The sequence below is a fragment of the Pseudomonas sp. NPDC086581 genome (genome assembly GCF_044746165.1).
Lineage (GTDB): Bacteria > Pseudomonadota > Gammaproteobacteria > Pseudomonadales > Pseudomonadaceae > Pseudomonas.
In genome coordinates this window covers 280,832-338,056 of sequence record NZ_JBIVBR010000007.1, presented here as the reverse complement: position 1 = coordinate 338,056, position 57,225 = coordinate 280,832, and the positions used below count along the sequence as shown (strand labels likewise).

Annotated in this window: 47 protein-coding genes and 1 pseudogene (2 of these 48 only partly in view); 28 read left to right on the top strand and 20 right to left on the bottom strand. The window is 65.3% G+C overall.

Annotated features, from left to right (window positions below; translation table 11 throughout):
* On the bottom strand, positions 1-589 hold the beginning of the coding sequence (locus ACIPK7_RS16575) for a thiamine pyrophosphate-requiring protein (protein WP_401088975.1). 1,181 nt of this gene lie to the left of the window's left edge; the window shows 589 of its 1,770 coding nt (coding positions 1-589); the start codon lies at positions 587-589; its stop codon lies off the left edge, out of view.
* Between the two features lie 222 nt (positions 590-811).
* Between ACIPK7_RS16575 and ACIPK7_RS16570 the strand changes: the two genes are divergently transcribed.
* Genes ACIPK7_RS16570 through ACIPK7_RS16555 form a run of 4 tightly spaced genes read left to right on the top strand, consistent with a single transcriptional unit; the run spans position 812 to position 3,802 of the window.
* Entirely contained in the window at positions 812-1,837 is a 1,026-nt protein-coding gene (locus ACIPK7_RS16570; protein WP_401088999.1) for an acyl-CoA dehydrogenase, read from the top strand.
* Positions 1,834-2,577, top strand: coding sequence for a PIG-L deacetylase family protein (locus ACIPK7_RS16565; protein WP_401088973.1), 744 nt, complete (start codon positions 1,834-1,836; stop codon positions 2,575-2,577). The genes ACIPK7_RS16570 and ACIPK7_RS16565 overlap by 4 nt, the downstream gene beginning before the upstream one ends.
* Entirely contained in the window at positions 2,574-3,152 is a 579-nt protein-coding gene (locus ACIPK7_RS16560; RefSeq protein ID WP_401088972.1) for a methyltransferase domain-containing protein, read from the top strand. The genes ACIPK7_RS16565 and ACIPK7_RS16560 overlap by 4 nt, the downstream gene beginning before the upstream one ends.
* Positions 3,149-3,802 carry a glycosyltransferase family 2 protein gene (locus tag ACIPK7_RS16555; protein ID WP_192432520.1) on the top strand — a complete coding sequence of 218 codons (654 nt, stop codon included), beginning with the start codon at positions 3,149-3,151 and terminating at the stop codon, positions 3,800-3,802. Before ACIPK7_RS16560 ends, ACIPK7_RS16555 begins: the two co-directional genes overlap by 4 nt.
* Positions 3,803-3,805: 3 nt before the next feature.
* Here ACIPK7_RS16555 and ACIPK7_RS16550 read toward each other — a convergent pair whose 3' ends face one another.
* Complete coding sequence (locus tag ACIPK7_RS16550; protein ID WP_192432521.1) at positions 3,806-4,591, bottom strand: S9 family peptidase; 786 nt, start codon at positions 4,589-4,591, stop codon at positions 3,806-3,808.
* Positions 4,578-5,687 carry a DUF3182 family protein gene (locus ACIPK7_RS16545; RefSeq protein WP_401088969.1) on the bottom strand — a complete coding sequence of 370 codons (1,110 nt, stop codon included), beginning with the start codon at positions 5,685-5,687 and terminating at the stop codon, positions 4,578-4,580. The genes ACIPK7_RS16550 and ACIPK7_RS16545 overlap by 14 nt, the downstream gene beginning before the upstream one ends.
* Positions 5,688-5,775: 88 nt before the next feature.
* Between ACIPK7_RS16545 and ACIPK7_RS16540 the strand changes: the two genes are divergently transcribed.
* From ACIPK7_RS16540 to ACIPK7_RS16490, 11 genes are all read left to right on the top strand, one after another.
* Positions 5,776-5,979, top strand: a complete 204-nt coding sequence (locus ACIPK7_RS16540) for a DUF2934 domain-containing protein (protein ID WP_401088967.1) — start codon at positions 5,776-5,778, stop codon at positions 5,977-5,979.
* A 372-nt stretch (positions 5,980-6,351) separates the two neighbouring features.
* Positions 6,352-7,881 carry a glycogen synthase GlgA gene (gene glgA / locus ACIPK7_RS16535; RefSeq protein ID WP_401088966.1) on the top strand — a complete coding sequence of 510 codons (1,530 nt, stop codon included), beginning with the start codon at positions 6,352-6,354 and terminating at the stop codon, positions 7,879-7,881.
* Entirely contained in the window at positions 7,878-9,650 is a 1,773-nt protein-coding gene (gene treZ / locus ACIPK7_RS16530; protein ID WP_401088964.1) for a malto-oligosyltrehalose trehalohydrolase, read from the top strand. Before glgA ends, treZ begins: the two co-directional genes overlap by 4 nt.
* Positions 9,650-11,704, top strand: coding sequence for a 4-alpha-glucanotransferase (malQ, locus tag ACIPK7_RS16525; protein ID WP_401088962.1), 2,055 nt, complete (start codon positions 9,650-9,652; stop codon positions 11,702-11,704). The genes treZ and malQ overlap by 1 nt, the downstream gene beginning before the upstream one ends.
* Positions 11,697-14,423 carry a malto-oligosyltrehalose synthase gene (gene treY, locus ACIPK7_RS16520; protein WP_401088960.1) on the top strand — a complete coding sequence of 909 codons (2,727 nt, stop codon included), beginning with the start codon at positions 11,697-11,699 and terminating at the stop codon, positions 14,421-14,423. Before malQ ends, treY begins: the two co-directional genes overlap by 8 nt.
* A complete protein-coding gene (locus tag ACIPK7_RS16515; protein ID WP_401088958.1) occupies positions 14,420-14,872 on the top strand; it encodes a DUF2934 domain-containing protein in 453 nt (150 codons plus the stop codon). Before treY ends, ACIPK7_RS16515 begins: the two co-directional genes overlap by 4 nt.
* A 15-nt stretch (positions 14,873-14,887) precedes the next feature.
* Positions 14,888-17,014, top strand: a complete 2,127-nt coding sequence (gene glgX, locus ACIPK7_RS16510) for a glycogen debranching protein GlgX (protein ID WP_401088956.1) — start codon at positions 14,888-14,890, stop codon at positions 17,012-17,014.
* Between the two features lie 140 nt (positions 17,015-17,154).
* Complete coding sequence (locus ACIPK7_RS16505) at positions 17,155-18,072, top strand: DUF72 domain-containing protein (RefSeq protein WP_401088954.1); 918 nt, start codon at positions 17,155-17,157, stop codon at positions 18,070-18,072.
* Positions 18,069-18,851, top strand: a complete 783-nt coding sequence (locus tag ACIPK7_RS16500; protein ID WP_401088952.1) for an endonuclease/exonuclease/phosphatase family protein — start codon at positions 18,069-18,071, stop codon at positions 18,849-18,851. Before ACIPK7_RS16505 ends, ACIPK7_RS16500 begins: the two co-directional genes overlap by 4 nt.
* Positions 18,848-20,047 (top strand): cardiolipin synthase ClsB, encoded by a 1,200-nt coding sequence (clsB, locus tag ACIPK7_RS16495; RefSeq protein ID WP_401088950.1) that lies wholly within the window; start codon positions 18,848-18,850, stop codon positions 20,045-20,047. Before ACIPK7_RS16500 ends, clsB begins: the two co-directional genes overlap by 4 nt.
* Positions 20,044-21,009: a lysylphosphatidylglycerol synthase domain-containing protein gene (locus tag ACIPK7_RS16490; RefSeq protein ID WP_401088949.1), complete on the top strand. Its 966-nt coding sequence runs from the start codon at positions 20,044-20,046 to the stop codon at positions 21,007-21,009. Before clsB ends, ACIPK7_RS16490 begins: the two co-directional genes overlap by 4 nt.
* Before the next feature lie 31 nt (positions 21,010-21,040).
* Here the strand turns inward: ACIPK7_RS16490 and ACIPK7_RS16485 are convergent, their stop codons facing one another.
* Positions 21,041-21,364: a winged helix-turn-helix transcriptional regulator gene (locus tag ACIPK7_RS16485; protein WP_401088947.1), complete on the bottom strand. Its 324-nt coding sequence runs from the start codon at positions 21,362-21,364 to the stop codon at positions 21,041-21,043.
* Positions 21,365-21,472: 108 nt separating this feature from the next.
* Between ACIPK7_RS16485 and gstA the strand changes: the two genes are divergently transcribed.
* Positions 21,473-22,090 carry a glutathione transferase GstA gene (gene gstA / locus ACIPK7_RS16480; protein ID WP_401088945.1) on the top strand — a complete coding sequence of 206 codons (618 nt, stop codon included), beginning with the start codon at positions 21,473-21,475 and terminating at the stop codon, positions 22,088-22,090.
* Between the two features lie 43 nt (positions 22,091-22,133).
* Here the strand turns inward: gstA and glgB are convergent, their stop codons facing one another.
* From glgB to ACIPK7_RS16445, 7 genes are all read right to left on the bottom strand, one after another.
* On the bottom strand, positions 22,134-24,311 hold the full coding sequence (gene glgB / locus ACIPK7_RS16475) for a 1,4-alpha-glucan branching protein GlgB (protein WP_401088944.1): 2,178 nt from the start codon (positions 24,309-24,311) through the stop codon (positions 22,134-22,136).
* A complete protein-coding gene (gene treS, locus ACIPK7_RS16470) occupies positions 24,308-27,646 on the bottom strand; it encodes a maltose alpha-D-glucosyltransferase (RefSeq protein WP_401088942.1) in 3,339 nt (1,112 codons plus the stop codon). The genes glgB and treS overlap by 4 nt, the downstream gene beginning before the upstream one ends.
* A 19-nt stretch (positions 27,647-27,665) precedes the next feature.
* The gene (locus tag ACIPK7_RS16465; protein ID WP_401088940.1) at positions 27,666-29,648 is read right to left on the bottom strand and encodes an alpha-1,4-glucan--maltose-1-phosphate maltosyltransferase; all 1,983 of its coding nucleotides are present in this window, start codon (positions 29,646-29,648) and stop codon (positions 27,666-27,668) included.
* A 120-nt stretch (positions 29,649-29,768) separates the two neighbouring features.
* Positions 29,769-30,644 (bottom strand): Ku protein, encoded by an 876-nt coding sequence (locus ACIPK7_RS16460; protein ID WP_401088938.1) that lies wholly within the window; start codon positions 30,642-30,644, stop codon positions 29,769-29,771.
* The gene (locus tag ACIPK7_RS16455; protein ID WP_192432540.1) at positions 30,632-30,898 is read right to left on the bottom strand and encodes a hypothetical protein; all 267 of its coding nucleotides are present in this window, start codon (positions 30,896-30,898) and stop codon (positions 30,632-30,634) included. The genes ACIPK7_RS16460 and ACIPK7_RS16455 overlap by 13 nt, the downstream gene beginning before the upstream one ends.
* A complete protein-coding gene (locus ACIPK7_RS16450) occupies positions 30,888-31,424 on the bottom strand; it encodes an MgtC/SapB family protein (RefSeq protein WP_192432541.1) in 537 nt (178 codons plus the stop codon). Before ACIPK7_RS16450 ends, ACIPK7_RS16455 begins: the two co-directional genes overlap by 11 nt.
* A 137-nt stretch (positions 31,425-31,561) precedes the next feature.
* Entirely contained in the window at positions 31,562-34,006 is a 2,445-nt protein-coding gene (locus tag ACIPK7_RS16445; protein ID WP_401088997.1) for a glycogen/starch/alpha-glucan phosphorylase, read from the bottom strand.
* A gap of 245 nt (positions 34,007-34,251) precedes the next feature.
* Between ACIPK7_RS16445 and ACIPK7_RS16440 the strand changes: the two genes are divergently transcribed.
* Complete coding sequence (locus ACIPK7_RS16440) at positions 34,252-34,629, top strand: termination factor Rho (RefSeq protein WP_401088936.1); 378 nt, start codon at positions 34,252-34,254, stop codon at positions 34,627-34,629.
* Positions 34,630-34,640: 11 nt separating this feature from the next.
* Here ACIPK7_RS16440 and ACIPK7_RS16435 read toward each other — a convergent pair whose 3' ends face one another.
* Together ACIPK7_RS16435 and ACIPK7_RS16430 are read right to left on the bottom strand one after the other, a co-directional pair.
* Positions 34,641-35,498: an SDR family oxidoreductase gene (locus ACIPK7_RS16435; RefSeq protein WP_401088934.1), complete on the bottom strand. Its 858-nt coding sequence runs from the start codon at positions 35,496-35,498 to the stop codon at positions 34,641-34,643.
* A 39-nt stretch (positions 35,499-35,537) separates the two neighbouring features.
* Entirely contained in the window at positions 35,538-35,714 is a 177-nt protein-coding gene (locus ACIPK7_RS16430; RefSeq protein ID WP_192432545.1) for a metallothionein, read from the bottom strand.
* A gap of 75 nt (positions 35,715-35,789) precedes the next feature.
* On the opposite strand from ACIPK7_RS16430, the gene ACIPK7_RS16425 reads away from it, so the two are divergent.
* Positions 35,790-35,975 (top strand): hypothetical protein, encoded by a 186-nt coding sequence (locus ACIPK7_RS16425; RefSeq protein WP_401088932.1) that lies wholly within the window; start codon positions 35,790-35,792, stop codon positions 35,973-35,975.
* Positions 35,976-35,985: 10 nt separating this feature from the next.
* Here the strand turns inward: ACIPK7_RS16425 and ligD are convergent, their stop codons facing one another.
* The 3 genes from ligD to ACIPK7_RS16410 form a co-directional block, all read right to left on the bottom strand.
* Positions 35,986-38,523: a DNA ligase D gene (gene ligD / locus ACIPK7_RS16420; RefSeq protein ID WP_401088930.1), complete on the bottom strand. Its 2,538-nt coding sequence runs from the start codon at positions 38,521-38,523 to the stop codon at positions 35,986-35,988.
* 3 nt (positions 38,524-38,526) lie between these two features.
* Positions 38,527-38,973 (bottom strand): phosphotransferase system, HPr-related protein, encoded by a 447-nt coding sequence (locus tag ACIPK7_RS16415; RefSeq protein ID WP_401088928.1) that lies wholly within the window; start codon positions 38,971-38,973, stop codon positions 38,527-38,529.
* Positions 38,974-39,097: 124 nt separating this feature from the next.
* Entirely contained in the window at positions 39,098-40,231 is a 1,134-nt protein-coding gene (locus ACIPK7_RS16410; RefSeq protein WP_401088926.1) for a carboxylate-amine ligase, read from the bottom strand.
* A gap of 162 nt (positions 40,232-40,393) precedes the next feature.
* On the opposite strand from ACIPK7_RS16410, the gene ACIPK7_RS16405 reads away from it, so the two are divergent.
* Together ACIPK7_RS16405 and ACIPK7_RS16400 are read left to right on the top strand one after the other, a co-directional pair.
* Entirely contained in the window at positions 40,394-41,767 is a 1,374-nt protein-coding gene (locus ACIPK7_RS16405; protein ID WP_401088924.1) for an iron-containing redox enzyme family protein, read from the top strand.
* Positions 41,764-42,714, top strand: coding sequence for a methyltransferase (locus ACIPK7_RS16400; RefSeq protein ID WP_401088922.1), 951 nt, complete (start codon positions 41,764-41,766; stop codon positions 42,712-42,714). Before ACIPK7_RS16405 ends, ACIPK7_RS16400 begins: the two co-directional genes overlap by 4 nt.
* 89 nt (positions 42,715-42,803) lie before the next feature.
* Here ACIPK7_RS16400 and katE read toward each other — a convergent pair whose 3' ends face one another.
* A complete protein-coding gene (katE, locus tag ACIPK7_RS16395; protein ID WP_401088921.1) occupies positions 42,804-44,972 on the bottom strand; it encodes a catalase HPII in 2,169 nt (722 codons plus the stop codon).
* Between the two features lie 273 nt (positions 44,973-45,245).
* Between katE and ACIPK7_RS16390 the strand changes: the two are divergent.
* From ACIPK7_RS16390 to ACIPK7_RS16360, 7 genes and pseudogenes are all read left to right on the top strand, one after another.
* A pseudogene (locus ACIPK7_RS16390) lies at positions 45,246-45,761 on the top strand (DUF4142 domain-containing protein).
* A gap of 234 nt (positions 45,762-45,995) precedes the next feature.
* Complete coding sequence (locus tag ACIPK7_RS16385) at positions 45,996-46,724, top strand: hypothetical protein (RefSeq protein ID WP_401088919.1); 729 nt, start codon at positions 45,996-45,998, stop codon at positions 46,722-46,724.
* 333 nt (positions 46,725-47,057) lie between these two features.
* Positions 47,058-48,905 carry a monovalent cation:proton antiporter-2 (CPA2) family protein gene (locus ACIPK7_RS16380; RefSeq protein WP_401088917.1) on the top strand — a complete coding sequence of 616 codons (1,848 nt, stop codon included), beginning with the start codon at positions 47,058-47,060 and terminating at the stop codon, positions 48,903-48,905.
* A gap of 11 nt (positions 48,906-48,916) precedes the next feature.
* Positions 48,917-50,020: an AI-2E family transporter gene (locus ACIPK7_RS16375; RefSeq protein WP_401088915.1), complete on the top strand. Its 1,104-nt coding sequence runs from the start codon at positions 48,917-48,919 to the stop codon at positions 50,018-50,020.
* A 13-nt stretch (positions 50,021-50,033) separates the two neighbouring features.
* Positions 50,034-51,554 carry an efflux transporter outer membrane subunit gene (locus ACIPK7_RS16370; protein ID WP_401088913.1) on the top strand — a complete coding sequence of 507 codons (1,521 nt, stop codon included), beginning with the start codon at positions 50,034-50,036 and terminating at the stop codon, positions 51,552-51,554.
* Entirely contained in the window at positions 51,551-52,675 is a 1,125-nt protein-coding gene (locus ACIPK7_RS16365; RefSeq protein WP_401088911.1) for an HlyD family secretion protein, read from the top strand. The genes ACIPK7_RS16370 and ACIPK7_RS16365 overlap by 4 nt, the downstream gene beginning before the upstream one ends.
* Positions 52,665-53,681 carry a DUF2955 domain-containing protein gene (locus ACIPK7_RS16360; protein WP_401088910.1) on the top strand — a complete coding sequence of 339 codons (1,017 nt, stop codon included), beginning with the start codon at positions 52,665-52,667 and terminating at the stop codon, positions 53,679-53,681. Before ACIPK7_RS16365 ends, ACIPK7_RS16360 begins: the two co-directional genes overlap by 11 nt.
* Here ACIPK7_RS16360 and ACIPK7_RS16355 read toward each other — a convergent pair.
* Complete coding sequence (locus tag ACIPK7_RS16355; RefSeq protein WP_401088909.1) at positions 53,678-55,405, bottom strand: SulP family inorganic anion transporter; 1,728 nt, start codon at positions 55,403-55,405, stop codon at positions 53,678-53,680. The genes ACIPK7_RS16360 and ACIPK7_RS16355 overlap by 4 nt on opposite strands.
* Before the next feature lie 164 nt (positions 55,406-55,569).
* Here ACIPK7_RS16355 and ACIPK7_RS16350 point away from each other — a divergent pair, with 164 nt between their 5' ends.
* The gene (locus ACIPK7_RS16350; protein WP_192432560.1) at positions 55,570-56,244 is read left to right on the top strand and encodes a MarC family NAAT transporter; all 675 of its coding nucleotides are present in this window, start codon (positions 55,570-55,572) and stop codon (positions 56,242-56,244) included.
* A gap of 45 nt (positions 56,245-56,289) precedes the next feature.
* On the opposite strand, the gene ACIPK7_RS16345 is transcribed toward ACIPK7_RS16350, so the two are convergent.
* Together ACIPK7_RS16345 and potE are read right to left on the bottom strand one after the other, a co-directional pair.
* Entirely contained in the window at positions 56,290-57,183 is an 894-nt protein-coding gene (locus tag ACIPK7_RS16345; protein ID WP_401088908.1) for an amino acid ABC transporter substrate-binding protein, read from the bottom strand.
* Positions 57,180-57,225 carry the 3' portion of a putrescine-ornithine antiporter gene (gene potE / locus ACIPK7_RS16340; RefSeq protein WP_401088907.1) on the bottom strand. It continues 1,292 nt past the right edge of the window, so 46 of the gene's 1,338 nt are visible here — the last part of the coding sequence; the start codon falls outside the window, past its right edge; its stop codon occupies positions 57,180-57,182. Before potE ends, ACIPK7_RS16345 begins: the two co-directional genes overlap by 4 nt.

Genomic DNA, 57,225 nt, shown 5'->3' with positions numbered 1-57,225 from the left:
GCTCGTCTTCGCGAGCGTAGGGCCGTGGTGCGAGGAAGCCGACTCCCGAATAGACATGGCCATGCTTGTGCGGTGATTTCTCCGCCGGCATCTGCTGCACGTCGTTGGGGATGATCACGGTGGCGACCTGGCGCTCACTGCAGGCGACCCGCAACGCCCGGTCGATCACGTGGAGCAGCTGGCTCGGGCTGGCCACGGTCTCGACGTAATTGCTCACGTCGCGGAACAGCGTGTGCAGGTCCACTTCCTGCTGGTAGTCGCTGCCCAGGGCAGTCACTGCCTGCTGGCCGACGATGGCCAGCACCGGTTGATGGTCCATGCGCGCATCGTAAAGGCCGTTGAGCAGGTGGATGGCACCCGGCCCGGAGGTCGCCAGACAGACGCCCACCCCGCCGGTGAACTTGGCGTGGGCACCGGCCATGAAGGCGGCCATTTCCTCGTGACGTACGCGGATGTAATCGAAGTCCTCGGCGCGTCGGCCGAAGGCTCCCATGATTCCGTTGATGCCGTCGCCGGGATAGCCGAAGACGCGGTGTATACCCCACTGTTTGAGGCGTTCGAGCAATTGATCGGCGACGGTCTGGGACATGCGTTCCTCCGTTGTCTTGGGTCGCGAACTGCAGGACACAGGCAATGCGCCCCTGTCTGGACCGACCGACCCAATGCCATCGGGTTCACAACAATTCGCCAACGGCGAGGCTTTAACACGCATGTTTTCCACCGTGGTCGGATTCCTACGAACGGCACGCAGAGGGTTTGAACCGATGGGCGGTAAATCCAGTCCGGATGAATAAGCCCCTCACCATCGGACATCGCCATGACCCAGGACGGCCTGAATGCACTGTGCGACCTACTCCAGGATTTCCAATTGCCGCTGGACGCCGACCAGCAGCAAGCCGCGCTCGGCCATGCCCTGCGCACCCTGAGCGACAGCGGACTCGACCAGTTGCCGGGCCCGGGAAGCGGCGCCACGCTACGTCGCTGGCAGGCACTGGCGGCGGTAGCCGGCAGCGATCTGTCGCTGCTCAAGCTGTACGAGGGGCACACAGATGCACTGGCCATCCTTGACGAGCTGGAGGGTGAAACCCGCCCCGGTACCTGGGCGGTCTGGGCGGCCGAGCCGCCGGGCACCAGCGTGAAGATAGTGGCCCGCGAAGCCGGGTTCGTGCGCATCAGCGGCCGCAAACCGTGGTGCTCCGGTGCCGTCCTGGTGGAACACGCCCTGGTGACGGCCAAGGACGAGTGGGATCGCCCTCAGCTGATCGCCGTGACCTTGGAGCAACCGGGCGTGACGATTGGCGATGGCGACTGGAATGCCGTCGGCATGGCGGCTACCCGAAGCGCCACGGTTGATTTCGACGGAGCACTCGCACGCTGCGTTGGCGCACCACAGGCCTATCTGCAGCGGCCCGGATTCTGGCACGGCGGCGCCGGCATAGCCGCGTGCTGGTACGGCGCCGCCAGCCGCCTGGCCAGCTATCTGCGCAATGGCCGGCCTGAAGACCCGCACGCAATGGCTCACCTGGGCGCGGTGGATGCCGCACTGGCCGGTGCCGCCGGCGCATTGCGCGAATGCGCCAGCTGGATCGACGACAACCCGGATGCAAACTCGGAACTGCCCGCGCGCCGCGTACGTGCCCAGGTGGAAGGCGCGGTCGAGGCCGTGCAATGGCATGTGGGCCACGCCCTGGGTGCCACGCCGTTCTGTCGGGACCTTCGTTTTGCCCGGATTGCCGCCGACCTGCCGGTGTTCCTCCGCCTGAGCCACGGCGAACGAGACCTGGCGCACCTCGGCCTGCACCTCGCCAACCAGCGTCAGGAGCGGTGGTCGCTGTGAGCAACACGCTTGACCTGATTGCCGGTACACCCGGCACCCCCGCCTCGGCTTGGCAAGCCAGTTCGCAATTGGATCAGCTGCCGCGCATCAGCCGCCACGAGCTGTTGCCACCGGGACGACGGCTGGTGGTGGTCGCTCCACATCCCGACGATGAGGTGCTGGCCTGCGGCGGCTTGCTGGCAGGCCTTGATGAGGACGTTGAAGTGCTGCTGATCTCCGTGACCGACGGTGAAGGCAGCCACCCCGATTCTCCCCGCTGGACACCGGAGCGTCTGCGCAGAGCCCGCCTGGAAGAAAGTCGCGCAGCAGTGCTTGAACTCGGGCTGGCTGGGCTTCGGTGGCAATGGCAGCGCCTGCATCTGCCGGACAGCGGCGTACAAGCCGCCCTCCTGGCTCACATGCTGATCGAATGGATACGCCCTGGCGATCGGGTACTCAGCACCTGGCGGCGGGACGGGCACTGCGACCATGAGGCAACGGGGCTGGCCTGCGCCCAGGTCGCTGCCCGCTGCGACGCCCGCCACTTCGAGGCGCCGATCTGGGCCTGGCACTGGGCCCTGCCTGGTGACCCGCGCCTGCCCTGGGCCAGGGGGCGCCGGCTGGATCTCGACCAAGCGGCGGTGCAACGCAAACGCCGGGCGATTCAGGCGCATGTCAGCCAGCTCGAAGGCCCTCGGCCGATCCTCGATGCGCGCCTGCTGGAGACCCTATTGCAACCCTTCGAGGTGTACTTCCTGTGAGCTCACTGACTTCCGGATATTTCGACGAGATGTTCCGTGGTGACCCGGATCCCTGGTCGTTCCGTTCCTCCTGGTACGAGCGACGCAAGCGCGGACTGATACTCGCCAGCTTGCCGCGCGGCCGGTTCTCCAGCGGCTACGAGCCGGCCTGCGCAAACGGCGAGACCAGCGCCGAACTTGCTGGCAGGGTCGACTCGCTGCTGTGCAGCGACTTCAGTGTCGAGGCGCTTGCCCTCGCCCGACCGCGCCTGGCCGGGCTGGAGAATGTGCGCCTGGCCAGGCACTGCCTGCCAGCTGATTGGCCGCAGGAGCGTTTCGACCTGATCGTTCTTGGCGAGCTCGGCTATTACCTGGCACCCGGAGACTGGGCCAACCTCTGCCAATGCGCGGCTGCCAGCCTGGAGCCCGGCGGTGTACTGGTTGCCTGCCATTGGCGCCATCCCATCGAGGGCTGCGCGCTAGCGGGCGATGCGGTGCACGAATACCTGGCACGGGCGCTGCGCACTGCAGCCAAGATCAGCCATGTCGAGCGGGACTTCCGCCTGGAGCTGTGGTTCGACGAGGACGCTGCATGATCGGCGTACTCGTGCCTGCGCACAACGAAGCGGAATTGCTCGGCGCCTGTCTCGCGTCTCTGCAGCAGGCGGCGCTGCATCCGGAACTGAATGAGGAATCGGTGTGCATCCTCGTCGTGCTCGACGCCTGCACCGATGACAGCGAGGCCGTGGCCCGCGCCTGTGGTGCCGCCGTACTGCGGGTCGACGAGCGCAACGTCGGCCATGCTCGCCGCGTCGGCGCAGCCTACCTGCTGGAACTGGGCGCTCGCTGGCTGGCGTGCACCGATGCAGACAGCAGCGTCGACCACGATTGGCTGGTGCGCCAACTGGCCTTCGGCGCCGAGGCGGTCTGCGGTACCGTCCGCGTTGCCGACTGGTCACCACGCGCGGAGCAGGTTCGCCTGATCTACGAAGCCCACTACCAAAGCACTGAGAATCATCGGCATATCCATGGTGCCAACCTCGGTGTATGTGCCCGCGCTTACCAGCGCGCCGGAGGTTTCCGCCCGCTCGCGGCGGACGAGGACGTACATCTGGTTCGCGACCTGGAGCGCAGCGGCGCGCGCATCGTCTGGACGCACCAGACCTGCGTCACCACCAGCGCCCGCCGTGACTGCCGTGCTCGGAATGGTTTCGGTGAATTCCTCGATGGGCTCGCGGCGCCCTGACGTTCAGCCCACGATCAGACGATTGGTGCGTTCGCCGACCACCATCTCGGTGATCCAGCGCACCAGGATGTCGGTGTAGGCCGCCTGCGATGTCTCGCTGCTCAGCGCATGGTCGGCCTGGTCGATGATCCGGTGGGTAAGCGAGTGCGTGTGCTGGAAGGCAGCGCGGTAACTCATGATGGTCGGGTGCGGGATATAGCTGTCGTGCTCCGACTCCACCAGCAGCACGTCTCCGTGAAACTTCGAACAGGCCTTCAGCGCACGGTTGCTGGCCGCCGGGATCAGGCTGGAGCGGTAGGCCATCAGGTCATCCCTGGGCAGTTCGCCCTTGGGCACGTCCCAGTCCTCGTCGCGATAGATCGCCGGCACGCGCAGTGCCAACCAACGCACGGCACGCAGCTCGGTGAGGATCGCGGCCAGGTATCCGCCATAGCTGGTACCGACTACCGCGATGGCGCTGGAGTCGATACGCGGATGTGCCGCCAGCCGATCGTAGGCGGCCAGCAAGTCGCGCAGATTGTCCTCACGGGTGATGGAAGCCTGCAACGCTTCGCCGGCGCCGTGACCGGCGAGATCGAAGGTCAGGCAGACACAGCCAAGCCCCGCGATACCACGGGCCCGATTGAGATCGCGCTCCTGGCTGCCGCCCCAACCGTGCACGAAGAGTACGCCGGGCACATGGGTGCGAGGGCTGAGGAAATTACCCTGCAGGCGCAGGCTGCCGACATCGATATCGATGCGTTCGTCGCTGGAAAACTCTCGGGGAAGCAGGTCGTCACGGGAAGACATAAGGCGCCACCATTGCGTACTTCATGAGGAAATCACCGTGCTCGTCCGGCCCGCGATAGAGCACGCGAGCGTTGTCCGGCAGGGGTTTGTCCTCGAAGATTTCAAACGTCGAAGCACGTACCACGCACAGCGTCGGATCGGCGACGAAGGCTTCCAGCGCCGCCAGTTCGGCACCGCTGGCACCGCCGAAGCGCCAGGACTGCTCCAGCACGCCGGAGCAACGCTGGCCGCGGACGTCCAGGCCCTGGGCGACGTCATAGTTACGTCGCGAGGCGAAAAAGGCCGCCAACAGCTGATGCGCGGCGCGGTCGAACTGCACCGCCTGGTGGATCGCGAGTTTCACCGACTCCACCAGGTCCAGTGCAAGCAGGCAATCGAAGTCGCCGCGCACCACCAGCAGGTCACTCCCACCATAGACGAGCTCACCGCGCGGGTTGCGATTGCGCTGCTGGACGCCGTGATAGCTGAGCAGAACACCGTTGATCATCACCTGGCCGACGCTGTGGGTCTGCGGCTCGTCGAGGTCGTCTTCGATCACCAGGCCCTGGTGGTAATCACCGTCCTCGTAGCGGGCCAGGGCCTCGGCCAATTGATCCGTATCCGCCACGACCTGCTGCCCCTGCCCGCCCCGGCTGGCTGCCGGCTTCAGCCGCTGCGGGCTTTGTTGCAGACGAGCGCTGGCGCAGCGCACGGCGTCGTTGTGGCAGAACACGCTGTGGCCATCGAGCACCAGCGGCTTGACCCGTGCAGCGAATGCGTCGCTCCAGCCTCGCGGGGTCATGGTCGGTCGGTCGATCAGCGGGTGGACGATGGCCTTGCCGCCCTGGAACCCGTATTGCACATAGCCACCGAACAGGTCCAGCGGGCCGTGGATACCAAATTCCCCTGCCTGATCGCGTCCTACAACCGTGGCGTCCGGCACCCAGTAGAACTGCTGGCCGGCCTGCCGGTGCGAGGGCGGTTCGGAGCGAAAATCCAGGCCCTGGATTTCCGCCAGCCAGGCACCCAGGGCCTCGTGGGTCAGGCGGTCGGCTGGCTGCGCATCCGGGTCGAGCGAGCAGGCCACGACAAGGCGTGGGCGATCGGCATCGTTCATGAAACGTCCCTCGGTCAGGCTGTATGAACAAGCTGACTGATGCGGCAGTCATCGGTTCTACATAGATGACGAACTGCCGGAGCCGGGCATGAATCAGAACCGCAGTGACCAGGACCGCGAAGCACAGATCCGCCAGAAGGCCTACGACCTGTGGATTGCCGAAGGCAAACCCACAGGCCAGGCCGCCCGTCACTGGCAGATGGCCGAGGAGCATCTGGGCCACACGTTGCCAGTCGAACGCGCGCAAGAGCTCGATTACCAGGGCAAGCACACCCCTCGCCGCGAAGCGTAACGGCAAGGCGTATTGCAACCGACGCAGAGGCCCATCGTGCATTCTGCTGGTCGCACAACGCCATGCCTGCCTCTGCATTACCTTTCCGTTCAATAAGTTACAACCAGCTCAAAGGCTGGTACGGACCCTGCTTGCAGCAATGCGTGTCGGCCCGAGAGTTTTCTGGCCGCATCTTTTGCCCCTGCCAGATGCCCCTCGAACCGAGCGGCTCCCGCGCTAACCGGGATGCCGCCACGTCGGTAGCGCGCGTCGGCGGAAATTCGAAACTTCGTCCGTCGGGGGGCGGTCCCCCGCAGGACAGGGCAAACGCCACGGAGAAACACGGGGCTGACAGGAAACGCCAGCCCCCTTGACGAACAAGAGGAGTCAACGATGCGCAACCAGCTGGCCGATGTGCGCCTGGAAGAAGCCACAGTCAATCTCTCCCCTATCCCTTCGGCCGATGGTACGCCGCCGCAACAGCGCAAACGGATACTCTTCGCCACCTCCGAATTCAGCGACTTCGTCAAGGCCGGCGGACTGGGCGACGTCTCTGCAGCACTGCCCCGCGCACTGCTCGCCGACCACGATATCCGTGTGCTGATCCCCGGCTATCCGCAGGTACTCAAGGGAGCGATCGCCTGCAAGATTGTCGGACGCCTGCCGGGCCTCGCTGCACTGCCGGCCTGTGACATCGGTGAGCTGAAGCTGGCCGATGGGCTGGTGGTCTACGCGGTGATCTGCCCCGAACTCTACGACCGCCCTGGCACGCCCTATGTCGACCAGAACGGCCACGAATGGGCTGACAACCACATTCGCTTCGCCCGCCTGAGCCTGGCCGCCGCCGACATTGCAGCCGGCATGAGCGAGCTGGCCTGGTACCCAGACCTGCTTCATGTGAACGACTGGCCCACCGCGCTGGCCCCTGCCTACATGGCCTGGCGCGGTCAGGCCACACCCAGCGTGCTGACCATTCACAATCTTGGCTACCAGGGTTCCTGCCCGCTTGGTTGCTGCGCCGAGCTGGGCTTGCCGGACTCCGCCGGTTCGCCAGGCAGCATGGAGTTCTACGGCAAGCTGTCATTCCTCAAGGCCGGCATCAGCCATGCCAGTCACATCACCACGGTGAGCGAAACCTACGCCCGCGAGATCACCAGTGAGAAGCTCGGCTGCGGCATGCACGGCGTACTCGCCCAGCGCCGTGACCGCGGCCAGCTCAGCGGCATCACCCACGGCATCGACGCCGGCTGGGACCCGCTGACCGACCCGCATCTGGTCGAAGGTTTCGATTCGTCGCGTCTGGCCGGCAAGCGCCGCAACGCCGAGTACGTGGAGAAGCAGTTCGGCCTCCTGCCCGGGCGTGGTCCGCTGTTCGCCGTGGTCTCGCGGCTGGTGCACCAGAAAGGCATCGACCTGACCCTGGCCATCGCCGACGAGATGGTTGCCGCCGGCGGCCGGCTGGTCTCCATCGGTTGCGGCGAGCCCGAGCTGGAACTGGCCATGCGCGAGCTGGCCGAACGCTATCCCGGCAGGGTCGGCGTGCAGGTCGGCTTCGACGAGACCACAGCACGGCGCATCTACGCCGCCAGCGACTTCCTGCTCATGCCCTCACGCTACGAGCCTTGCGGCCTCAGCCAGATGTACGCCCAGCGCTTCGGATCGCTGCCCATCGCCCGGCACACCGGCGGGCTGGCCGACACCATCGTCGACGGCGTGACCGGCCTGCTGTTCCGCGACGAGACGCCGGCCAGCTACTTCGACGCCGTGCGCCGCGCGCTGAACATCTACCGCTATCCGGAACTGCTGCATGCCATGCGCTGCAAGGCGATGGAGTCGCCACTGACCTGGGACGAAGCCGTTCGCCCCTACACCGCTCTCTATCAGCGCCTGTTGCAGCGGGTGCCAGCGCAGGCCGTACGATGACGTTGCAGCTAGATCGGCGACATGGCGCGCAGGTCATGCCCGACGGCAGGGTGCGCTTCTCGCTGTGGGCGCCCGATGCGCAGCGGGTGGAAGTGGAGCTGGGCGGCGGCAAACGCCACGGCCTGGAAGAGCTCGCCGACGGCTGGTTCAGCGCCGAAGTCCCAGCCATCGTCGGGCAAACCTACCGCTACCGCATCGACCATGAGCTGCTCGTGGCCGACCCGGCCTCGCGGGACCAGGCCGGGGGCGTCGAAGGCGAAAGCCGAGTGGTCGATCCCGACGCCTATCGCTGGCTCTACCCGAACTGGCGCGGGCGGCCCTGGCATGAAGCGGTGATCTACGAAGTCCATGTCGGGTTGTTCGACGGCTTCTCCGCCCTCCAGGGCCGGCTGGAAGAACTGGCCGCGCTGGGTATCACCGCCATCGAACTGATGCCGCTCAACGCCTTCCCTGGCCGGCGCAACTGGGGCTATGACGGCGTACTGCCCTATGCGCCGTCCTGTGCCTATGGCGACCCTGACACCCTGCGCCGGCTCATCGACAGCGCCCACGGCCTGGGCCTGATGGTGTTCATCGACGTGGTCTATAACCACTTCGGCCCGCAGGGCAATTACCTCGGCCAGTACGCCAGCGCCTTCTTTCGCGCCGACCAGCAGACACCCTGGGGCCCGGCGATCGACTTCCGCCACCCGGCGGTGCGCGAGTTCTTCATCGGCAACGCCGAGATGTGGGTGCGCGAGTACCGGGTGGACGGTTTGCGCATCGACGCCGTACACGCCATCTCCGACAGGGACTTCCTCCACCAACTGGCCGGCCGCGCCCGACAGGCGGCCGATGGCCGCGAACTGCACCTGATCCTGGAAAACGAGAACAACGAGGCGAGCCTGCTGCAGGCCGACGTTCCTGGCGACGGTGCCGGTTTCGACGCCCAGTGGAATGACGACCTGCACCACTGCCTGCATGTACTGCTCACCGGGGAGAGCGAGGCGTACTACGTCGACTACTCGCATCGGCCAATCGAGCAGTTGTGCCGCTGCCTGCGCGAGGGCTTCGCCTTCCAGGGCGAGACCGATTATCGCGGTATCGCCCGCGGTGAACCCAGCGGACAGCTGGCTCCGCAGGCATTCGTGGCCTTCCTGCAGAACCACGATCAGGTCGGCAACCGCGCCATGGGCGAGCGCCTGACCACCCTCGCCCACAGCGGCCGCCTGCGCGCGGCCAGCGCACTGGTGTTGCTCAGCCCCATGGTGCCGATGCTGTTCATGGGCGAGGAATGGGGCGAGCGGCAACCCTTCCTGTTCTTCACCGATTATCAGGGCGAATTGGCGCGGGCCGTTACCGAAGGCCGACGCGAAGAGTTCCGACGCTTCAGCAAATTCTCCTCGCCAGGCGCTGCCGCCTGGATTCCCGATCCCAACGACTACCAGACTTTCGTGGCCTCCCGCCCTCGCCCCGAGCAGGGTGACGACGCCTGGCGCGCGCACTGCAGCGAGCTGCTGCAGCTGCGCCGGCGCTGGCTGATACCCCAACTGCCCGGCAGCCGCGCGCTGGACGCGCAACCGCTGGGCGAGCGCGCGCTGAGCGCGAAGTGGCGGCTGGGCGACGGCAGCCTGTGGCGCATAGACCTCAACCTTGGCGCGGATGACATTGCGGTCGAGCCGCCGGCGGAAGCCGCCCAGGTGCTGTACTGCTTTGGCCAGAGCGCGGCGCACTACCGCCACGGCTGGCTGGGCGCAGCAGCGCTGGTCGCCAGCATGGAGATGCCCTGATGAGCGACGCGCAACTTGAGCGCCTGGCCAGCGAAGCGGGCCTGGCCATCGACTGGATGGATGCTGACAACCGCCCACAACGGCTGACCGCCGAGGTGCAGCGCTCTGTGCTGGAAGCGCTGGGCTTCCCGGCGCAGAGCCCGGAGCAGATTCGCCAGAGTCTGGAGGAGCTGGAACGCCGGCGTACCGAGGTACCACCGCTGATCACCGCCGACCTCGGCCAGGCGGTCAGCGTGCCGGTCACGCCAGGCACCCGCTACAAGCTGTTCAACGAGGATGACAGTGACCACAGCGACGGGCATGTCGATGAGAACGGGCAGATTCCGGCACTCGAAGCCAGCGGCTACTACCCGCTACATCTGGGCCCCCACGAGCTGATCCTGGCTGTCGCACCGCCGCGCTGCCCCTCGGTGGCGCAGTATTGCGGCGGCCGCCAGCATGTCTGGGGCTTGTCGGCCCAACTCTACTCGCTGCGCCGCGAGCAGGACGGCGGCGCCGGCGACATCGCCGCCCTGGCCCAACTGGTGAGTGCGGCTGCCGCGCAAGGCGCCGACGCCATTGCCATCAGCCCGCTGCACGCCATGTGCCTCGCGTCTCGGGACATCTACAGCCCCTACTCACCGTCCAGTCGCCTGTTGTTCAACGAACTCTATGCCGCGCCGGGCCTGGTACTGGGCGACGAACCGGTACGCCAGGCGGTGGCCGCCGCCGGGCTGGAGGCCGAACTGGCGCGCCTGCAAGCCCTGGCGCTGGTCGACTGGCTGGGCGTCGCCCACCTGCGTGATCGCCTCCTGGCGCAGCTTTACGAACAGTTCCGGCACGAACCCGGCGAACTGCACGAAGACTTCCTCGCCTTCCGCAACCTCGGCGGCGCCGAGTTGCTGCAGCACTGTTGCTTCCAGGTCCTGCAACTGCGCCGCGCAGAAGCCGGCGAAGGGCTCGACTGGCGCTCCTGGCCCGAGCCATACCGTAACGCCCGCAGCGTCGAGCTGGGCCATTTCATGGTCGACGAGGAGCTGGCGATCAGTCAGCAGGCCTTCGGCCAGTGGCTGATCGCCCGTGGCCTGCAGCAGGTACAGCGCGACGCAAAGGCCGCCGGCATGGGCATCGGGCTGATCGCCGACCTCGCCGTCGGCGCCGAGCCTTCCGGCAGCCAGGCCTGGATGCGCCAGGACGAACTACTCACCGGCGTCAGCGTCGGCTGTCCGCCGGACATCCTTAACCGCGCCGGCCAGAACTGGGGAATCTGCGCCTTCTCCCCCGACGGCCTGCGCCGTCAGGGCTTCCGCGCCTTCATCGAGATGCTGCGGGCCAACCTGCGCTACGTCGGCGGCCTGCGCATCGACCACATCCTCGGCCTGCGCCGGCTCTGGGTGATCCCTGCTGGCGCAGAGGCGCAGGACGGTGCGTATCTCGATTACCCCATCCAGGACCTGCTGCGGCTGATCTGCCTGGAAGCCGAGCGCGCACGCGCTGTGATCATCGGCGAAGACCTCGGCACCGTGCCGCCGGGGCTGCGCGAGACGCTGGCCGAGCGCGGCATTCTCGGCATGCGCGTACTGCTGTTCGAGCAACAGTTCGACCATTTCATCCCGCCTGCACAGTGGCCGGACAATGCCCTCGCCACCAGCACTACCCATGACTTGCCAACGCTGGAAGGCTGGCAGAAGGGCCGCGATATCGACTGGCGCGAACAGCTCGGCCAGCGCACCCGCGAGACCGCTGCCGAAGAGCGCAACACCCGCCAGCATGAGAGTTTTGCGCTGCGCCGGGCGCTGTGCGAAAACGGCATTACCCCCGACCCGGTGTTGGATGGCGCCATCGAATTCCTCGGCGTAACGCCTGCACCGCTGGTCCTGCTGCCGCTGGAAGACGCCCTGGCCTGCATCGAGCAGCCAAACCTGCCGGGGCCTGGAGACAGCCACCCGAACTGGCGGCGGCGTTTCGCGCGCAATGCTGGCCAGATGCTCGACGACCCTCAGGTGCGCGCACGCCTGGAGCGCCTGAAGCGCGCCCGTGGCACTACCGGCGACGGAGGGCGCGAGCATGACTGAAATCCGCGCCACCCTGCGCCTGCAGTTCAACCGCGATTTCACCCTGGATGACGCCCTGCCCTGGCTGGACTACTTCGCCCGACTCGGCATCAGCCACCTATATGCTTCGCCCCTGCTGGCCGCACAGCCGGGCTCTACCCACGGCTACGACTCGGTAGACCCGACCCGCATCAGCGACGAGTTGGGCGGGGAGCCCGCGCTGCGTCGCCTGGTGGCCGGTCTGCGGCGCAATGACATGGGCCTGATTGTCGATACCGTGGCTAACCACATGCGCATCGGCGACGCCAATCCCTGGTGGCAGGACGTTCTTGAATGGGGCCTGGACAGCCCCTACGCGCACTTCTTCGATATCCGCTGGCACAGCGACGATCCATTGCTGGACCAGCAGGTCCTCTTGCCCTGCCTGGGCGAGGATTACATCGACGAGGTGAGCTCAGGGCGCATCCGGCTGGACTACGACCTCGCCAGCGCCCGCTTCCTGCTGCGCTACGGCGACCAGCACTTCCCGGTCTGCCCATCCAGCTACGGGATGATCCTCTGTCACACCGAGTGCCCCGAGCTGCTGGCTCTCGCGCCGCGTTTCGTCGAGCTGCACCACCACCCGCTGGGTCGTCATCTGGCACAGGCGCTTTGCCGGGAGGCCGCGGTGCCACTGAGCGATGCGGGCCTCCTGGAATCCCTGCTGACCTCCTACCGCGATGACTGGCACAGCCTGCACCGGTTGATCGAGCAGCAGCACTACCGCCTGGCCAACTGGCGGGTGGCTGCGGACGACATCAACTGGCGGCGCTTCTTCGACATCAACGAACTGGTGGGCCTGCGCGCGGAGCACCCGGACGTCTTCCAGGCCAGCCACGCCTACCTGCTGCAGCTGATGCACGAAGGGTTGATCGACGGCCTGCGCATCGATCATGTGGACGGCCTCGCTGACCCGCGCGGCTACTGCCGGCGACTGTGGCGCGCCACCGATGGTGCACCGGTCTATGTGGAAAAGATTCTCGGCCCCGGCGAATCATTGCCGGCGGACTGGAAGGTGCAAGGCACCACCGGCTACGACTTCATGAACCAGGTCTCGCAGCTGTTGCACGACGCCAGTGGCGAGCCGCAACTGCGCCATCTGTGGCTGGAAGTCAGCGGCCGCCAGGACGGCTTCGCCGAGGAAGTCCGCCAGGCGCGCAAGCACGTGCTGGGCTCGCTGTTCGCAGGCGACGTCGAGGGGCTGGCGCAACAGCTCTGGCAAATCGCCCGCTTCGCCCTGGCCAGCCGCGACATCCCGCTGGGCTCCATCCGCCGCGCGCTGTTCCAGTTGCTTGCCGCCTTCCCCGTCTATCGCACCTACGCCGGCGCGCTCGGCCGCTCCGAGCAGGACGAACATTTCTTCAGCCAGGCCCTGGAGCAGGCCCAGCAGCACCTGGAGCCCAGCGACCAGCGCACACTCGGCTGGCTTGATCGCATGCTCGGCGGCGAAGCGCTGCGCACCCAGCCGCCGGGGCCGATGCGCCAGCTGCGCAAGCTGGCGCTGGACCGCTTCCAACAGCTCACCCCGCCGATTGCCGCTAAGTCCCTGGAGGACACGGCCTGCTATCGCTCGGCAGCGGCTCTGGGGCGCAACGATGTCGGTTTCGATCCGCAGACCCTGGGCGGCGACGTGGACGCCTTCCACCTCGCCTGCCTGCAACGCCTTCGCGAATTCCCCCACGCGATGCTCGCCACCGCGACCCACGACCACAAGCGCGGCGAGGACTGCCGGGCGCGCCTGGCGGTGCTCAGCGAGCGCGCCGAGTGGTTCGCCGAGCGTGCCTGGAGCTGGTGGAAGCTCGCCGCGCCGCTGCGCCAGCACATCGCCCGTGGCCCGGCGCCCAGCGGCAGCGACGAGTTGATGCTCTACCAGACGCTGCTGGGCAGTTGGCCGCTGGAGCTGGCCGCCGATGACGGCGATGGCCTGCGCGCGTACTGCGAGCGCATCGAGCAGTGGCAGCGCAAGGCGATCCGCGAGGCCAAGCTGGACAGCGACTGGAGCGCGCCCAATGAAGCCTACGAGAGCGCTTGCGCGCGGTTCCTCGGCGGTATCCTGCTGGAGGACGCCGGTGCAGTGCTGCGCCAGTCCATCGCCGAAGCGGCGCGCAGTCTGATGCCTGCAGGCGCACTCAACGGCCTGGCGCAGAGCGTGCTGCGCAACACTACGCCTGGCGTGCCCGACCTCTACCAGGGCTGCGAATTCTGGGACTTCAGCCTGGTGGACCCGGACAACCGGCGCCCCCCTGACTTCGCCGCCCGCGAAGCCGCGCTGGACGCCCCGCCAGACTGGCCGGCGCTGCTGCGTGACTGGCGCAGTGGAGAGATCAAGCAAGCGCTGCTCGCCCACGCCCTCGGGCTGCGCAAGCGCTGGCCGGCGCTGTTCTCAGCCGGTGACTACCTGCCGCTGGAAGTACGCGGCAAGCACGCGGCGCAGGTCGTCGCTTTCGTCCGCAGCCATTCTGGTCAGCATCTGCTGGTGGTGGTGCCACGCTGCGCCGCCGCCCTTCTCGGCGATTCGCCACTGCCGCAGGTCCCGCCCGGACACTGGGCGGACACGCGCCTGCACCTGCCCTCGTCCCTGGCCGCCATCCGCTGGAACGGACTGGCCGGCCCGGTCGAACCGCACAACGGGGAACCGCGCCTGACCGAGCTGCTCGGTGCGGTCCCGGTCAACCTGCTCATATCCGGAGGTGAACTATGAAGGTCAACGAGGCAAGAGTCCGCGAACTGGCCTACCAGATCTGGGAGTCCGAGGGGCGCCCGGACGGCCAGCAGGACCGCCACTGGCGCATGGCCCGTAGCCTGGCCGAAGCCGAATCGGTCAACCATGGCGAGCCGGACGAGTCACTGAAGCAGCGCTTCGAAGGTGACGAGGAGCCGGAAAAGCCCGCCCTGCTGCAAGAGCCGCCGCGGCGCAAGGGGCGCCTGCCCAAGGCGAATCCGGAAGTGCCGAATCAGGACACAGGCGAAACCGTCGCGCCCACGCCCAGCCCCGCCGAACGCAAGTCGCCGGCCAAGACCAGGCCCACCAAGAGCGCGCCGACCGTGACGCCCACGGCGAAACGCAAACCAAAGTCCAGCCCGGCCGAGGCAGCGGTTCCCAGTGAGCCCGCGCCACCCAGGACACGCACGAAGCAAAAAAACATCTGACCCCAGGAGCCCGCCATGAACCGACGACCACAGTCCCGCGTTACCGAAGGTCGACCCTTTCCCCTGGGCGCCACCTGGGACGGCCTGGGCGTCAATTTCGCGCTGTTTTCCGCCCACGCCACCCGCGTCGAACTGTGCCTGTTCGACGCCCAGGGCAAGCGCGAGGTCGAGCGCATCGAGCTGCCCGAGTACAGCGACGAAATCTGGCACGGCTACCTGCCCGACGCCCATCCGGGGCAGATCTACGGCTACCGAGTGTACGGCCCCTACGAGCCCGACGCCGGGCATCGCTTCAACCCCAACAAGCTGCTGATCGACCCCTATGCGCGGCAGCTGGTGGGTGAGTTGACGTGGTCGGAAGCGCTGTTCGGCTACACCATCGGCTCGGCGGATGCTGATCTCAGCTTCGACGAGCGTGACAGCGCGGCCTTCGTGCCCAAGTGCAAGGTCATAGACCCCGCGTTTACCTGGGGCGAGCAGCAGCCGGTGCGAGTGCCCTGGGACGAGACCGTCATTTACGAGGCGCACCTGCGCGGTCTGAGCATGCGCCACCCGGCCGTGCCCGAGCGCCTGCGCGGCACCTGTGCCGGGCTGATGAACAGCGAGCTGCTGCAGCACCTGCGACAGCTGGGCATCACCAGCCTGGAACTGCTGCCGGTGCACGGTTTCCTCGACGACAAGCACCTGCTGGAAAAGGGCATGAGCAACTACTGGGGCTACAACAGCATCGCCTTCTTCGCGCCCCAGGCCCGTTATCTCGCCAGCGGCCATATCAACGAGTTCAAGGAAATGGTCGCGCACCTGCACGCCGCCGGCATCGAGCTGATCCTCGACGTGGTCTACAACCACACCGCTGAAGGCAACGAGCTGGGCCCGACGCTGTGCATGCGCGGCATCGACAATGTCTCCTACTACCGCCTGCAGGCCGACAACCGCCGCTACTACGTCAACGATTCGGGTACCGGCAACACCCTCGACCTGAGCCACCCGTGCGTGCTGCAGATGGTGACCGACTCGCTGCGCTACTGGGCGACGGAGATGCGCGTGGACGGCTTCCGCTTCGACCTGGCCTCCATCCTAGGCCGCTACGCCGACGGCTTCGACGAGCGCCACAGCTTCCTCGTCGCCTGCCGCCAGGACCCGGTGCTCAGCCACCGCAAGCTGATCGCCGAGCCCTGGGACTGTGGCCCGGGCGGCTACCAGGTGGGCGGCTTCCCGCCTGGCTGGGTCGAGTGGAATGACCGCTTCCGCGACACCGTGCGCAGCTTCTGGCGCGGCGACGAAGGCCAGTTGCCGGACCTCGCACGGCGCCTCACTGCCTCGGGCGACCTCTACGACCAGCGCGGCCGGCGGCCCTACGCCTCGGTGAACTTCATCACCGCCCATGACGGCTTCACCCTGCGCGACGTGGTCACCTACAACGACAAGCACAACCAGGCCAATGGTGAAGACAATCGCGACGGCAGCGACGACAACCGCTCCTGGAACCACGGCGTCGAAGGCCCGACCGACGATGAAGACATCCGCCGGCTGCGTCTGCAGCAGATGCGCAACCTCATGGCGACACTGCTGCTATCCCAGGGCACGCCGATGCTGCTGGCCGGCGATGAGTTCAGCCGCACCCAGCAAGGCAACAACAATGTCTACTGCCAGGACAACGAGCTGGGCTGGGTGGACTGGAACCTCGACGACGAAGGCCGCGAACTGCTGGCCTTTACCCGCCGGCTGATCCGCCTGCGCCAGGCTTACCCGATCCTGCGCCGCGGGCGCTTCCTGGTGGGCGAGTACAACGAGGAGCTGGGCGTGCGCGACGTCACCTGGCTCGCCCCCGAGGGCGAGGAAATGACCGAGGACCGCTGGCACGATCCACAACGGCGCAGCCTGGGCATGCTCATGGACGGTCGCGCGCAACCCACCGGCATTCGCCGCAGCGGTGGCGATGCGACGTTGCTCGTGCTGGTGAATGCCGGGCACGAGGGGCTCGACTTCATCCTTCCGGAAACCGCACAGGGCCGCGACTGGCAGTACCTGCTCGACAGCGCCGAGCCGGCGGATCATGAGCACAGCTGGGAATTCGGCGCCGCCTACCCGCTCGGGGCACGCTCGCTGGCGCTGTTCACCCTGCGCCGTAGCGAGGACTGACCGCAGGGCAATCCCTCTGAACGCTACCGGGCCCGGTTGGGTCGGAACCTCCAGGCGCCCGGAAAACAGCCACTGACCAAGGAGAATCCAATGAGCCCTGCCGATACCCGCCCCAGCCTCCCACAATCGGCCAACTGATCATGAAGGCTTTGCACATCGGCATCTCCGGCTGGCGCTATGTTCCCTGGCGCGGCGACTTCTACCCCGAAGGACTCCGCCAGAAGGATGAACTTCGCTATGCCTCCCGCGCGTTCAACAGTATCGAGCTCAATGGTTCGTTCTATTCGCTGCAAAAGCCCGAACGCTATCGTCAGTGGGCCCAGGACACCCCGGACGGTTTCGTCTTCAGCGTCAAGGGTCCGCGCTACATCACCCATATCAAGCGCCTGCGCGACGCAGAAGAAGGCCTGGCCAATTTCTTCGCCTCCGGCCCGTTGGAGCTGGGTGACAAGCTGGGCGTCTTTCTCTGGCAACTGCCGCCGAGCCTGAAGTATGACGAAGAAGTCGTGGAAAACTTTCTCGCTCTTCTACCCCGGACCTCTGAAGCGGCGCTGAAACTGGCAAAGAACTCGGCGACACGACGGCCGGAACACTGGCCCGGGTCGCTGGCCAGGCGCCCCCTGCGCCACGCCATGGAGGTTCGCCACGAAAGCTTCGCCTGCGCGCAATTCGCCCAGCAACTACGCCGCCACGGCGTTGCGCTGGTCTTCGCCGACGCGCCCCGCAAGTGGCCCTACGGCGAAGACCTCACCGCCAGGGACTTCGTCTACCTGCGCCTGCACGGTGACAAGGAACTCTACGCCAGCGGCTATGGCGATCCCGCGCTCAAACGCTGGAAAGAGCGCGTAAGCCGCTGGCGGCTCGGACTGCAACCCGCCGACGCGAAGCTGTTCGACAAATCGACCCGGGGCGACCGCCGCACCCGCGAGGTCTTCTGTTACTTCGACAACGACGTGAAGGTCCGCGCGCCCTACGACGCCAGCAAGCTCATGGCACTGCTAGACCTGACGCTGACGGATCGCCAGGAACCGGGCAAACCCGCAGGGGACTGGACATGAGCCTGGCCGAGCCCGGCCCACGAGGCCTCGCCCAGGCGCAGGCAGAGACCCTTCTGCGGGTACTGACAGTGAACACCCACAAGGGCTTCAATGCCTTCAATCGGCGCTTCATCCTTCACGAGTTACGCGATGCGGTGCGCGCTACCTCGGCGGACCTGGTGTTCCTCCAGGAAGTCCATGGCGAACACCAGCTGCATGCCCAGCGCAATGCCAACTGGCCGCAATCACCGCAGTACGAATTCCTCGCCGACAGCATGTGGCCGGCCTTCGCCTACGGACGCAACGCCGTCTACCCCGAAGGCCATCACGGCAACGCCCTGCTTTCGCGCCTGCCCATTCGTCGTTGGGACAATCGCGACGTTTCAGTGGCCGGCACCGAAGAACGCGGCCTGCTCCACGCGCAGATCGACCTGCCAGGCGAGCGCGTGCTGCACGCGGTCTGCGTGCATCTGGGCCTGCACGAATCGCAGCGGCAGCAGCAGATCCAACTGCTGTGCGCCCTGGTTGGCGAACTGCCGGCCAGCGACCCGGTAGTGGTCGCCGGGGACTTCAACGACTGGCGTTGCAAAGCCACCGGCCTCCTGTCCGGCTGCGGGTTGCGCCCAGCGTTCGCCGAAAGCGGCGGCGAACCGCGCAGCTTCCCCGCGCGCTGGCCGCTGCTGCGGCTTGACCGCATCTACGTGCGCCACCTCAAGGTGACCCTGAGCGAAGTGCTCAATCGCAAGCCCTGGCCACACCTTTCCGATCACCTTCCATTGCTCGCCGAGGTATCGCTATGAACGAGGTATGGCGCGACGGCAATTGCGTGGAGCTGCTGATCAACGGCGAAGACTTCTTTCCCAGCGTGTTCCGCGCTATCGAGGGCGCGCAGCGCGAGGTTCTGCTGGAGACCTTCATCCTGCGCGACGACAAGGTGGGGCGCGGGCTGCGCCAGGTGCTGATCGACGCCGCCAATCGCGGCGTCCGCGTGGAGGTAATCGCCGACGGTTACGGCACGCCGGACCTGGGTGCGAGCTTTATTGGTGGCCTGCTGGATGCCGGCGTGCGCCTGCATCTGTTCGACCCGCAGCCACGGCTTCTGGGCATGCGCACCAACCTGTTCCGCCGGCTGCATCGCAAGCATGTGGTGGTAGACGGCGCGGTCGCCTTCGTCGGCGGCATCAACTACTGCGCTGACCATCTGGCCGACTTCGGCACCATGGCCAAGCAGGATTATGCGGTGAGGATCGAAGGCCCCAGCGTGGAAGACATACGCCACGCCTGCCTGGAACTGCTCAGCCAGTACGGCGACATGCCGGCCGCTGACGCCGTGCACCCCGGCAGGCCGGCAGGCCCTTGTCGGACCTGCCTGGCAATCCGCGACAACCTCTACCGCCGCACCGAGATCGAACAGCACTACCTGCGCGCCATCGGCCAGGCGAGGGAACGACTGCTGATCGCCAATGCTTACTTCTTTCCCGGCTATCGCCTGCTGCGTGCCCTGCGCGATGCGGCCGGGCGCGGGGTAAAGGTGCAACTGATCCTCCAGGGCCTGCCGGACATGCCGCTGGTTCGGTTATGCAGCAAGCTGCTCTACGACACTCTGCTGCGCGACGGCGTGGAAATCTACGAGTACTGCGAGCGCCCGCTGCACGGCAAGGTCGCGGTGGCCGACCGGCGCTGGGCTACGGTGGGTTCGAGCAACCTCGATCCACTGAGCTTGTCGCTGAACCTGGAAGGCAACCTGATGATCGAGGATCAGGCCTTTGCCAGCGGCCTGGACGCGCATCTGCAGCGCCTCGCCGGCGACAGCTGCCGCCGCGTCACCCGCCAGTACGCGCGCCGCGGCTACTGGTGGCGAGCACCGCTGATATTCCTCAGCTTCCACTTCCTGCGTCACTTCCCGGCCATCGCCGGGCAACTTCCGGCCCATCGGCAGACTCTCCATCCCGCCAGCATCGACGATGAGACAGGCCATTCGCAGGTGCAGCCATGAACCGCAAGCGTTTCTGGAAGGCGGCCAATCGTGCCTTCAACATCTTGCTGCTGATCGCTTTGCCGGTGCTGTTGTTCCTGCTGCTGCGCGCAACTGACTGGGACGAGGTGTTCCGGCTGTTGCGTGAGTACAGGCTCAGCACCCTGGCGCTGGGCATGCTGATCGCCGTTTGCAGCTACGGCATCTTCAGCAGCTTCGATGTGCTCAGCCGCTTCTACATCGGCCACCCGTTGCCGGTGCGGCGCGTATTGACCGTGGCTTTCGTGTGCAATGCCTTCAACCTCAACCTCAGCTCCTGGGTGGGTGCCATCGCCCTGCGCTACCGCCTCTATGGACGACTGGGGATGAGTACGGGAGACATCACGCGCATCCTTACCTTCAGCCTGATCACCAACTGGTACGGCTACCTGCTGCTGGCCGGAGCGCTATTCGTCTCCGGTTTTCCCAACCTGCCGGACAACTGGTCGCTGGGGCAGAACGGCCTGCGCGCCATCGGCGTATTGCTGCTGGTGCTCGGCGCCGCCTACCTGCTGGCCTGCCGCTTCGCCCGCCGCCGCGCATGGGGCTGGAAACGCTACCGGCTGAACCTTCCGACGTGGCGCCTGGCGGCGCTGCAAGGTCTTGCCGGGGCGAGCAACTGGTCGATGATGGCCTTGCTGATCTACAGCCTGTTGCCCGCCTCGGCCAGCTACCCGGAAGTGCTGGCGACCCTGATGATCAGCAGCATCGCCGGCGTCGTGCTGCACGTTCCGGCGGGGCTGGGGGTGATCGAGACGGTATTCATCACGGTACTGCGGGACCATTTTTCCCGCGGTGAACTGGTGGCCGCGCTGATAGGCTACCGGGTGCTGTACTTCCTGATCCCGCTGCTGCTCGCCTGCCTGGTCTACCTGTGGCTGGAGCGGCACGCGAAGAAGCTCAAGCGCCGCGCGCAGCGGCGGGAAGCGGCGCGGGTTTCGTGACAGCAATGATGCCGACGGATCTGGTACGGCTCTAGGCTTCAGGGCGGGCCTTGAGCCAGAGGCCGAAGGTCTTCACCACGTCCACCACTGGCCGCAAACGGTCACCGTCAGCGCTCAGGCAGTACTCCACGCGCGGCGGAACCTCGGGGTACACGGTGCGAATTACCAGCCCCGCGTCCTCCAGCGCTCGCAGTTCGGCGGTCAGCACCCGCTGGGAAATCTCCGGCATATCGCGGCGCAACTCGTTGAAGCGCTTGCTGCCTTCGAGCAGGTATGACACCAACAACAGCCGCCAGCGCCCGCCGATCACCCGCATGGCTTCCTCGACCGAGCAACCCGAAACGTTCTTCTTCATCTTTGCTTTCCGGTAACCTTTTTGTGCCCAGCGCACCAAAAAGTGCGTTCTTACGCGCCGCATCGGAGTCGGGAATACTGGCCGCCCATTTCCGACCAGGCCCACCCGATGAAGCTCTACTTCGCTCCCAACGCTTGCTCCCTCGCTCCGCACATCGTCCTGCGCGAGCTTGGCCTGCCATTCTCGCTGGTGCGAGTGAACAACCTGACCAAGCGCACTGCCGATGGCGGCGACTTCTACCGGATCAACCCGAAAGGCTATGTCGCAGCACTGGAGCTGGAAGACGGCACGGTGCTGACCGAAGGCGCGGCGATTCTACAATACCTCGCCGACCTGCAGCCCGAGGCAGGCCTCGCGCCCCTCAACGGCAGCCTGGCGCGCACGCAGCTGCAAGCCCAGCTGAATTTCATCGGCAGTGAGTTGCATGCGGGGATGAGCCCGCTGTTCAGCAGCGAGATTCCGGAAGAGGTGAAGGCTTTGCTGCGTAGCAAGCTGGCGAAGCGGCTGGCCTACATAGAGCGGGTACTGGGCGAGAACGGCCATTGCTTCGGCGAAGGTTTCAGCATCGCTGATGCCTACCTGTTCACCGTGCTGGGCTGGGCGGAGCACCTGAAGGTAGACCTCTCGCCCTTTCCTGCCATCCGCCGCTTCCGCGATGCAACCGGAGCACGCCCAGCAGTCATCGCAGCACTTCGAACCGAAGCCGAATCAGCAGCCGTGGCGTGACTCCTCGAATGGGCCGCGTCGGTGATCGCGGGCGCGGCCCCTCCTACAGGTCGATGGCGTCTCCCGCCGGGCGCAGGATCAGGCAGCCCAGCGGCGGCAGGTCCAGCGCCAGGGACTGCGCCTGCCCATGAGACTCATGCGGGTCGCTCTCCAGCACCCCGCGACTGCCGGCGCCGGAGCCACCGAAGTTGTCGGCATCGCTGTTGAGCAGCACCTGCCACTGCCCCGCCAGCGGCACGCCAATGCGGTAGTGCGGGCGCGGCAACGGGGTGAAGTTGTGTGCCACCAGCAGCGGAGCGCCGTCGCCGGCTAGCCGCAGCCAGGCGTAGACGCTGTTGCGCGTGTCGTCACCGATCAGCCAGTGGAAGCCCTCGGCGCGATCGTCGAAGGCGTGTAGCGCGGGTTCCTCGCGCAATAGCCGGTTCAGCTCGCGTACCAGCGCCTGGGCGCCGAAGTGCTCGGCGTAGCGCAGCAGGTACCAGTCCAGCTGGCCGTCGTGGTCCCACTCGCGCCACTGGCCGAACTCGCAGCCCATGAACAGCAGTTTCTTGCCCGGATGGGTCCACATCATCGAGAGGAACAGCCGCAGGTTGGCGAACTGCTGCCAGCGGTCCCCCGGCATCTTGCCCAGCAGCGAGCCCTTGCCGTGCACTACCTCGTCGTGGGAAATGGGCAGGATGAAGTGCTCGGAAAAGGCGTAGAGCAGCCCGAAGGTCAGTTTGCTGTGGTGATAACGGCGGTTGACCGGGTCCTCGCGAATGTACGAAAGGCTGTCGTGCATCCAGCCCATGTTCCATTTGTAGGCGAAGCCCAGCCCGCCCTCCTCCGTGGGCCGGCTGACGCCTGGCCAGGCGGTGGATTCCTCGGCGATCACCAGCGCGCCCGGCGCCTCGGCGTGCACCACGGCGTTGAGGTGGGTGAGGAATTCGATGGCTTCGAGGTTTTCCCGCCCGCCGTGGCGGTTGGGTATCCACTCGCCGTCCTTGCGCGAATAATCGCGGTAAAGCATCGAGGCCACCGCATCCACCCGTAGCCCGTCGATGTGGTATTCGCGCAGCCAGTGCAGCGCGGAGGCCAGCATAAAGCCATGCACTTCATTGCGGCCGAGGTTGTAGATGTAGGTATCCCAGTCCTGGTGGAAGCCCTCGAACGGATGCGCGTACTCGTAAAGCGCGGTGCCGTCGAAGTGCGCCAGGCCGTGGGCATCGGTGGGGAAATGTGCCGGCACCCAGTCCAGGATCACGCCGATCCCTGCCTGATGGCAGCGATCGACGAAACGGGCGAAATCCTCCGGGCTACCGTAGCGCGCGGTAGGCGCGAACAGCGACAGCGGCTGGTAGCCCCAGGAGCCACCGAAGGGGTGCTCCATGATCGGCATCAGCTCGATATGGGTGAAGCCCAGGTCGCTGACATAGGGAATCAACCGGTCGGCCAGTTCGTCCCAGCTTGGCGCGCGGTTTTCCACCCACTGCCAGGAGCCGGCGTGCAGCTCGTAGATCGACAGCGCCCGGTCGAATCCCTGGTGCTCGCCACGCTGCAGCATCCATTGATCGTCCTGCCAGGCGAAAGGCGTCGGATCCGGCACCCGCGAGCCAGTGGCCGGCGGCATCTCGGTGGCCAGCGCCATGGGGTCGGCCTTGAGCGGCAGCAGCCCTTCCTGACCCAGCAGTTCGTACTTGTAGACTTCGCCCGGCTGCAGGCGAGGGATGAACAACTCCCAGACCCCGGCCGGGTAGCGCAAGCGCATAACGTGCCGGCGGCCGTCCCAACCGTTGAAGTCGCCCACCACCGACACCCGTCGAGCGTTGGGCGCCCACACCGCGAAACGCACACCCGGCACGCCCTCGTGCTCGATCACCTGCGCGCCGAAGCACTTGCCGAGCTGGCGATGATTGCCCTCGGCGAACAGGTAGAGGTCCAGCTCGCTGAGGGACGGGCCGAAGGCGTAGGGGTCTTCGGTGACCTGCTCATGCTCCGGCCAGTGGATACGCAGGCGGTAAGGTGTCTTCTGCGGCAGACGCGCGACGAACAGCCCGCTGGCATCCAGCGCTTCCATGGCGACGAGAAACTGGTCCTGCGGCGACAGCAGCTCCACCGCCAGCGCGCCGGGCAGCCACGCCCGCACCAGCTCGCCGTCTTCATCCTGGTGCGGGCCGAGGAAGGCGAAGGGATCGGCGTGGTCTGCACGCTGCAGATGGTCCAGGTCGTGGTGCGGGGTCATGTACGTCCTCCAATCAGGTGTCGCGCCAATTCAAAGAGTCCCTGCAGCGGTACTTCCAGCCAGTCGGGACGGTGACCGGCTTCGTAGAGCACTTCGTAGGCAGCCTTCTCCAGGCTGAACAGGGCCAGCGCCGCTCCCTCACCTTCGCGGCCGTGCCATTCGTGGGGCAGGTCGACTGCGGCCGCGCGGTAGGCCTCGAGGAAAGCGTCCCGAGCTTCGCGTCGGTAGCGCAGTGCCAGCTCGGCGCGGGCCGCTTGGACTTCGGCCGGCGCCTCGGTGCCCTGGGCGCTGCGCAGGGCCATCACGGCGGCGTAGTCGAAGGAACGCAGGACGCCAGTCACGTCCTTGAGCGGACTGTGGCGTCGGCGGCGCTCGGCCAGCGGACGGTTCGGCTCGCCTTCGAAATCGATGAGGAAGGCGTCGCCCTGCACCACCAGCACCTGCCCCAGGTGCAAGTCTCCGTGAACGCGGATCATCACCCCGCCCTCCGCCAGCCGCGCGAGATTGCCCACGGCCTGGAGCAGTTCGCGGCGTTTCTCAAGCAGCCAGTCGACCATCACGCCGCCGCGTTCATCCAGATGGGCTCGCGCTCCCTGCAGCGCATCCAACGCCTGCTCGATCTGCGCGCTGATGCTGCTGGTCCACACCGCGCTGTCGGCGGCGGCGCTGCGATGCAGGCCGAATTCGGGCTCATCGCTGGCCTCGGCCAGCAACTGGTGCATCTCGCCCAAGCGCTGACCGAGCCGGCCAGCGAACAGGCGCAGCTCTTCCATTACACCGAATTCAGGCTCGGGGGCGTCCGCTCCTGGCAACAGGCCATCGCGCATGGCGCGTTCCAGCTGGTTCAGTGTCCAGCTCCAGGCATCGCCCTGGTTGCTCAGGTAGCCCTGCAGCAGCATCAGGGTGTGCGGCTCGCCGCGGGCGTCGATGCGGCGTACCTCGCCCAGCAATGGTGCGATGTTGGCGAAGCCGCGACGGCTCAGGTAACCGCCCATTTCTGATTCCGGATGCACGCCAGGGAAGACCCGGCGCAGCAGCTTGAGCAGCAATTTGCCGCCAATCAGCGCCGAGCTGTTGGACTGGTCGACGCTGAGTACACGGATCTCCGCGTCGTCGTCGATCTCGCTGTACTGCAGCAAGCCGGGCTGCGGAAGGAACTGCAGCTCCCCGGCCGGGCCCTGCATGGTCGCAGTCTCGCGCAGCAGACGCAGCACGAGGCGGCTGAACGCCGGCAAGGCGAAAGCGTCGGTGAGCAGGCCGACCTTGCGCCCACGGCGCAGCCGCGCCAGCGCCAACTGCCGAGGCAGGTCGTTACCCGCGCTGCCCTTCTCCGGCACGGCGGCCAGGGGCAGTTGGTAATGCTCTGCTCCCTCCGCCCCGTTGACCTCCACTTCCGCAAGCATCGGCGCAGCATCTGCGTCACCCAATGGCATGGAGTAGAGAAGACGCGCGCTGCCCGCCTCCAGGCGGCCCCGGGAGAACCAGCGGCGCTTGGGCAGGTAACGCGGCAGCGAATCGCTCTCCAAAAGATCCCGCGGTGCGCCGTTCATGATTTCACTCAGGCGCTGGGCGAGCACCAGCGTCGGCAGCTCGGGCATACGCTCCACCGGCTGCACATGCCACGCGGGCATCTGCTGGCTGTCCGCCAGGTAGAACCAGTAGAAGCCATAGGGCGGCAGGGTCAGCAGATAGGTCATCCGGCCAATGGGTGGGAAGGACGCGCCGCCCAGCATTTCCACCGGCACGCGACCGTCGAAGGCCGACAGGTCCAGCTCCACTGCCTGGGCGGCGTTGGACAGGTTGGCGACGCAGAGGATGGTGTCTTCGCTCGCGCCCTCGCCGTTCTCCGTCCTGTACTGCCGAAGGTAGGCGAGGATGCGCCGGTTGGGCGGCGACAGCATGCTGATGCTGCCGCGCCCGAAGGCTTTCTGCTGCTTGCGCACGCCGAGCATGCGGCGCATCCAGTTGAGCAGCGAATGCGCATCGCGCGCCTGGGCCTCGACGTTGACGCTCTGGTAGCCGTAGAGCGAATCGAGGATCGGCGGCAGCACCAGGCTGGCCGGGTCCGCGCGTGAGAAGCCGCCATTGCGGTCTGCCGACCATTGCATGGGCGTGCGCACGCCATCGCGGTCGCCTAGGTAGATGTTGTCGCCCATGCCGATCTCGTCGCCGTAGTACAGGGTCGGCGTGCCGGGCATGGACAGCAGCAGACTGTTGAGCAGTTCGATGCGTCGGCGGTCGCGCTCCACCAACGGTGCAAGACGCCGGCGAATGCCCAGGTTGATGCGCGCGCGACGGTCTGCGGCGTAATAGTTCCAGAGGTAGTCGCGCTCGTCGTCGGTGACCATCTCCAGCGTCAGTTCATCGTGGTTGCGCAGGAAGATCGCCCACTGGCAATTATCGGGGATGGCCGGGGTCTGGCGCAGGATGTCGCTGATCGGGAAGCGGTCTTCCTGGGCGATGGCCATGTACATGCGCGGCATCAGCGGAAAATGGAAGGCCATATGGCACTCGTCGCCAGGGCCTGCGTCCGTCCCTCCAAAATAGGGACGCGTGTCTTCCGGCCACTGGTTGGCTTCGGCCAGCAGCATGCGGTCCGGGTAATGGGCGTCCAGCTCGGCGCGGATTCGCTTGAGCACCACGTGGGTCTCGGGGAGGTTCTCGTTGTTGGTCCCGTCGCGCTCTATCAGGTAGGGAATAGCGTCCAGCCGCAGGCCGTCGACGCCCATGTCCAGCCAGTAGCGCATCACCCCGAGCACCGCGCGCAGCACCTGCGGATTGTCGAAGTTCAGGTCCGGCTGATGCGAATAGAAGCGGTGCCAGAAGTACTGCCCGGCGACCGGGTCCCACGTCCAATTGGACTGCTCGGAGTCGATGAAGATGATCCGCGTCTGGTCGTACTTGCTGTCGTCGTCGGACCACACGTACCAGTTGCGCGCCTGCGAACCTTTCTTCGCCCGCCGTGCGCGCTGGAACCAAGGATGCTGGTCGGAGGTGTGGTTGATGACCAGCTCGGTTATCACCCGCAGGCCGCGCTCATGCGCCGCATCGATGAAGCGGCGGGCGTCGGCGAGGGTGCCGTAGTCCGGGTGCACGCCCTTGTACATGGCAATGTCATAGCCATCGTCGCGCCGTGGCGAGGGGTAGAACGGCAGCAGCCAGAGGGTGTTCACCCCCAGCTCGGCGATGTAGTCGAGCTTCTCGATCAGCCCGCGGAAGTCGCCGATACCGTCGTTGTTGGCGTCGAAGAAGGACTTCACATGAAGCTGGTAGATGACCGCGTCCTTGTACCAGAGCGGATCATCGAGAAAGGGACGGGTCTTGCGCTTGGCCATGGTCGCAATCCTTCAGAGTTCATGTCTCGGGGCGCAGGCGCCAGATGCCGAACGGCAGGTGCCAGGGATCGATGCGCATCCACTGGCGTTTGCCGTGCCACGTCCAGCGATGGCCGTTCATCAAGTCCTCGCCGCCCATGGCCGCGTCATCGGGCAGTCCGAATTCCCAGAGCGGCAGCTCGAAGTCGGCTTCCTGGGCGTTGTCCGGGTCGAGGCTGACCGCCACCAGGATGAAGTTGGACAGGTCGGCCGTGCGCTTGCCGAACAGCAGGATGTTGTCGTTGAACACGCGATAGGCCTGGAATCCGAGGTGGCTGTGCAGCGCCGGATTCTCGCGGCGGATGCGGTTGAGCCGCGTAATTTCGCCGACGATATTGCCGGGGGCGTGGTAGTCGCGCTGGCGCAGCTGGTACTTCTCGGAATCGAAGTACTCCTCCTTGCCCGGCACCGGGTCCGCCTCGCACAGTTCGAAGCCCGAGTACATGCCCCACAGCCCCGAGCCCATGGTTGCCAGCGCCGCGCGGATGAGGAAACCGGCGCGCCCGGAGCGCTGCAGGAAGAATGGGTTGATGTCCGGCGTGTTGACGAAGAAGTTCGGCCGGTAGCAGTCGCGCAGAGGCGGCTGGTTCAGCTCGCTGAAATACTCCTCCAGCTCCTGCTTGGTGTTACGCCAGGTGAAGTAGGTGTAGCTCTGGCTGAAGCCGACCTTGCCCAGCCGCGCCATCATTGCCGGGCGGGTGAAGGCTTCGGCGAGGAAGATCACCTGCGGGTGCTCGCGGCGTACTTCGGCGATCAGCCATTCCCAGAACGGCAGCGGTTTGGTGTGCGGATTGTCGACGCGGAACAGGGTGACGCCCTGCTCCACCCAGCCCAGCACCACCTGCAGCAGCGCCATCCACAGGTCGGGCACGGCGTCCGGCGCGTAGAAGTCGACATTGACGATGTCCTCGTACTTCTTCGGCGGGTTTTCCGCGTGACGGATGGTCCCGTCGGCGCGCCAGCTGAACCAGCCGGGATGCTCGCGCAGCCAGGGATGATCCGGCGAGCACTGGATGGCGAAGTCCAGGGCGACCTCCAAGCCGTGTTCGCGGGCGGCGTCCACCAATTCACGGAAGTTTTCCAGAGTGCCCAGCTGCGGGTGCACAGCTTCGTGACCGCCCTCCTCGCTGCCGATGGCATAGGGGCTGCCGGGATCATCCGGGCCGGCCTGCAGGCTATTGTTACGCCCCTTGCGGTGCTGGCGGCCGATGGGATGGATCGGCGGAAAGTAGAGGACATCGAAGCCCATGGCGGCGATATCCGGCAGGCGGCGGTGAACGTCGGCGAAGGTACCGTGCTGGCCGGGCACGCTGCTTTCCGAGCGCGGGAACAGCTCGTACCAACTGGCGAACTCGGCCAGCGGACGCTCCACATCCAGCTCGAAGGTCAGGCTGCGCGTCAGGTACGGGCGGTGTTCCGCTCGCTGCATTACTTCCAGGGTACGCGGCGCCATGAGCAGGCCGAAGCGCGCCTCGCGCCCTTCGCTGCCCTGCAGTTCGCGGACGATCTGCGCAAGCTCTGCTTCGCAGTCCTCCGGCGCGGTCTGCAGCACGTTCTGCAGTAACTCGATGCCCTCGCGGAACTCCAGGTCTACCACTTGCCCAGCGGCGTACTTCTTCTCCAGTTCATAGCGATAGCTCGCGTAGCTGTCGATCCAGGCCAGCACGATGAACTCAGCACGGCCGACCTGGGTCGGGGTGATGTGCGCTTCCCAGTGGTCATTGCCCAGCGGCAGCAATGGCGTTTTCTGCCAAGGCTGGCCCTTGCCTTCGCGCCAGGCGACTTCGGCACCGAGCTTGTCGTGACCATCACTGAAAATGCGCGCATGGATGCGCGAGGAGCGGTGGCAGATGGCCTTAGCGGCAAAGCGACCACTTTCCAGACGTGGCTGCACATCCTCGATAACGATGCGCGCCTCATTGGCGGCGGCTTCGGCCCGGCTGGCCGGATTCTCCAGTTCCATCGCGGCGCCCTCCTCGCGGCGGTGCGCGCCCCCTGGCGCGCTCATGGTGGATTGGCGAGCTACAGGGGTTGGAAACGACGCTGTGGCGGCAAGTTCAGGCTAATTGAGCCAGCGGTTGTTTCAGGAGGTCTTGCGCCGGGGCGCGCTCTTGCTCGAGGTGGTCTTGCCAGTGGTGCTCTTTTTCGGCGCCGCGCTGGCCGCGGTGCGCCGCTTCCCGTCTCCCTTCAGGCTGCGCTTGAGCAGCTCGGTAAGGTCGATGATGTCCGCGCCTTCGCCACTTTTCGCCTCCACTTGGGGGACGCTCTCCAATTGCCCTTTGGCCGCCTTTTGCTCCACCAGGCGATGGATTTCCTCGCTGAAGCGGTCTTCATAGTCCGCCGGCGTCCAGTGGCCGGACATCTCCTTGACCAGCCGCTCGGCCATTTCCTGCTCACGCTTGTCCAGCTTCACCTTATCCAGCGCAAGGCCCAGTTCGTCGACCTCACGCACGTCCGCCGGCCAGCGCAGGGTCATCAGCAGGATGGCTTCGCCGTCCTCGCGAAGCATCGCCAGATGCTGGCGGCTGTGCATTACCAGTTGGCAGACGGCGGCCTTGCCCGTTTTCTTCAGCGTGTCGCGCAGCAGCACATAGACCTTTTCGCCGCGCTTCTCGGGCGTGAGGAAATACGGCGAGTCGTAGAACGGTACGGGGATTTCCTCAATGTCGATGAAGCTCAGGATGTCGATGCTCTGGGTCGCCTCCGGGCGTGCGGCGCGGATTTCCTCCTCGCTGATCACCACGTAGCGCCCCTTCTCCAGCTCCACGCCCTTGACGATATGTTCCTTGGGTACGTCCTTGCCAGTCACCTTGTTCACCCGCTTGTAGCCCACCGGTTCAAGGCTGCGCTCGTCGAGCCAGTCGAAGTCGGTGCCGCTTGCGCGCGACGCGCTGTTGAGTGCCACCGGGATGTGCACCAGGCCGAAGCTGATGGCGCCTTTCCAGATCACACGGGCCATGGGCAGTCCTCCTGCAGGGTTACGCCATCATCGAAGTGCACGCGGCCTTCGCCGTCGATGTCCCGGACTCGTTCGAGCATCCAGCGAGCCGCTCCCTCGGCCTCTTCGCTGTTCTGGCTGCCTGGCGCATAGACCCAGAGCACGACCACCGCTGCGCCTTCGCGGGCAACCTGGTACTCGATCAGGCCGGTGTAGCGGCCGTTATCGAACATGGCGTCGGTCCAGGCACAGGCCTGGGGAAATTCACGGAACATCACGGTCCTCCCGCTGCTGGCCGGGCTGTCGCACCGCCAGTCGTACCGGCTCCTCTTTTTGCTCCCCGCCATGGGGCAGGCAGTGCAGCACCAGCAGCGCCAGCAGGGTTCCCAGCACCGCCGTCGCCGAGTGTCCGAGCCCCACACTGATGCCGATGGCGGTGCTCAGCCACAGGCCGGCGGCGGTAGTCAGCCCTTTCACATCCGAGGCCCGACTGCCCTTGAGGATGGTGCCCGCGCAGAGGAAGCCGATCCCGGCGGCGATGCCCTGGATTACCCGGCTGACCGCATCCGCCTCGGCGCCACCCTCGTGGATCGCCATCACGAATAGCGCCGCGCCCAAGGTGACCAGCATGTGCGTACGCAGTCCAGCCGCCTTTCCCTTGCTTTCGCGCTCGTAGCCAAGCACGCCGCCCAGCAGGACGGCGAGCGAAAGGCGCAGTGAGGCACGGGTGATCTGTTCAACTTCGCTCAGGTCGGAAAACTCGGTGACCAGCGTCAGCCAGATGCGCTCCAGTGTGTCCATGTTCGGCTCTTGTTGCGGCACTCGATAACAATCCAGACACGCGCACTGGCCATTTGGTTTGCTTGACTTCACCGAGCACCACTGACCGTCCGGCAGAAAGCCACGAGCCACCGCTCTCCGCGACTGTCACGGGCTGCTCAGCCCTTGCCCACGGGCACCTGCCAGATATCCTGGGCGTACTCGCGGATAGTCCTGTCCGAGGAAAACCAGCCGACTCGTGCGGTATTGAGCATCGAGGCTTTCCACCAGCGTGATGGTTTGCGCCACAGTTGCTCCACGCGCTCCTGCGCGTCCCAGTAGGCGTCGAAGTCCGGGCAGACCATGAATCGGTCGTCGTAGCGCAGGCTGTCAACCAGGGCGGCATAGCGCTGCGGGTCGTCCGGCGAGAACACTCCGCTGCTGATCGCCATCAACGCCTCACGCAGGCGTGGCGAATCTGCGATCTCGTTGTGCATGACCAACTCCCCCGCTCGCTTGCGTGCCTCCACCTGCTGCGCCTTGAGGCCGAAGATGAACATGTTCTCCGGACCGATGCGCTCACACATCTCAACATTGGCGCCGTCCAGAGTGCCGATGGTCAACGCTCCGTTGAGGGCGAACTTCATGTTGCTGGTACCCGAGGCCTCCAGGCCCGCGGTGGAAATCTGCTCGGAGAGGTCCGCCGCAGGAATGATGGATTCGGCCAGGCTGACGTTGTAGTTGGGAATGAACACCACCTTGAGTAGACCGCGCACGGTGGGGTCGGCGTTGACCGTGCGGCTGATGTCGTTGGCCAGCTTGATGATCAGTTTGGCCAGCACATAGCTGGGCGCGGCCTTGCCGGCGAAGATTTTCACCCGTGGCACGCGCTCGGTGGTCGGGTCATTGCGGATGTCCTGATACAACGCCACGGTGTGCAGAAGATTGAGCAATTGCCGCTTGTATTCGTGAATGCGTTTGACGTGAACATCGAACAGCGCTTCCGGATCGACACGCAGACCAAGACGCTCCTCGATCAGCGCGGCCAGGCGCTGTTTGGCGTTGCTCCGCTGCTGGGCGAAGCGCTGGCGCACGGCGGATTTTTCGGCGTGAACCGCCAGGTCGCGCAGACGGTTCTCGGGATTGTCCAGGACGTCGTCGCCGAGGGTGTCCACCAGTAGTTCGGTCAGTTCCGGGTTGGCCTGGAACAGCCAGCGGCGGAAGGTCACGCCGTTGGTCTTGTTGCTGATGCGGTTCGGGTACAACCGGTGCAAGTCGCGGAACACCGTTTCACGCATGAGTTCGGTGTGCAGCGCGGAGACACCATTGACGCTGTGCGAACCGAGGAATGCCAGGTTCCCCATGCGCACGCGGCGGCCGTGATCCTCCTCGATCAACGAGACCGAACGCAGCAGGCCGAAATCATGGATGCCCTTGGCGCGCAGGGCATCGATGTGGAAGGCGTTGATCAGGTAGATGATCTGCATGTGCCGAGGTAAAAGGCGTTCCATCAACCCCACCGGCCAGGATTCCAGCGCCTCGGGCAGCAGCGTGTGGTTGGTGTAGGACAGGGTTGCCACAGTCAGCTCCCAGGCGTCGTTCCACTCCAGCCCGCGCTCGTCCAGCAGCAGCCGCATCAGCTCGGCCACAGCGATGGCCGGGTGGGTGTCGTTGAGCTGGATGGCCACCCGTTCGGGCAGTCCATAGACGTCCTCGCCCTTGCCCAGGTGGCGTTGCATGAGGTCCTGCAGGGAGGCAGCGACGAAGAAATACTCCTGGCGCAGGCGCAGCTCCTGTCCGGCCTCGGTGCTGTCCGCTGGATAGAGCACGCGGGAGATGCTTTCGGCTCGCACGGTGTCGGCTACCGCGCCGAGGTGATCGCCGGCGTTGAAGCGGTCAAGCTTCAAGGTTTCCTCAGCGCGGGCACGCCACAGGCGCAGGGTATTGACGCTGGCGGTTCGCCAGCCGACCACGGGCATGTCGTAGGCCACCGCGCGCACGCGCTCCGCCGGCTCCCAGCGCTGGCGCTCGACGCCATCGGCATCCGGCTCGCTGTGGACGATGCCGCCGAAGCCGACGCTGTAGGTCGACTCGGGCCGCTCGAATTCCCAGGGGTTGCCGAAGTCCAGCCAGGTTTCGGTGTGTTCCTGCTGCCAGCCATCGCCGATCACCTGCTTGAACAGCCCGTGCTCGTAGCGGATGCCGTAGCCGTGGGCGGGGATATCCAGCGTTGCCATGCTTTCCATGAAGCACGCTGCCAGCCTGCCCAGGCCTCCGTTACCCAGCGCCGCGTCAGGCTCCAGCAGACGGATGCGTTCCAGGTCAACGCCAAGCTCCGACAGCGCCTGGCGCGCCACGTCGAGCAGGCCGAGGTTGCTCAGGTTGTCGATCAGCAGGCGGCCGATGAGAAATTCCAGGGAAAGGTAATAAACATGCTTGCGCGCGCTGCGATCGATAGCGCGGGTGGTCTCTTCCCAGTTGTCCACCTGGTATTTGCTGGTGGCCAGGGCCACAGCTTCGAACCAGTCATGGTCAAAGGCGTCTGCTGGGTCCTTGCCTACCGCATAGCGCAAGCGGGTGAGCACGGCATGCTTGAATATCTCGACTGCCGACTGATCGGGAATGCTGTCCAGGGCCATTGCCATCTCCTGCGTGTGTCGGTGACTGATTGCAGATGGCGCGCGAAGCGCCCCAGTGCATCTGTCCGCAAGGAAAACGCTGAGTTCAGACCTTTTTCCCTATGGGCATGGCCCGTTCATCAGAAACGCCGAACCAACGGGGACGAACGGTTTCTCCCCAGTGTGAACCGCGCTCGCGGGCCGTGCGCTCAACGAGCGTGCATCGACGCCACTGAGAAAGGAGAACCGCCATGCCACGGGGCGACAAAGACAAGTACACCGACAAGCAGAAGCGCAAGGCTGAACACATCGAGGAAAGTTACGAGAGCCGTGGCGTCCCCAAGGACGAGGCAGAAGCCCGCGCCTGGGCCACGGTGAACAAACAGTCCGGCGGCGGCGAACGCACCGGCGGCTCAGGCCAGAAGAAGAGCGCACCGGCCAAGGCTGCCTCCCGCCGCAGCTCGGCCAAGCGCGCGGTGGCCACCAAGCGGGGTGAGCCACGCCCTGACCAGTCACTGGAGTCCATGACCAAGGTCGAACTGCTCAACCGCGCCCGGACCCGGCGCATTGCCGGTCGCTCGAGCATGCTCAAGCAACAGCTGATCGAGGCGCTACGCGGCGCGGCATAGCCACCTGCGGCTCAGCCATTCACGACCGTCCCGCCGTTGACATGCAGCACCTGCCCGCTGACATACGAGGAATCGCTGCTGGCAAGGTAAACGTAGGCCGGGGCCTGCTCGTCGGGCTGCCCTGGCCGGCCCATGGGAGTGTTGGCGCCGAAGGTCGCCACTTCCTCGGCATCGAAGGTCGAGGGAATCAGCGGCGTCCAGATCGGCCCCGGCGCCACTGCATTGACTCGGATGCCGCGCTTGACCAGATTCATCGCCAGCGAGCGGGTGAATGAGGTGATCGCGCCCTTAGTGGATGAATAGTCGATCAGTTTAGGGTTGCCCTTGTAGGCAGTGATCGAGGTGGTATTGACGATGGCGCCTCCCTCTCCCATCAACGGCAGCATCGCCTTGGTCAGCTGGAACATGCCGAAGATGTTGGTTCGGAATGTCCGTTCCCACTGTTGCTCCGTGATGTCTTCCAGGCACTCCTGAGGATGCTGTTCCCCGGCGTTGTTCACGAGTACATCCAAACGTCCCCAGCGCTCCTCGACACGGCGAGCCACTTCCGCGCAGAAGTCCGCATCGGCCACATCGCCGGACATTTCCAGGCATTGCTGTCCGAGAGACTCGATGATCTGGCAGGTCTTGAGCGCATCCTCGGATTCATTGAGATAGAGCAACACCACGTCGGCGCGCTCGCGGGCGAACATGACCGCAACAGCACGGCCGATGCCACTGTCTCCACCGGTCACGATGGCGACCTTGCCGGCCAGCTTGGCGGCTGCGCGGTAATGGCCAGAGACGAACTCGGGCTGCGGGCGCATTTCCTCCTCCCGGCCTGGCTGCTGGTCCTGATGCTGTGGCGGCAGAGTTTGGGTTTCGCTCATGAGGATCTCCTTCGATGCACCCTGGCATCTCGGATGGATTTAGCCACGCGGCGGCTTTTGCTCGCCGCAGTGGCAATGCGTGTCCTGACAGTGTTTTTCGCCATCCGGATGGCCGTCGGCGCAGGCCTGGCAGCAGTAGGCACGGCCTTCTCGGTACACGGCCGTAGCTCCCAGGCTGCAAGAGCAGCCAGGGCAGGAGCAGCGTTGTTCGTTCATGAAAGCGTCCCTCCGGAAGTGATGGTCACACTGGGTAGGCCCAGGGCGGGAAGCTTGGTTCAGGCTTTTTCACCAATGGCGCGCCGCCAACTGGTGTTCATCACCTGCGGACGCTTCGACCATGACTATGCGGTAGGGCAACAGCAATCGAGTAAGGAGGACGCCAACTCGGACCTGCAAGGATTCGCCCGTCTCTGGCTGCCGATGCTTTATCACCAGCGCGAGTTGGCCGACCAGTTGGTGGCTTCGCAGGCACCCTGAGCCTTCTCGTTCAGCCTTCCAGTTGCTCGATCATCCGGCGGGTCAGGCGCTGCTTGGTGTCGGCCCAGCCTGCCCACGGATCGGCCGCAGCCAAACGCTCGTCGACGTTGGCGATCGTCCACTGATTCGCCGCCTTGAGCTTGGCAAGTTCATCGCGACTTACCGGCACCGACACCGGCAACCCCTCTCGAGCCCGCACCGACCAGACGCAGACTGTGCTGGCGCCGCGGGTATTACGCAGATAGTCGATGAAGATTTTCCCGACGCGGTTCTTTGGCCCCGAAACGGCACTGAAACGGTCCGGCATCAGTTTGGCCATGTGCCGGCTGATGGCGTGGGCGAAGTCCTTCACCTCGTCCCAACTGTGACGCCGCTGCAGCGGCACGAGGATGTGCATGCCCTTGCCGCCGCTGGTCTTCAGGTACGCCGAGAGTCCTAGCTCATCCAGCAGCGTCAGGGTCAGCTGTGTTGCCTCGATCATTTTCTGCCAGGGCAATGAGGGGTCCGGATCGAGATCCAGGATAAATCGATCAGGCTTCTCCAGATCATCGAGGGCCGCGTTCCAGGTGTGCAGTTCCAGAGCACTCATCTGCGCAGCGCCCACCAACCCCTTGACGGTGGCGATGCGCAGCAGCGGCGCATGCCCCGGATCGAGCTTCGGATCGAGCGACTGCGCGCCGGGGATTTCCGTGCGCGAGGCGTGGCGCTGAAAGAACTGCTCGCCACCCACGCCGTCCGGTACGCGGACCAGCGAAACCGGGCGATCTGCAAGCCAGGGCAGCAGACGCTCGGCGGCCTTCTCGTAGTAATGCGCCACGTCTATCTTGCGCAGCTTGCTGGCGGGGTCGATCACCCGATCCGGATGGGTGATGGTCACTCCCTGGAGCGTGTTGGCCACTTTCCCCTTCGCGAACCTGGTGCGGGCTCCCTGGGCGGCCTTCTTCGGCTTCTCCTCGACGATGGCCTGCACCGGCTTGTCACTGCGCAGGCCGTGGAAGACAGCCTGGCGCACCAGGCCCTCGCGGGTCATTTCGGCGAAAGCGACTTCGCACAGCAATTGGGGGCGCAACCAGGTGACGCCCCTGGCGTCCGCACCCTTGGGTGCTCCTTGAAGCGGGCAGGTCTTGCGCTGCAGCGGTTTGAGCTGGTGGTGAAGTGCTTTGAGGCTGGCAGCGCTGAAACCGGTTCCGACCTTGCCGGCATAGCGCAGCGCCCCGTCCCGATCATGCAGCCCGAGCAGCAAGGCACCGAAGTGCGAGCGTGAGCCTTTGGGCTCGCTGAAACCGACAATGACGAACTCCTGCCGACGCTTGCACTTGAGCTTGATCCAGTCACGCGAGCGCTTCTCCGAATATGTGCTGCCGGCACGTTTGCCGATGAGGCCTTCCAGGCCGAGACGGCAGGCGCTGTCCAGGATGCTGCGTGGGTCGTCGGTGAAGTCTTCCGAGTAACGCAACGAATCATCTTTGTTGCCGCGCAGAACTCGCTGCAGGGCCTGACGGCGCTCTTCCAGCGGCTTGCCGCGATAGTCCACGCCGTCCAGCCAGAGCAGGTCGAACAGGGTGTAATGGATCGGCTTGGAGACATTGGCATCGAAAGCGTTCTGCAAGCGCTGGAAATCCGGGCGCCCTTCTTCGTCCATGACCAGGATCTCGCCGTCCAGCCAGGCGGACTGTACGTCGAGCGCCGCCAGCGCCTTACTAAGCTCTGGTAGTTTCTTCGACCAGTCGTGGCCGTTGCGGGTCATTAACCGGACTTTGCCGCCATCGAGGCGAGCGAGGATGCGGTAGCCGTCGATCTTGATCTCGTAGCGCCAATCGCCGGTGGGCGGTGCTTCCACCAGCGTGGCGAGTTCCGGGGAAATGGTATCGGGCAGTTTGGCTTTACGCGTTGTCGTGGTCTTCTTCGTCGATGCCGTCGGCTTCGATCGTTCAGGCGTCTTGGGCGTCGCCTTCTTCACCTGGGAGGACTCACTGGGCAACGATTGCCCAGTCACGACGCTCTGCGGCTCTTCGGCGAGTATGTCGAAACGCGGATAATCCCGCGCCTGGTCATCGCGCCCCTTGATCAGGAACCATTGCGGCTGGCGACCAGCCATACGGGTTCGCACCAGGTTCCAGCTGCCGGCGAGCTTGCTGCCTTCCAGGCGGAACTTCAGATGGCCGCTTTTAATGCCCTCGTGGGGGTCGCCGATAGGCGTCCAGCGGCCTTCGTCCCAGACGATTACATCGCCTGCACCGTAATGCCCTTCGGGTATGTGGCCCTCGAACCGCGCGTAGTCCAGCGGGTGGTCCTCCACCTGGATGGCCAGGCGCTTCACGCTCGGATCCAGGCAGGGGCCCTTGGGCACCGCCCAACTCTTCAGCACGCCATCCAGCTCCAGGCGAAAGTCGTAGTGCAGGTGGCTGGCGTCGTGTTTCTGCACCACGAAGGCGTGCTCACCAGCATGGCTGCTCGGCGCTTCACCGCTGGGTTCGGGGGTTCCGCTGAAATCACGCTTGCGGGCGTACTCCTTCAGGGTCTGATTCGAAACTGCGGTGCGGGCCATGGCTCATTGCTCCTCGTCGGGGTCGGAGTCATCCCAGGGTTTGCCGTCCAATGGGTGCACGCGGCCTTCCTCGGCTTCGTCCAGGCCAATGCCTCCGCCGATTTCACTTTCGCGGCGAATGTGCAGCTCCTTGTCCAACGGATTGCTGCCGGCCGGCTCCAGCGGCGATTCCCTGCCGTCCTCGTCGATCAGGGTTTCCGGCGCCAGATCGTCCATGCTCACACCATCGTCCACAGCGCTGTCACCCAGGGTTTCGCCACCGGTCTGGCCCATCTCACGGCGGCGCTGCGCGGGGAATTCACGCTCCACCTCTTCGGGCGAGCGCTCGTCGCCAATACGACCTTCGGGAGCCTTCTCGAAATCCAGCTCGCGCACACTGCCCATGCGGTCTTGGGTATCGTCGATCTCGATGTGCTGCGGATCAGGTTGTTTCTTGGGGGAACTAGTCATGGCGCTGCCTCCAGGCTGAATGGTCCCGTTTGCGTTCAGGCCGGTTGAGCAGGCGCACGGCCCTGGAGTTCAGGTTTTCTGCCGGGAGGACCGGCAAGGGCAGGAAGCAATCCGACAGCCAGTCTCAGGCCAGTGCGCCAGCAGCCAACTGATTCTCTGCCAAGAGATGGTGCACCACTGCCACCAGCGCAGCCGACTCGGCGAGTCCTTCGCCACGTGCCGATTCATAAGCCTTGCGCTGCCGATCAGCGCTGTTGCCTTCCTCGATGATCCTTGTGGCATGGGCGAACAGGCGCTGGCTTTCGTCGCCCTGCCAGTCTCCAACGGCAGCCTCCGCGCGCTGGAGCCAATCCCGTGCACTGCTTACCTGATCGCCCTCCACTAGAAAGTGCCCCGCACAACCATACCGTCGCGCCTGCCAGAAGTTCTCCGCGAGCATGGCCCGCTGCCAGTGCGGCTCCGCAGGTTCGCGTGCATCCCGCGCCTGGCTTACCAGCAGGCGGAACAAACCGGCGACGCACAGCGCATCGTCGATCCGCGGGCAGGCGTCGGTTATGCGCAGTTCCAGGGTCGGGTAATGCGCCGAGGGCCGCAGGAACCACCAGGCGTGGCCGGGCTCGTTCATCAGACCGCACTGCAGGAGCAATGCGATGTAGCGTCGCCACTGCGCCTCATCGGTGAATTGAGCTGGAGGCCCCATGCGCGGCCACTCCCCACATAGCGATTGCCGATAGCTGACCAGTCCAGTGTCTCGCCCACCCCAGAACGGCGATGACGCACTCAGGGCGAGCAGCAGCGGCATCCAGGGCAACACGCGGTTCATAATGCGTACCCGGTCTGCACCGCGCACTTCCACATGCACGTGCAGACCGCAGAGCAGACTTTGTCGTGCCACCCCGCCAGCCTCGTCGAACAGTCGCTGATAGCGCGGCCGGAATGCCGGTGACTGAAGGTGCAGATGGGTAAAGGGATGGGCCGCGACGCAGAGGGGCTCCAGCCCGTGCGAGCACGATATCGCGCGCAGTCGATAGCGGCGGTCGCTCAGAAATGCCGCGGCCTCATCGAGCTGGCGCAAGACCGGGCTGACCAGTTCGTATTGGCACTGGAAGATTTCCTCCGCGACTTCCTCGCCCAGTACGCCACGGCAGGCATGGGAAAAACCCAATGGTACGTCGCGAGCGAGGTCCAGGCTGGCCGGGTCGAGCAGGAAGAACTCCTCCTCGATGCCGAATCGGGGCAACGAGCGGCGTGCTGGCATGGCGGACCTCGCGGGATGTGGTCATGGCTGGGACGCGGCGGCGCGAGTGAGGTTCAGTCTTTCCGCCCTTCGACCCTGCACTTCGGCGTTTACTTGAAACCTTTGCTCGCCCTTCCACTCGCAAGGGAAAGCGTCCGCCATTTTTCGCACGAGGAGCCCCGCATGACGACACCCGCCCCCCGGAATGCTGTCAGCTCGTACCGCGAGCACTGCTCCATCCGCGATCTCTATCACACCCTGCTGCGCGCTCCGGAGAACCATCTGGAAAGCGCTGCTTCTTTTCTCGATGCGCAGTTGGGCTTGCTAAAAGCCGACGACGACGAGCTGCCCAACGACCCGCAACGCTGGGCCGACTGGCTCGCCAATCGAGCCGAGCGCAGCGCCCAGGGCTATGCCACCTACCTGCGCGAGCGCCACGAAGGAGCACCACGTCGGCATTTCACCAATCGCGCCCATGCCCTGCACTTCCTCCAGGCCATCGCTCCCACCAAACAGGTGGACGGCGCCTGGCTCTATGGCGTGCTCGAACACTGGAGTGACCCGCGCCTGCTGCCACTGGTACACACCTGCCTGGAAGAGCTGGGCCACGGCATCCCGGCGCGCAACCACGTGCTGGTGTACCAGCGCCTGCTGGACAGCCTCGGTTGCGATGCACCGCCCGACCTGAGCGACGCGCATTACCTGCAAGGCACCCTGCAACTGGCGCTGGGTTACCTGGCCGATGACTACCTGCCCGAAGTGCTGGGCTACAACCTGGGATACGAGCTACCGCCGCTGCACCTGATGATCACCAGCAGTGAACTGCGCGAGCTGGGCATCGACCCGGAGTACTTCCGCTTGCACGTGACTATCGACAACGCCGCTACCGGCCACGGTCGCAAGGCACTGCAGGCGCTGCAGGCCAACCTGCCGCAATTGGGCGATCGAGACGCCTTTCTGCGCCGAGTGCATGCCGGTTACCGGCTCAACGACGCGGGGCTTTCCAACCGCCAGTTGCTCGACGGCTTTGACCTGGAAGCCGAAGTAGTCGCCATGCTCGAGCGCAAGCGGCCTTTCGCCAGGCAGATGCATGACGACCGCGCGCGCATCGGCGGGCGCACGGTGAATCAGTGGATGGCAGGCCCCGGACGCATGGGCGAATTTCTGGTCGCATTGCAGAGACTCGGCTGGATCAAGCGTCATCAGGACCCTGCTCACAGTCGTCTCTGGGGACTGATAGCCGGGGACAGCGCTGCCATGTTCGGTGTATTCAATCCATACGAGCGGCAGCTGCTGCATGACTGGATTGCCGGCGACTGGAGCGAACCATCGCAACGAAGTCCCTGGGCCGGCAGTGAGAAAGCCAGCGCAGTCCAACCGCCGGCGTGCTCGGAGTTCGCCAACGAGGAGCGCGCCCTGCTCAACGAGCTGTCCAGCCTTTCGCCTCGTAGCCGCATGCATCGTCTGGTCGCCCTCATGGCCCCGCACCGCCACTGGACACCCGCCGGGCTATTGGCCACGCGCATCTACACTGACAAACTGGGGATCGAACCATGACTTCATTCTTCGACTCTCGCCTTGAAGCGCTGGTGCCGCTCGGCCAGGAACTGCAGGCGCAGGAATACCGCTTCACCACCGTTACGCCGGCAACCCACGCGCGCGTCAATGCCCGGCCGGAGAACCAACTGGCTGAAGATATTCAGGGCGTGTTCGGCTGGAGCCGACTGTTCTCCGATGAGGTAGTCAGCGAGCGCATGCTCGCCCTGCTGGAAACCGGCGGTCTGCTGCAACGCCAGGACAGTCAGTGGCGCAGTGCGGTGCGCTGGTCGAGCCTCGACGGGCAGCTGTTCGCCCACTCCGCCTACCCCACGGTGGAAACCGATGCGGTGTTCTTCGGTCCGGACACCTACCGTTTTGCCCACGCTCTGCACCAGCACTTCCAAAATAGTGAGGCCGGCAATGTGCGTCGCGCCGTGGACATCGGTTGCGGTGCCGGTCCCGGAGCCATCCTCATTGCTCAGGCCTTTCCGGATGCGGAAGTCACCGCCGTGGACATCAATCCGCGTGCCCTGGACTTCACTCGCGCAAACGCCTACCTCGCCGGCATCGATGACCTGCAGATCCGCCAGAGCAACCTGCTCGACCACATAGACGGGCAGTTCGACCTGATAGTTGCCAACCCGCCCTACCTGCTCGACCCGGACGAACGCACCTACCGCCACGGTGGCGGAGAGCTTGGCGGTGGCCTGTCGTTGCGCATCGTCGAAACCGCCCTGCGACGCTTGAACGTCGGTGGCACCCTGCTGCTCTATACCGGCGCAGCGGTAGTCAACGGTGAGGCCCCCCTGTGTCGTCAGCTGGACACATTGCTGAGCGATCGGCCAGTGAGCTGGCACTACGAGGAAATGGACCCGGATGTGTTCGGCGAAGAACTGGACAGCTCGGCTTACCAGCATGCCGAGCGGATCGCGGCGGTAAGGCTGACGGTGAAGCGGCTGGGCTGACCTCTCGCAAAACGCTCAACCCGGCAGGCCTTATTCGTAGCGCCTTCTGACCTGTAGGAGCGGAGCACGGCCGCTCCTACAGGGCCGACTCAGGCCGGAATCTTCGCCACCAGCGCCTCCCTCGCCCAGATGCGGTGCCGCTTCAGCGCCTTCTCGAAGCCAGCGAACACATCCGTGGCAGAAGCGCCCTGGACGATGCCCTCGTCAGGCGACAATCCGAGTTGCCCCGGCAAGGCCTGCGCATCACCGGCGAAGGCCAGCGGCTTGAGGTGCTTGTAGGCTTCCAGCAAATAATGCAGGGCGCGCCCGTCACCGCCGATCTGCTGGACAGCCTTGGTGCCCCCGGGGACGAACACCGCATCGAAAGCCACTGACGGCAAGCCATCCCAACTGGCATCAGGAATCAGCGATGCACCACCTTGCGTCTTCACCGGCGCCGCGCTCGGCCCGATCAGCTTCGCCGTAGCACCGGCCTTCTCCAGTGCATCGCGCAGATCGCCCACATCGCCCTCGCTGACGCCATTGGCGATCAGGATCGCCACCTTGCGTGAACGGATATCTCCGGCCAGCAGGTTGGCCTGGCTCAATGCCGGCGACGTTTTGGGCTGCGGAACCCTGGCGGGCTTGTGGGTCACCTTCACGCCGATCTGGCTGGCCACTTTCTCCGCAAGCTTCGGACAGATGTTGGCGAGGATTTCATTCACTTCGCGCTCGCGGATCGTCATCCGCTCCACCTTCGACAGTTCGAATACATAAGCCGAAGCAACGTGTCCCTGCTCCGCTTCGCTGAGGCTGTGATAGAACAGCGCCGCCTGGGTGAAATGGTCGGCGAAGGAATCGGCGCGTACCCGCACCTTGGTCCCTGTCATCGGCTCATGGTAGCTGCTGAAGCCGCCCTGCCGCGCGGCAGCCGGCGTCTCCTTCGGCCAGCCGCCGTCGATGGAGTTCGGCTCATAGGCCGCACGCCCCTTGTGCACCCTGTGTTGATGCAGGCCGTCGCGCTGGTTGTTGTGGAACGGGCACAACGGCTGGTTGATCGGAATCTGGTTGAAGTTCGGGCCGCCCAGACGCAGCAGTTGGGTATCGGTATAGGAAAACAGTCGGCCTTGCAGCAGCGGGTCGTTGCTGAAGTCGATGCCAGGCACTATATGGCCGGGGTGGAATGCGGCCTGCTCGGTCTCGGCGAAGAAGTTGTCCGGATTGCGGTTGAGTACCATGCGTCCGAGCAGCTTCACCGGAACCAGTTCCTCGGGCACCAGCTTGGTTGGATCGAGCAGGTCGAACTCGAATTTGTCGGCATCGGCCTCGGGGATGACCTGCACGCCCAGCTCCCATTCGGGGTAATCGCCGCTCTCGATGTCCTCCCATAGTTTGCGGCGGTGAATATCCGGGTCCTTGCCGGCGAGCTTCTGCGCTTCATCCCAGAGCAGCGAACAGACGCCGGATTTCGGCCGCCAGTGAAACTTCACCAGCGAACTCTCGCCCGCCGCATTGATCAGGCGGAACGTATGGACGCCAAAACCCTGGATGTGGCGCAGCGAGATGGGGATCGCCCGATCCGACATGGCCCACATGACCATGTGCGCCGACTCCGGGGTGAGCGAGACGAAATCCCAGAAGGTGTCATGTGCCGAGGCCCCCGTGGGTATCTCGTTGTGGGGTTCGGGCTTCACCGCATGGACAAAGTCTGGAAACTTGATGGCGTCCTGGATGAAGAACACCGGCATGTTGTTGCCCACCAGATCGTAGTTTCCCTCGTCGGTATAGAACTTCACCGCGAAACCCCGCACGTCCCTTACGGTGTCGGCCGAACCACGCGGCCCCTGCACCGTGGAGAAACGCACGAACACTGGCGTCTGCTTGCCGGCGTTGCCGAGGAAGGATGCCTTGGTCAGCGCGCTCCAGTCGTCATAGGACTCGAAGTAGCCATGGGCCGCCGCGCCGCGGGCGTGGACGATACGCTCGGGAATCCGCTCGTGGTCGAAGTGGGTGATCTTCTCCCGCAGGATGAAATCTTCCAGCAGCGACGGCCCACGCTCGCCGGCACGCAGGCTGTTCTGGTTGTCGGCGATGCGCACATTGGTGTTGGTGGTCAGCGCCTCGCCAGTCGCATCTTCACGATAGCGTTCAAGGTCTTCCAGTTTTTCATTGGTGTTGCCCCGATCGATAGTCTGGGTGCCCGCCAATTCGCTCTTCTTTGCAGTGGGTTTGGTCACGGTGGATTTCTCCTCATCAGGGTTCAAACCAGCACGCGACATACAAGAACTGCCGCGCCTCGATCTATCTGATGGGACAGACCTGCACCTGAGAGTTCAGATAATCGGTCGGCCTGCGCCGAGCGCGCCCCGGTCCTTAGTCCTCGGCGGCCCCGGCAACTGCTGGCGGGCTCTTCCTCACGCCGAGTTTCTCCAGCCGTGGCCAGTCCGTTTGTTAGCGACCGTTCATCCACTGCAGTGAACGCTCATTGGCCAGGCCCCGTCATCCGGACATGCCCCAGCTGGCGGGGCACTCATCTGACCAGAGGAATCACCATGAACATGACAGCCCACCTGCGAGGCGGACTCCTGTGCGCCCTCGTCCTCGTCGCCACCCCGCTGATGGCGGAACAGAAATCAGCCCAGGACCAGCACTTCGTCAGCGAAGCGTCAGCCGCCGGCATGGCGGAGATCGATGCCGCCAAACTGGCGCTGAAGAAAAGCCAGTCCGCCGATGTGAAGACCTTCGCCCAACACATCATCGATGATCACGAAAAGGCCAATGCCACGCTGAAGAAGCTCGCCGCAGCGCATCAACTGCAGCTCTCCGACAGCGCCAGCCTGACCAGCCAGGCAAAGGCCAAGGTGCTTGACGCGCGCGAAGGGTCGTTCGACGCAGCCTATGCCAACAACTAGGTCAGCGCTCATGAAGAGGCAGTAAAGGTCTTCACCGACGCAGCCAACAATGCCGTAGACGCGGACATCAAGAAATTCGCCCAGGACACCCTCCCGGTGCTCCAGCAGCACCTCGAGATGGCGCAGGAACTGGTCAAGGCGCACCCCTCCAAATAGGCGTTGAGCTGGAGCCCCCGGCGCTGATCGCTCAGCGCCCGGCTACCGGTCAGCAGACCAGCTACCCAGCTGCGACTCTGTAGCGTTTGGCCGGTAACATGAACGACCGCGAGTCAGTGAGTGCACGCAATTCCTGTCCTTCGACCCTGACTTCGAAAGCATTTGGCACGAGTCCGACTATTCTTCTGTGCGTATCGCCTGCCGGAACTCCGGGGGGCAACCAGGAGACGCTTCTTGAATCGGACTCGACTGCTCATTGCATCCTGCCTGTCACTGATTTCGTTCTTTGCCCATGCCCAGACCCCGGTGGCCTTTCTCCAGGGCCGTCTCTACGAGCTTCGTCGCGACACTTCGCCAGCCACGTGCACCGAATGGCCGAGCGGCCTCCCCGATGGCGTCTGGGGAAACGGCGGCGATTACGTTCCCGATGGCGAACACCTGAGCGCCGATGGCGGCGTGCTGATCACTTCGGCGATCTACAAGCCAACTGGCGTTCGCGTTTCGCACACCTTCTACAAAAACCGGCAGTCATGCCTTGCAGACCTTTCGCCGGAACCGACGGCGACTGCCGTGAAGAACGACGGCCGGGGAAGCTATGTCGACAGGCTGCAGCGTGATTTCGGCAGCCGCCTGTATTTCAGCTCCGCCGAGGCCGAGGCCCTGGTGAAGAAGATCAATATCGACTGCAAGGCTCCCGATGGTCGTTACCTACCGCTCTACAACGCACTTCTGGCGCGCCTGGATGAAGGCAGCACGCCTGATGCCTGGATGGAAACCAGCGTGGTCAACACTGGCAAGAAACTGCAGGTGTTCGACAGCGTTCGGCTGAAGAGCGGCAAGGAGCTCACCCCTCAGCTGACCCTGGAAATCAACGAATTCGGCGGGTACGAAACCCACGGCGTGCGCCCGCAGGCGCTGTCCAATGCCTGCTTTGGCAGCTACGGCCCCATCTGGAAGCTCTAGTTTTCACCTTCTTCTCGTAACTATTTGAATCTGCTGGAGTTGCCTTTCTAGACAGGTCATCGCGACTTAAGCTCGCCGGCCGGCAAAATGCTGCGGATCACCCATACTCATTCCACACCGACCAACACCCGCCAAGCCCTTCAAAAAGAGAGGCCCGAGCAAGGCGAGTGCCTCAGCGGCGTAGTAGCAGATGCAAGCCCCTGCTCTCTTTCCATAGAGAAGCCCTGGGAGCGGGGTGTCGTGGCAGCCAGGAAGCAGCCGGCGTGGTGAGCACCCGCCGGGCAGTATCGACAGGGCCAAGAGGCCCGCAAGGAATCACAAGAGGGCTGATGAATGCCACATGACGGGAGCCTGCTGCAGGCGACGGTAATCTTCCTGCTGACGGTCGTCATTCTTGTACCCCTGGCGCAGCGCGTGAGGCTCGGCGCGGTGCCGGGCTATCTGTTGGCCGGCATCCTGATCGGCCCGTCCGTTCTGGGCCTTGTCAGTCATCCGGAGAACGTCAGCCGTCTCTCGGAAATGGGCGTGGTGATGCTGCTGTTCATTATCGGCCTGGAGCTTTCCCCGCGCCGTTTGTGGATGATGCGCCGCTCGCTGTTCGGCGTGGGGTCGCTGCAGGTAGGACTGACAGCCCTGGTGCTCGGTCTGATCGCCTTTCTGCTGTTCGGCCAGTCGCCCGCCGCGGCGGTGGTGCTGGGCGTGGGCCTGGCGCTCTCCTCCACCGCCTTCGGCCTGCAGGTGCTGGCCGAGCGCAAGGAACTGGGCAAGCCCCAGGGCCGGTTGGCCGTCGGCATCCTTTTATTCCAGGACATTGCCGCCATTCCGCTGATCGCCCTGGTGCCTTTGCTGGCCGGTAGCGGCGCCCCGTCAAACGAAGGCATTCGTCCGCTACTGACAGTGGCTGTCGGTATTGGCGTGGTGGTCATCGGTGGCCGCTACCTGCTGCGCCCGGTGTTCACCTGGGCAGTCGGCTCGGGCTTGCGCGAGCTTTCCACGGCCACCGCGCTGCTGGTGGTGCTGGGCACCGCCTGGATCATGGAGCACGTCGGTGTCTCCATGGCGCTGGGCGCGTTCCTCGCCGGCATGCTGATGGCCGAATCGCAGTTCCGTCATGAGCTGGAATCCCAGATCGAGCCGCTCAAGGGCCTGTTGCTCGGCTTGTTCTTCGTCGGCGTGGGCATGACTGCCGACCTCAGTCTGCTGGTCGATACGCCGTTGCTGGTACTGGGGCTGACGGTGCTGCTGGTGGGGATCAAGCTGCCGCTGCTGTTCGGCCTCGGGCGCTTCACCGGCGGGCTGGAGCGCTCCGAGGCGATCTGCCTGGGCGTAGTGCTGGCGTCCGGCGGCGAGTTTGCCTTCGTGGTGTTCAAGCTGGCCTTGGATCACCAACTCCTGGAGCAGCGGGTGCACGATGTGCTAGTGCTGGTCATTACCCTGTCGATGGCCGTAGTGCCTCTGGTGATGATGGCTCTGGCCCGTCAGTTGCGCGGCGATACGCCCACCGCCGCGGTGCCGGATGGGCCTCTGGATGTGAGCGATGAGCCGCGCGTGGTGATAGCCGGCATGGGCCGCATGGGCCGGGTGGTCGCCAACCTGCTGCAGGCCCAGGGCGTGTCGGTGGTGGCGCTGGATACCTCGATGGACGCCATCGTTCGCCAAGACAAGGAAGGCCGCGTGCCGGTTTATTACGGCGATCCGACGCGCCCGGAAATCCTCCACGCCGCCAAGGTCGGCGAGGCGGAGCTGGTGATAGTCGCCACCGACGATCCGCAGATCAACCTGAACACCGTAGATACCCTCTCCCGCCTCTATCCCAAGACCCGCGTGATCTCCCGCGCGCTGAATCGCCAGCAGGTCCTGCAATTGCTCGATCGGGGCGCCAATCCGGTGCGCGAAACCTTCCACTCCAGCCTGGAGATGGGGCGCCGCGCCTTCATCGAGCTGGGCGTGAGCGAGGAGCAGGCCGCGGCCTGGGTACGCCGCTATCAACTGCAGGAAGTGCAGTCGCTGCTGGAACTGCACCGCCAGGGCCGCGACGACGAACCCGGCGGCCGCTTCGATGACGACAGCATCGGCAATACCCTTGCAAGTGTTGCGACTTTCACCGCGCCAGGCTCGCCCGAATCTACGTCGGAAACCGCCATGCAGAGCGCCGATGGGCGCACTGACCGCCCCGCCTGAGGAGAAGAACCATGCAACCAGGATTCAAGCTCGACGGAGCCCTTTCCCAGGGCATGCTCGACATACTCATCAAGGCGGGGCTGGTGGCCGCTCTGGTGATCTTTTCCTTCGAGGTGTTCCAGCCGTTCCTCGAGCTGATGCTCTGGTCGGTGATCCTCGCGGTCACCCTTTACCCCGTGCTGCGCTGGGTCAAGGCGCGCACCGGGCTGAAAGACGGCCACGCGGCGACACTGATCGTGCTCTTCGTGCTGCTGGTCCTGATCGCGCCGATCTACCTGATGGCGACGTCCATTGCCGACTCGGTCGACAGCGTCGGAGCGATCCTCAAGAGCGGCACCTTGAGCGTACCGGCTCCCTCGCCTTCGGTCGCCGAATGGCCGCTGATCGGGCCGCGCGTGTACGACTTCTGGCTGGTTGCTTCGCATAGCCTGAGCGATGTGCTGCGCAGCCTGATGCCCAACCTCAAGGACGCCGGGCGCATGCTCCTGGGCGCTGCGGCCAGCGCGGGCGGCGCCTTCCTGCTATTCATCGGCGCGATCATCATCTCCGGCATCATCATGGCCTTTGGCGAGATGGGCACCATTGCCGCGCAGCGTATTGCCCTGCGGATTTCTGGAGCGGAACGAGGCGTGCACATCGCTGCGCTGTGCACCGCCACCATCCGCGCAGTCGCTCTGGGCGTGATCGGCATCGCTTTCATCCAGATGCTGCTGATCGGCATCGGCTTCGTCATCAAGGGCGTGCCGGGCGCGGGCATCCTGGCGCTGATCGTACTGGTGCTCGGCATCGCCCAGGCGCCAGCGAGCCTCATCACCCTGCCGGTGATCATCTATGTGCTGAGCACCGAAGGCTTCACCGGCACGACCATCGTGTTCGCCATCTACATCTTCGTCGCCGGCCTCGCCGACAACGTGCTCAAGCCGTTGCTACTGGGCCGTGGCGTCGACGTACCGATGCCAGTGGTGCTGATCGGCGCCCTCGGCGGGATGGTGGTCAAGGGCATCATCGGCCTGTTCCTCGGCCCGGTGATCCTCGCCGTGACCTACAAGCTGTTCTGGCAATGGGTGGACCAGCAGGTACCGAAGATGGACAAGCCCGCCATTCCGTCCGAATGACCCAGGGATCGCCATGCCAGAGCGTGCCAGACGCTGCACCCTGATCCTCGCCGCCCTGCTGGGCGGCTGCACCCAGGTCGGCCCCGACTACCAGAAGCCGGAACAACCGTGGCTGAACGACTGGAGCACGCCGCTGCTGGACCAGGCCGGCCAGCGTGCGGCCGCGCCGGATTTCAGCCGCTGGTGGACAGTGTTCGCCGACCCGACCCTGGATGCGCTGATCGCCGAGGCCGACGCGCACAACACCAGCCTGCGCGTGGCCGGCCTGCGCATCGCCGAGGCGCGCGCACAACTGGCCATCGCCGAGACCGGGCGTTATCCGCAGCTGCAGCAGATCAGCGCCGACAGCCTCTACCTCAAGCAGAACCAGCACGGTGCGCCCAGCGCACGGGACTCGGTGTTCTGGCAATCCAGCGTCGGCTTCGACATCGGCTGGGAGATTGACTTCTGGGGACGTTTCAGCCGCGCCATCGAATCGGCTGACGCGGTGTATTTCGCCTCCCAGGCCAACTACGCCGACGCCATGGTGCTGCTGCGCGCGCAGGTCGCCGACACCTACTTTGGCCTGCGTACCGCCGAGGCGCGCCTGGATATCGCCCGCGAGAACGCCAGGCGCCAGGAGCGCAGCCTGGAAATCACCGAGCGGCTGTTCCGCCACGGAGAAAACGACGAGCTGGACTGGCAGCAGGCGCGTACCCAGTACCTGGCGACCAAAGCGACCATCCCCGAATTCGAGAACCAGGTGAACGCTCTGCGCAACATCCTCTGCGCCCTCCTCGGCCGCCCGCCGGGCGAGATGCCGGAGCTGCTCGCGCGCCACGGCCAATTGCCGATGCCCAACGGGGCGATCCTCCAGGATGTGCCGGCCCGCCTGCTGCAGCGCCGCCCGGACATCCGCGCCGCCGAACAGGCGGTGGCTGCGCAGTCGGCCCTGGTGGGCGTCGCCGAGGCCGATCTGTACCCGTCGCTGAGCCTGATCGGCAGTCTGGGCTGGAGCTTCATCTCGGCCAGCAACCTGCCCGACAGCTTCAACCTCGCCGCCGGCCCGAGCCTGATCTGGAATCCTTTCGACTACGGCCGGCGCAAGAACGCCGTGCGCGTGGAGGATGCGCGTCTGCAGCAACTGATCGAGCTGTACCAGCAGGATGTGCGCAACGCCGCGCGCGAAGCCGACGACGCCGCCAGTGGCCTGGTGCGCTCACTGCAGAGCGCCGGTGTCCGCGAACAGGCCTCGCAGGCGGCGCAGCGCTCGCTGAACCTCGCCAGTTCGCAGTACCGCGAAGGTTTCGCCGACTTCCAGCGCGTGCTCGATGCCCAGCAATTGCTGCTGCAACAGCAGGACGGCTACCTCGTCAGCCGCGGTAACGCCGTTAGCAGCCTGGTGGCGCTGTACAAGGCGCTCGGCGGCGGTTGGGACAGCCAGCGCGCGCCCATCGATTCCGCCACCCGGCAACAGATGCAGCAACGCACCGACTGGGGTGACCTGCTCGATGAGCCCTCCCCAGCCGCCAAGGACGAAGGAATCCCGAAATGAGTGACACCCCAGCTACCCCGCCGGCACCGCGCTCGCCCCCCGCCCCCGGCAAGTCCGCGCCGGATCGCGGCATGCGCCTGGTGTTGCTGCTGATCGTCGTCAGCCTGGTCTGGTACCTGCTCGCCGATCGCTTCACTCCCTATACCCAGCAGGCGCGGTTGCAGGCCTACGTGGTCGCGGTGAGCGCCGAGGTGGCCGGCCCGGTAAAGCGCGTGGCGGTGGGCAACAATCAGGAAGTGCGCAAGGGCGACGTGCTTTTCGAACTGGATCAGGAGCAATACCGCATCGCCCTGCAGCGCGCCGAGGCGGACCTGGACACGGTACGCCGACAGATCGGTGCCAGCACTGCCGGCATCGACTCCGCCCAAGCCTCGCTTGCCGCCGCCCAGGCCAATGAGCGCAAGGCCCGGCAAGATGCCGAGCGCCTGCAAAGGCTCTACCAGGAAGACCCCGGCACGGTTTCCGTGCGCCGGCTGGAAGCCGCGCAGGCAACCCGTGAACAGGCGGCCAGCCAGGTCGCGGCAGCCCGCGCCGAAGTCGAGCGCGCCCGCGAACAGCAAGGCGGACATGACGAAGATAATGCCCAGCTGCGCAGCGCTACGGCCACCGTTGCCAAGGCCCGCCTCGATCTCGCCCGTACTACGGTCCGCGCCGATTCCGACGGCCTGATCACCGACCTGCGCACGGACGTCGGCCATTACGTCGGCCCCGGCAGCCCGGTGATGACACTGATCGCCATCCACGACCTGTGGATCAGCGCCGACATGACCGAGAACAACCTCGGCCACCTGCGCAACGGCACACCGGTGCTGGTGGTGCTCGATGCGCTGCCCGGCGAGTTGCTCAAGGGGCGCATTCGCAGCATCGGCTACGGCGTCAGTGTCGGCCAGGGTACGCCGCCGGGCTCGCTGCCGACGGTGCAGAACAGCCGCGAATGGCTGCGCTCGGCGCAGCGCTTCCCGGTGATTGTCGAGCTGGACCGCGACCAGCTGGAAAGCCCGGCCGGCCTGCGCGTGGGCGGCCAGGCCGAAGTCATGGCGCTGCCCAGCGAAGGTAATCCGCTGAACCTGCTCGGCCGCGTGTTCATGTGGCTAATGAGCTGGCTGTCGTATGCCTATTGAGTTGCGGCGCCGCCGGGCTCTCCGGCTGGCATGGGGCACGGCGCTGTGCCTGGCGGCCAGCTATGGCATCGGCATGCCCATCCCGTTCCTCGCCCCCGTGCTTGCCGTGCTCCTGCTGGCGATGCGCGCCCAGGCACTGCCGCTCAAAGCGGCCCCGGCCCTGGCGGTACTGGTGATGCTTAGCTGCGGCATCGGCCTGCTGCTGATCCCACTGCTGCGCCACGCGCCACTGAGCGGCGTACTGTTGGTCGGCGTCGGTCTGTACTGCGTTTTCCGCTATGCGCTGCGTGGTGGCAACGGCCTGCTGGCGAATCTGCTGGTGATCGGCCTGACCATGATCGCCGCCGCCGGCACCAGTGATTTCACGCTGGCGTTGTCGGTGGTCGAGGCACTGGCCAAGGGGATGCTGCTGGCCGTGCTGAGCACCGCTGTCGCCCATGCACTGCTCCCGGAGCCGGCCAATGCGCCCTCGCCCCCTGCCCCGCCTCTGCCCAGCGAGGACGATGCCGCCTGGATCGCCCTGCGAGCCGTGCTGATCGTGATGCCAGCCTTCCTGCTGGCGATCATCGCGCCCGACCGCTTCATGCCGCTGATCATGAAGTCGGTGAGCCTCGGCCAGCAGGCCGGGGAAACCCGCGCGCGCCACGCCAGCCGCGAGCTGATCGGCTCCACCCTGCTGGCCGGCGTGCTGGCAATCCTGGTCTGGGGCGCACTGAGCCTGTTCGTGCACCTGTGGATGTTCTTCCTCTGGGTGCTGCTAGTCACTCTCTGGCAAGGGCGCCGCCTGTATGCCGCGGTGGCCACGCGCAAGAGCCCGGCGTATTGGGTCAGTTGCCTGACCACCATGCTGATCCTGCTCGGCCAGTCGGTGGCGGACAGCGCCGGCGGCCAGGATGTCTACCGCGCCTTCGCCATCCGCATGGCGCTGTTCCTCGCGGTGTCGCTCTACGCCAGCGGCATGCTCATCTGGATCGACGGCCGCCGCGCACGGGCCCGCGCGACCTAGGGCTTCCAGTCCACACCGGAGTCAGCCAGGTAGGCATCCACCGCAGCGCCCAGCGTCGGGTGAAACGCCGATTCGCCCAGGCCCTCGAACAGCTCGAACTGCTTCATCTTGTCCTTCACCGGGTCCTTCATCTCGGCGAACTGCAACTCGACGCCGCGCTGCTCCAGCACCTTGTCCAGCTCGGCGAGCATGTCCGCGGAAGTCACGTCAATGCTGGTCACCGGGCTCGCGGCGATCACCAGCCGCTGCACCGGCGTCGGTGACTCGTCCAGCGCCGCCAGCACCTGGTTCTGGAACTGCTCGGCGTTGGCGAAGAACAGCGGCGCATCCCAGCGCAGCAGCACCAGGCCGGGGATGCGCCAGGCATTCGGATAACGCGTTACATCATGATAACCCCGCACCCCGTCTACTCTACCGAGCACCGCATGGTGCGGCCGCCAGCCATCCCAGAGGAACTCGATCACCGAGATCACCACGGCGATGCAGATGCCGGGTATGGCGCCGAACACCGCCACGCCGACGAAGCAACTGATCGACAGCCAGAACTCCCAGGGCTGCATGCGGTAGATGCGCTTGAGGTCGGCGAACTCGAACAGACCCAGCGCAGCGGCGATTACTACGGCAGCCAGCGCGCTGTTGGGCAGATGCTCCATCAGGTTCGGTGCCACCAACAGTAAAAGCGTCACCGCCAGCGCGCCGATGATGCCGGTGAGCTGGGTTTTCGAGCCGGCGGCCTCCGCCACGGGGGTGCGCGAGGAACTGCTGCTGATAGGGATCCCCTGGAACAGTCCGGAGGCGACGTTAGCCACGCCAAGGCCGAACATTTCCTGGTTGGGGTTCACCGGGCTTTTCAGCCGCGCCGCGTAGGTACGCGACAGCACGCTGGTGTCGGCGAAGGAAACCAGCGCCACCGCGACACCGCCCAGCACCACTTCCAGCAGGTCGATATCGGTCACCCAAGGAAAGGCGAACGACGGCAACCCTTGCGGCAACTGCCCCAGCACCTTGACACCCTGGCTGCCGAGGTCGAACAGGCTGACCGCCAGCGTCGCCAGGATCACCGCGATAAGAATGCCCGGAATACGCTTGTAGGGCTTGAGCAGCAGGATTAACACCAGGCTGCCGGCGCCCACCGCGAAGCTCGTCCAGTTGGCGCGCCCATCCATCAGCGCCTGCCCCAGGTGCCAGATATCCCGCAGCGGCCCTTCGCTGTCGACCTTGATGCCGAACAGCTTGGGCAACTGGCTGATCAGCACCGTGAGCGCGATGCCGTTCATGTAGCCGTAGCGGATCGGCTTGGACAGCAGTTCAGTGATGAAACCCAGGCGCAACAGCCCAGCGATCATGCACACCGCGCCGGACACCAGGGCCATCAGGCTGGCGATGGCGATGGCCCGTTGCGGGTCGCTCGCCGCGTACTGCACCACCACCGCGAGGATCGGCGCGGCCAGCGCCGAGTCGGGGCCGAGCACCAGAATCCGGCTCGGCCCGAACAACGCGTAAGCCAGCAGCGGGATGATGGTTGCGTACAGGCCGTAGATGCCCGGTACGCCGGAAGCCTCGGCATAGGCGATGCCCACCGGCACCAGCATGGTGGTCAGCACCAGGCCGGCGGCCAAGTCACGGGGCAGCCAGCCTGCCTGGTAATGACGCAGGGTGACGAGGCCAGGCAGCCAGCGCTGCCAGTCGAAGCCGGATTGGGATCGCGACGGGGTTTCGGACATCAGGGAAAGGCTCCTGGCGAGTACTGCAAGGCTCAAGCGAAGCGGCAACCTTCGTGGTACAGCGTAGATCAGCGCCCGCACCGCGGCGATGCCGGCTTGCCGGCGGTTTGCAGATTCGCGCCTAGACTCACTGCTGCCAGACACCAGCGGAGAAACGCCCGACCATGAGCAGTTTGTTCGACGCTATCCTACTTGGGCTGCTCGCTTTGCTGCCCCTGATCAATCCACCGACGACGGTGGCCCTTTTCCTCGCCCTGTCCCAGGGTTTCAGCCGCGAAGAGAAGAACCAGCAGGCGCTGCTGACCGCCTGCTACGTGTTCATCATCATGACGCTGACCTACTACATCGGCGAGTTCATCATGGGGGTGTTCAGCATCTCGATTCCTGGCCTGCGCGTCGCCGGCGGCGGCATCCTCTGCATCATCGGCGGACGCATGCTGTTTCCCGCCCCCATGCCCTCCCCGGTCTCCCGTGAAGACCTGCCCGAACGCACCAGCTTCGCCTTCATTCCGCTGGCCATGCCCAGCACGGCCGGGCCCGGCACCATCGCGATGATCATCAGCTCCGCGTCCAGCATCAAGCACAGCACTACCTTCCCGCACTGGGTGATCCTGGTCGCACCGCCGCTGATCTTCCTCTGCACGGGGTTGATCCTCTGGGGCTGCCTGCGCGCCTCGGACCTGATCATGAAGGCCACTGGCAAGTCCGGAATCGACGCCATCTCGCGGCTGATGGGCTTCCTGCTGGTGTGCATGGGCGTTCAGTTCGCCATTAACGGTTTGGTGGAGGTCGCACAGACGCTGATCAACGCCAATGCCCATCTGCTCGCGCAACCCTGAAACGCCAGCGGGCACCGAAGTGCCCGCTGGTAGTTCCACCCGCGCCTACGGCCGCGAATAGACCTTGAACAGGTTCTGGTCCAACTCGCTCGGCGCGCCGAAGTACTTGCTGTAGAGCGGTACGAAAGCGTCGGAGCGGTAGAGCTCGCTCAACGCCGTGTCCACCTGAAGGCGGAAGTCCTCATCACCGCGCGGCATCACCAGCGCCACGGGCGCGAACTCGAAGCGACGGCTGAGCACCATCAGGTTGGCCTTGCCCGCGCTGTGCTCTACCAGGCTGCGCAATGCCATCTGGTCGTAGAAGAAGGCGTCGGCCTTGCCGGCGGCCACTGCGTCAACGCCTTCAGCCGGGCCTGCCACCGTCTGCACATTGACCAGCACCTTGAGCAGACGCAGCTTTTCCCGTACCCATGTTTCCACCCGCGTATTGCCGGGCACCGCGAAGGTGTAGTCCGCCAGGCCGCGATTTGGGGTGGCGCGCCAGGTCGGGCCGCTCTTGTCCACCTCACCATTGAGCGAGCGCACCAGGAAGAACGGCGCATCCTTGCGCACCACCACGCCCAGGCCGGCGGTGTAGACAGGCAGGGAGAAATCGAGGCTCTGCCGCGCCTTGAGGGTTTCCACCATCGGGCTGCAGAGCAGATCGACCCCGCCGGCGCCCACCGTTTCCAGAGCCTTGTCCTCACTCAGCGGGACGAAGCGCACCCGCATCTGCGCCAGGCCTGGCTGGATGCGCAGCTGGTCTGCCACCTTCTGGCACAGGTCGATTCCGTAGCCGACGGCGGCCTCGCCTTCGCTGGCGGAGAATGGTGGACGCTTCGGCAGGTAACCCAGGGTCAGGGTGTGGCTGCTCCGGATGCGTTCCAGCGTCTGGGCCGGGGCCACCAGCGGCAGCGCGGCGGCCAGCATGACGAGGGCGAGGTTGAACCAGCGCTTCATGTCTGAGCCTCCGCTTTGAGCTTCGCCTGTGGATCGATGAAA

What these genes read in the sequence shown, in the direction of transcription:
- ACIPK7_RS16555 (WP_192432520.1), top strand. Translation starts at nt 3,149, where the DNA reads ATGATCGGCGTACTCGTGCCTGCGCACAACGAAGCGGAATTGCTCGGC.
- ACIPK7_RS16550 (WP_192432521.1), bottom strand. Translation starts at nt 4,591, where the DNA reads ATGTCTTCCCGTGACGACCTGCTTCCCCGAGAGTTTTCCAGCGACGAA.
- ACIPK7_RS16545 (WP_401088969.1), bottom strand. Translation starts at nt 5,687, where the DNA reads ATGAACGATGCCGATCGCCCACGCCTTGTCGTGGCCTGCTCGCTCGAC.
- ACIPK7_RS16540 (WP_401088967.1), top strand. Translation starts at nt 5,776, where the DNA reads ATGAATCAGAACCGCAGTGACCAGGACCGCGAAGCACAGATCCGCCAG.
- glgA (WP_401088966.1), top strand. Translation starts at nt 6,352, where the DNA reads ATGCGCAACCAGCTGGCCGATGTGCGCCTGGAAGAAGCCACAGTCAAT.
- treZ (WP_401088964.1), top strand. Translation starts at nt 7,878, where the DNA reads ATGACGTTGCAGCTAGATCGGCGACATGGCGCGCAGGTCATGCCCGAC.
- malQ (WP_401088962.1), top strand. Translation starts at nt 9,650, where the DNA reads ATGAGCGACGCGCAACTTGAGCGCCTGGCCAGCGAAGCGGGCCTGGCC.
- treY (WP_401088960.1), top strand. Translation starts at nt 11,697, where the DNA reads ATGACTGAAATCCGCGCCACCCTGCGCCTGCAGTTCAACCGCGATTTC.
- ACIPK7_RS16515 (WP_401088958.1), top strand. Translation starts at nt 14,420, where the DNA reads ATGAAGGTCAACGAGGCAAGAGTCCGCGAACTGGCCTACCAGATCTGG.
- glgX (WP_401088956.1), top strand. Translation starts at nt 14,888, where the DNA reads ATGAACCGACGACCACAGTCCCGCGTTACCGAAGGTCGACCCTTTCCC.
- ACIPK7_RS16505 (WP_401088954.1), top strand. Translation starts at nt 17,155, where the DNA reads ATGAAGGCTTTGCACATCGGCATCTCCGGCTGGCGCTATGTTCCCTGG.
- ACIPK7_RS16500 (WP_401088952.1), top strand. Translation starts at nt 18,069, where the DNA reads ATGAGCCTGGCCGAGCCCGGCCCACGAGGCCTCGCCCAGGCGCAGGCA.
- clsB (WP_401088950.1), top strand. Translation starts at nt 18,848, where the DNA reads ATGAACGAGGTATGGCGCGACGGCAATTGCGTGGAGCTGCTGATCAAC.
- ACIPK7_RS16490 (WP_401088949.1), top strand. Translation starts at nt 20,044, where the DNA reads ATGAACCGCAAGCGTTTCTGGAAGGCGGCCAATCGTGCCTTCAACATC.
- ACIPK7_RS16485 (WP_401088947.1), bottom strand. Translation starts at nt 21,364, where the DNA reads ATGAAGAAGAACGTTTCGGGTTGCTCGGTCGAGGAAGCCATGCGGGTG.
- gstA (WP_401088945.1), top strand. Translation starts at nt 21,473, where the DNA reads ATGAAGCTCTACTTCGCTCCCAACGCTTGCTCCCTCGCTCCGCACATC.
- glgB (WP_401088944.1), bottom strand. Translation starts at nt 24,311, where the DNA reads ATGACCCCGCACCACGACCTGGACCATCTGCAGCGTGCAGACCACGCC.
- treS (WP_401088942.1), bottom strand. Translation starts at nt 27,646, where the DNA reads ATGGCCAAGCGCAAGACCCGTCCCTTTCTCGATGATCCGCTCTGGTAC.
- ACIPK7_RS16465 (WP_401088940.1), bottom strand. Translation starts at nt 29,648, where the DNA reads ATGGAACTGGAGAATCCGGCCAGCCGGGCCGAAGCCGCCGCCAATGAG.
- ACIPK7_RS16460 (WP_401088938.1), bottom strand. Translation starts at nt 30,644, where the DNA reads ATGGCCCGTGTGATCTGGAAAGGCGCCATCAGCTTCGGCCTGGTGCAC.
- ACIPK7_RS16455 (WP_192432540.1), bottom strand. Translation starts at nt 30,898, where the DNA reads ATGTTCCGTGAATTTCCCCAGGCCTGTGCCTGGACCGACGCCATGTTC.
- ACIPK7_RS16450 (WP_192432541.1), bottom strand. Translation starts at nt 31,424, where the DNA reads ATGGACACACTGGAGCGCATCTGGCTGACGCTGGTCACCGAGTTTTCC.
- ACIPK7_RS16440 (WP_401088936.1), top strand. Translation starts at nt 34,252, where the DNA reads ATGCCACGGGGCGACAAAGACAAGTACACCGACAAGCAGAAGCGCAAG.
- ACIPK7_RS16435 (WP_401088934.1), bottom strand. Translation starts at nt 35,498, where the DNA reads ATGAGCGAAACCCAAACTCTGCCGCCACAGCATCAGGACCAGCAGCCA.
- ACIPK7_RS16430 (WP_192432545.1), bottom strand. Translation starts at nt 35,714, where the DNA reads ATGAACGAACAACGCTGCTCCTGCCCTGGCTGCTCTTGCAGCCTGGGA.
- ACIPK7_RS16425 (WP_401088932.1), top strand. Translation starts at nt 35,790, where the DNA reads ATGGCGCGCCGCCAACTGGTGTTCATCACCTGCGGACGCTTCGACCAT.
- ligD (WP_401088930.1), bottom strand. Translation starts at nt 38,523, where the DNA reads ATGGCCCGCACCGCAGTTTCGAATCAGACCCTGAAGGAGTACGCCCGC.
- ACIPK7_RS16415 (WP_401088928.1), bottom strand. Translation starts at nt 38,973, where the DNA reads ATGACTAGTTCCCCCAAGAAACAACCTGATCCGCAGCACATCGAGATC.
- ACIPK7_RS16410 (WP_401088926.1), bottom strand. Translation starts at nt 40,231, where the DNA reads ATGCCAGCACGCCGCTCGTTGCCCCGATTCGGCATCGAGGAGGAGTTC.
- ACIPK7_RS16405 (WP_401088924.1), top strand. Translation starts at nt 40,394, where the DNA reads ATGACGACACCCGCCCCCCGGAATGCTGTCAGCTCGTACCGCGAGCAC.
- ACIPK7_RS16400 (WP_401088922.1), top strand. Translation starts at nt 41,764, where the DNA reads ATGACTTCATTCTTCGACTCTCGCCTTGAAGCGCTGGTGCCGCTCGGC.
- katE (WP_401088921.1), bottom strand. Translation starts at nt 44,972, where the DNA reads ATGTCGCGTGCTGGTTTGAACCCTGATGAGGAGAAATCCACCGTGACC.
- ACIPK7_RS16380 (WP_401088917.1), top strand. Translation starts at nt 47,058, where the DNA reads ATGCCACATGACGGGAGCCTGCTGCAGGCGACGGTAATCTTCCTGCTG.
- ACIPK7_RS16375 (WP_401088915.1), top strand. Translation starts at nt 48,917, where the DNA reads ATGCAACCAGGATTCAAGCTCGACGGAGCCCTTTCCCAGGGCATGCTC.
- ACIPK7_RS16370 (WP_401088913.1), top strand. Translation starts at nt 50,034, where the DNA reads ATGCCAGAGCGTGCCAGACGCTGCACCCTGATCCTCGCCGCCCTGCTG.
- ACIPK7_RS16365 (WP_401088911.1), top strand. Translation starts at nt 51,551, where the DNA reads ATGAGTGACACCCCAGCTACCCCGCCGGCACCGCGCTCGCCCCCCGCC.
- ACIPK7_RS16360 (WP_401088910.1), top strand. Translation starts at nt 52,665, where the DNA reads ATGCCTATTGAGTTGCGGCGCCGCCGGGCTCTCCGGCTGGCATGGGGC.
- ACIPK7_RS16355 (WP_401088909.1), bottom strand. Translation starts at nt 55,405, where the DNA reads ATGTCCGAAACCCCGTCGCGATCCCAATCCGGCTTCGACTGGCAGCGC.
- ACIPK7_RS16350 (WP_192432560.1), top strand. Translation starts at nt 55,570, where the DNA reads ATGAGCAGTTTGTTCGACGCTATCCTACTTGGGCTGCTCGCTTTGCTG.
- ACIPK7_RS16345 (WP_401088908.1), bottom strand. Translation starts at nt 57,183, where the DNA reads ATGAAGCGCTGGTTCAACCTCGCCCTCGTCATGCTGGCCGCCGCGCTG.